Consider the following 49,030-nt stretch of genomic DNA (forward strand, 5'->3'; position numbering starts at 1 on the left):
CTGAAATATAGGGGAATGACTCATGCTTCGTTCAGGTTGCACAGCTTCTACCACTTTTTCAAATGGGATATCTTGATATTCGTATGCTTTTAACGCCTTTTTCTTTGTTTGGTTCAAAATCTCCCGAAAAGTAGGGGTGCCACTCAAATCTGATCGATAAACCAACGTATTAACAAAGAAACCAATTAATCCTTCTACTCCCTTATGGTTCCGATTTGCAATCGGGCTACCAACTAGAATATCTTTTTGTCCCGTATAACGAGCAAGAAAGCTCTGGTATGCGGCCATTAAAGTCATAAATAAAGTAGATCCTTCTTGTCGACTTATATCCTTCAATTGACTGAGCAATTTATAAGGAAAAATCACATGATGCGTAGCCCCAGAGTAAGTCTGCTTAACCGGCCGAGGTCGATCCACTGGCAGTTGTAAGATAGGAAGCTCCCCAGACAATTCTTCCTGCCAATACGTAAGCTGACGATTTAGCACATCACCTTGCAACCACTCCTTTTGCCACTTCGCAAAGTCTGCATATTGAATGGATAATGAACTTAATTTAGCAGGATTTCCACCCATTTCTTCTTCATAGAAAGCAAGTAATTCATTCATGAATATACCAATGGACCAAGCATCAGAAATAATATGATGCATCGTACACAGTAATAACCATTCATCCTTCTCTAATTGAACAAGCTGATTACGAATTAAAGGACCATTCATTAAATCAAATGGTTCTTGCGCTTCTCTCGCAATTAAACTATCTACCTCTTTTTCTTTTACTTCTGGAGGAAGTTGAGAGTAATCTCTTACAGGTAATGCTCTAGGAAGGAATTCGGCAATTTGTTGCACAGGTTGTTCTCCTACTTCTTTAAAAACAGTTCGTAATGATTCATGGCGTTCAATGAGTCGATTGAATCCCTTTTCTAATGCTTCAGGTATCCAATTTCCTTTTAGATGCCATACTGTTGGAATATTATATAAAGAACTGTTTGGGTTAAATCTGTCCATAAACCACAAACGTTGTTGTGCATAAGACAACGGGAGTGCTTCTTTATTCTCCTTTTTTTGCATTTGCTTCTGAAGCCATGCTCTCTTCTCAGGAGAAAGTGAACTCAGCTTTGCAAGTAAATCACTTCTCATTTTTTTACCCCTTCCTCAATCAAATTACTCTCGAATATCCCTTGTGCTTCTTCCTCTGATAGCTCCTCTAATTGCTTAAGTAGTTCCAGTAATTCTTCATCATTACTCACTTCTGCTTCTTTTTGAACATAGTCTTGAAGACTTACATTCTCCTTACTATCATTCTGCATTTCTTGATTTTTGTTATCGAGCAATTGATCAATCTGTTCTGCCAATTGCTGCACCGTATGAAACATAAATAAATCATGCAATGGTATCTCGATTCCAAAAGCCTCTTTAAGATTGGAAACAGCTTGCGTAGCGAGTAGTGAATGGCCACCAATTTCAAAAAACGAATCTTGAATTCCGATGTTTTCCATACCTAAAACTTCATGCCATATTGAAACGATTGTTTTTTCCGTAGACGTACGAGGAGCAATATAACCACTTGCTATCTCCTGTTTCTCTGGTGCTGGTAAAGCCTTCCTATCAATTTTCCCATTAGGAGTGAGTGGAAATGCATTTAATCCAACAAAATAGGCTGGGATCATATAATTTGGTAGTTGACCCTTGAGATAATCACGCCACTTTTGAGCATCTCCGTCTCCTACAACATAGGCAATTAAACGTGGGTCGCCAGGATAATCTTCCCGCACCATCACAATAGCTTCGTTAACTAGTGTATGCCTTTGTAATGTCGCTTCAATTTCTCCTAGTTCAATCCGGAACCCACGAATTTTTACTTGATGATCGATTCGTCCAACATACTCCAAATTTCCATCCGGCAAATACCTTACTAAATCTCCAGTCCGGTATATTCGCTCTCCTTCTTTAAACGGATGCGGTATAAAACGATTTTTCGTTAAGTCAGGGCGCTTTAAATATCCACGTGCTAATCCTGATCCACCAATGTACAACTCACCAACTACACCAATTGGAACCATTTTTTGTTCAGCACTTAGTACATATACTTCTGTATTGAATATTGGTTTACCAATCGGTGGAACCCTATGCATGACACCCTTTTCTAATTCCATATACGTGGAATACGTAGTATCTTCGGAAGGTCCATATAGGTTGTACACCTTTTCAATCGTATTTCTCTCGTATAAATCTTGAACAAGCGAATATGGCAATGGTTCTCCAGCCAAATTCATCACCTTTACCGAAGAAGGTATTGTTTTTGCTCGAACCAGTTCCTTTGCTGCCGATGGCACAGTATTAACCAAAGTCACACCTTTGGAAGACAACTTCTCTAGATGTAGCGCATTTTCAGTGACAATCACCTTACCACCCATCGTTAAGGGAACAAATACTTCAAAAACGGATAAATCAAAAGATAGCGAAGTTGAAGCTAACACTCCCGCTAATTCCTTTCGGGAATACGTGTGATGCGCCCAATGAATCATTGTTACTGTATTCCTGTGCTCAATCATTACTCCCTTTGGATTTCCAGTGGAACCTGAAGTATAAATAATATAGGCTAAGTTATCGCCCGTCACTTCACTCGTACATACCGTAGTTACTTCTTGTTCTATTTCTGCTCGATTACGATCAATACAAATCACGTTGACGAATTTAGGTATAGCCATTTTTTGTTGTAACTTTTCCTGTGTCACCAGTACCTTTATTTGAGCATCTTCTAAAATGTACTGCAGTCGACTTTCCGGATACGCTGGATCAATTGGGACATATGCTCCTCCCGCCTTTATAATTCCTAAGAGACCGACAATCATCTCGGATGAACGTGTAACGCAAATGCCAACTAATGATTCGCATGTTACACCATTTTTTTGTAAATAATGTGCCAACTGATTCGAGCGTTCATCCAACTCTCGATATGTTAGTTCTTCATCTTCGCACACTACTGCAATTGCTTCTGGTGTTTTTTTCACCTGTTTTTCAAACATTGTATGAATCGTACTTTCTTCCATATCTATAACACGCGATTTATTCCATTCCTCTAGTAGTTGCTTATATTCTACTTTCGATAACATATTCAGTTCTGATAGTACACATTTTGGATGAGAGACAATTTGATTTAACCAATGTTTAAAATGACTTGCCATACGTTCAATGGTTGTATCATTAAACAAATCAGTATTATATTCAAAGGTTAGTGATAATCCTTCTTCCGTCTCAGAAGCAAATAAACTCAAATCAAATTTGGCAACAGAAGCATGGCTTTCCATGAGTTCCATTTGTCTTTCAGATAGCTGAAGAAACTCTTGTTTCGTATTCTGTAAAGTAAACATAGTTTGGAATATTGGTGAATGACTTGTATTCCGTTCAGGTTTTACGGATTCTACCACTTTCTCAAATGGGATGTCCTGATACTCGTATGCTTTTAGCGCTTTTTTTCTTACCTGCGACAAAAGTTCTTGGAACGTCGGATTTTCACTGAAATCAGCTCGATAAACCAACGTATTTGCAAAGAATCCAATTAATCCCTCAATCTCTTTCACATTTCGATTAGCGATTGGGCTTCCAACTATAATGTCGTCCTGTCCTGTATAACGAGAAAGGAAGCTTTGATACGCTGCCATCAATGTCATAAATAAAGTGCACCCTTCTTGCAGACTTAAATCTTTGAGCTTTTCCTGTAGGGAATTCGCCACTATTAAGGACTGACTTGCACCACGATGGGTTTGAACTGCAGATCTAGGACGATCCATCGGTAATTGTAAAACCGGTAGTTCCCCAGATAATTCTTCCTTCCAATATTGAAGGTGCTGATTCAAATTCTCCTCTTTTTGCCATTCCTTCTGCCACATGACAAAATCTGCATATTGGATAGATAACTCCTTCAATTCCACTGGTTTTCCGGTTAGTGCTCCTTCATAAAAAGCCATCCATTCTTCAAGTAAGATTCCCATTGACCATCCATCTGAAATAATATGATGCATCGTACAAATGAGAACCCATTCTTCCCTGTCCACTTTCAATATTCGTGTTCGAATCAGAGGATCTTGTCCAAAATGAAATGGTTCCTCAGCTTCGTTTTGAATGAGCCGTTTCATTTCTCTTTCCCTATCTTCCAAAGAAAGATCTGTTAGATTCGTTTGAGGAATATGTCTGAACACATGAGATTGAACCTGTTGAAAAGGTTCACCCTCTTGTTCTAGAATTGTAGTCCTTAATGATTCATGACGCTCCAACAATTGATTCCATCCGACCTCCAATGCTTGAATTGACCATTTACCTGTTAAGCGACACGCTGCATGAATATTGTACATAGCACTATTTGGCATTAATTGATCAATAAACCATAGACGTTTCTGCGCATAGGAAAGTGGGATAACTTCTTCTCGTTTCATAGGTACAAGAGGAGCAACCTCTCGTTTTTTATCTTCTTTTCGTAACTGATCCACTCGTTTCGCCAATGCTTCCACTGTATCGTGCTTGAAAAGTTCACGTAATGGAATTTTAATTTGGAACAGTTCTTGCAATCTAGAGACGATTTGAGTAGCAAGTAGTGAGTGCCCACCACGTTCAAAGAAGGAATCCTGAATACTAATATTTTCTATCCCTAACACTTGACCCCAAACCGAAGCTATAAGCTCTTCCGATGGCGTCCGAGGTAGCATATTTAAATCTTCAATAGCTTGCTCATCATGTACTGGCAAGGCCTTTCGGTCAATTTTCCCATTCGGAGTAAGCGGGAAGTGTTCTAACTCTATAAAGTGCGCTGGAATCATATGATTCGGTAATTGTTTTTGTAAATACTCTCTCCACTCTTGGGTATTTCCATCGCTTATTACATATGCAACCAATCGTTGATCACCTGGACGATCTTCTCGAACTAATACGACAGCCTCTTTAATAAACGAACATTTTTCTAAAGTGGCTTCAATTTCTCCTAATTCAATCCTAAAACCACGCATTTTGACTTGATGGTCCATTCTACCTATAAATTCTATATTTCCATCAGTTAGATATCTTACTGAATCTCCTGTTCGATATAGTCGTTCCCCCAATTGGAATGGATGCGAAACGAATTTTTCAGCAGTAAGATTCGGACGATTTAAGTATCCACGTGCTAAACCAGCACCACCAATATATAACTCACCCTCAATTCCTATTGATTGCAAGCGTTGATTTTGGTCTAATACATATAATTGCGTGTTCTGTATTGGCTGCCCAATAGAAACAAATTCTTGATTAGGCTGAATATCAAATGCATTGACATAAATAGTGGCTTCAGTTGGCCCATAAAAGTTGGTTAATTTCACTTGTCCACTATAATTCCATTTTTGTTGAAAACGTCTAACTAACCCTGAACTTAGTTCTTCTCCACCAGAAAATACATGGCGTACGGACGAACAATTCATGTTCAATTCAATATGATTGAAGTAATCTAAGAAAACAGATAACATCGAAGGTACAAATTGAACTATAGTAACCTGATGTTGTTTAATCACTTCAGCTATAATAGAAGGATCTTTTTCTCCACCTGGAGGTAGGAAAGATACACTTGCACCAACGTGAATGCCCCAAAACAATTCCCAAACAGAGACATCAAATGAGAATGGCGTTTTCTGCAAGACCACATCTTTTTCAGAAAGCGGATATTTATGTTGCATCCATTCTAGATAATTAATTACTGAATGATGCTCAATCATTACTCCCTTTGGATTCCCTGTAGATCCTGAAGTATACATAACATACGCTAAATTTTCTCCTGTTACACCACTTATACATGGGGTTGTTTCTTCTTTTTCAATTGCAGTGTAATCTTTATTCATACAAATCGTTTCTATATTTTCAGATACAAACAAATTTTTAGAATTCTCTTCCGTCACTAGTACTTCGATTCCAGCATCCTCTAATATATATCGAAGTCGACTCTCTGGATAAGTAGGGTCAAGTGGAACATACGCTGCTCCTGATTTTAGAATACCTAATAACGCTATCATCATTTGTAATGAACGTTCCATATATACCCCAACTAGAGACTCTGGGCCTACACCATGCTTTTGTAAATAATGAGCTAACTGATTTGCACGCTTCTCCAACTCTTTATAGGTAATTTGTTCATTTTCGTAACTAGCCGCGATTGCTTCCGGTGTTTTTTTTACTTGCTCCTCAAACATCGTATGAATCATGCCTTCAGCCGAATAATTAACTTGAGTATGATTCCATTCCTCTAGTAACTGTATTTGTTCTTCTTCTGTTAAATGAGTAATTTCAAATAGTTTTGAATCTAAGCTCTTCGTCATCTGAATTAATATTTGCAATAAGTGATTCTGAATCCGATTTATTGCTTCTTCATTAAAATAGCTTCGATCATACATCAACTTTAAAGTAATTTTCTTACCGGGCATTACAATGAGTGTTAAAGGATAATTTGTTTGTTCCGTGCTTTTAACATCTAGTAATCTTAAATCATCATTTCTCTCATCTTGAATTGGATAATTTTCAAACACATACAAGGTATGAAATAAGGAGCAATTTCGCGGAACCTCACTCCAGCCTTGAATATCTATCAACGAATTATACTCATACTGTCTTCGTTCCATTTCTTTCATTTGTATTTTACGAAGCCAATCTACTACTGATGTATTATCCGTTAATCGAATTCTGGTAGGTAATGTGTTAATAAATAGCCCCACCATATTCTCTGCTCCTATTAAATCAGTAGGACGTCCAGCGCTAGTTACGCCAAATACGACGTCACTGTCACCGCTATACCTACTCATCAAATAAGCCCATGCACCTTGTACTAACGTATTCAACGTTAATCGATTATTTCGTACCCACTTTTGTAAACTCTCAGTAAGTTCCTCAGATACTTGATAAGCACACTCTCCATAACCCTTCTCTTGTCCTTCATCCTTTCTTTCCATTGCTAATGGAGTAGGTGCATAGAACCCTTTTAATTCTTCTTTCCAAAATCCCTCTGCTTGACTTTGATCTTGTTTATTTATCCATTGAATATATTTTTTATAAGGAAGAGATTTAGGAAGATTCAACAATTCTCCCTTTATCATCTTGAGATAAACTTCCATCACTTCACTAAGGATCAATGACACACTCCATCCATCTAGCAAAATATGATGATGTGTCCAGATAATTCTCGTTTCCTCTTTTGCTTCTTTAATCGCAGTGACTCTCATCAATGGTGCTTCATCCAATAAAAATCCTTTCCTACGATCTGCAGTCAAAAACTGTTGTAATTTCTTCTCGTTCTCCTCATGCGAATAGGTACTCCAATCCTCTTGATGAATAGTAAAAGGAAGACGTTCGTAAACTGCTTGTAGAGGTTTTTCTACTTCTTCCCAAACAAATACTGAGCGCAGAACCTCATGTCGTTGAATAACATATTCCCAAGCTTTTTCAAAAGTAGCAACATCCAATTGCCCCCCGAGCAAGAAACTTACTTGTACAATATAGGAAAAAGAATGTTCATCATCTTGATCGTATAAAGTATGAAACAGTATTCCTTTTTGCAAAGGTGATAAACCATATATATCAATAACGTCTCCCATTTTTACACCCTCTTCTTTGTTAATTTAAGTAATACTTTGCTTAAGCTTTCTTCCGTAAGATCCTCTGCATCAGCAAAATCTGATACCGTAAAAGCAGACTCTGTTGTTGGTTTATTTATAAGTTGACGGAGATGCCTTAACATACCATCTGCTATCACTTGAATTTTTAATTTAGAAAACTGTTCCCTACTATACATCCAAATAAAATGTAACTTTTCATCTTTCACCATTCCGATAACTTCAATTAGATGAGATGGTTTGGAATCTGGAGCATGATCTAAAAATGTAAACCCTGCCTCTTGCACAAACAAAGATTCCTTTGAAAACACCTGATCAAATTGGCCCAGATAGTTAAAGCTTATCGAAGGCTTTTGCTGATAAAACGGAAGTATTTCTTTATTCAAGTAACGTAAAATACCATAGTCAACTCCGCGATTTGGAATTCGACGTAATTGTTCTTTGACAGCCTTTAACCCTTCAATAGGTGTCTGAGTTCCTTGAAAATTGAGATGAACGGGATAAATACTCGTGAACCAGCCCACTGTCCTTGATAAATCAATACCTTCAATCATCTCTTCTCTTCCGTGTCCTTCTAGATGAATAGAAACGGTTTGCTGATTTATACAATCAACGATAGCTTGTCCTAATGCCGTTAATAGTACCTCATCAATCCTTGTCTTATGAGTGACTAGAACTTCGTGTAACAATGTTTGTGTTTCTTCTATTCCTAAAGTCCTCGTCACTTGATCAATCGATTCTTCTGTTGTTTCTTGTATTGGATAGTCCATTGGAATTTTCATCGTTTCTTTTTCTACTTGTTCATTCCAATAATTTTGTACTTCTTTTGAAATACCCGAATCACTGTATGTCTGGAGTCGTTCAGACCACTCTTTAAAAGATGTACTTTTCGCAGGTAAGCGAACTTCTTGACCTTGTTTCATCTGGTTATATACCACCTGTAAATCTTCCAATAGAATCCTCCATGACACTCCATCTACTACTAAATGATGAATCACCCAGAATATTCGATCATTTCCAGTCAAGTTATCTTCAAAGTACACTACTCTCATTAACGGACCAGTAACTAAATTGAAACTAGCTTGATTAATGTTCATCTCTTCTTGTATTATTTTATTCCACTCTTTTTCATTAACTTGATTACGTTTTACAACATGGAGTACTGACAGCTCATCAGTCCCTTCATTTCTCTGCCTCCACGTTCCGTTTGGTAACTGTTCGTACCGGAAACGTAAAGCATCATGATGTTTCAGTAAATTTAATATCGCTCCCTCTAGTAATTTCACATTCAATCTTTCTTTTACTCTTAAAAGCATTGATTGATTCCAATGCTCTGTATGTGGATGTTCTTGCTCGAAGAACCAGCACTGAATTGGAGTAAGAGGCACATCACCTATCACAATTCCCTGCTCCGCTTGTACTCCCTGCGTTTCTATAGCCACTTGTGCCAGCTCAGCGATAGTTGGGCATTCAAACATTTGCTTTGGAGTAAGTTTTAACCCCACTTGACTTGCTTGAGATATGATTTGAATACTGAGAATCGAGTCGCCACCAATTTCAAAGAAATTATCATAGATTCCCACCTTTTTAACACCTAATACTCGCTTCCAAATGGTAGTCAGTATCTGTTCGTTACTATTCCGAGGGCCAACACATTCACTATTAATCTGCTTTTCCTCTGGCATAGGTAAGGCCTCTCGATCAACTTTACCGTTAGCTGTAAGTGGAATAGCTTCCATCGCCACAAATCCCGAAGGAACCATATAACTTGGTAGTTTCGCTTTAAGATACTCTCTCCACGCATCTACATTTCCATCTCCTACAACATATGCTACTAATCTTTTATCGCCCGGCTGATCTTCTCTTACAATTACAACTGCCTCTGTTACAGATGCATTTTTATTTAAAGTAGACTCAATTTCCCCAATCTCAATTCTGAAACCACGTATTTTAACCTGATGATCAATTCTTCCACGATAATCTAGATTCCCATCTGGCAAATACCTAGCTAAGTCTCCTGTCCGGTATAATCTTTCTTTCGAATTACTACTAAATGGATGAGATATAAAACGCTCTGCTGTTAATTCAGGTCTATTTAAATATCCACGTGCCAATCCTGCTCCACCAATATAAAGTTCACCATCAACACCTATAGGAACAGGTTGTTGATAAGCGTCAAGTATATACACTTCTAAATCGGGAATCCGCTTTCCAATATTACTTCTTGAAGCATGCTGCACATCATCTAGAGTAATTGGATAATATGTAACATGAACTGTAGTTTCTGTAATTCCATACATATTAATTAACTGTGGTTTTTTCTCTCCATACCTTTGAAACCACGGTAACAAGCTAATAGGTTCTAACGCTTCTCCGCCAAATATTACGTAACGCAGCTGCAAATTTTTATTCTTATCTTCTTGTTCACACACTCGTATTAATTGTCGAAATGCGGAAGGTGTCTGATTTAGAACTGTGACTTCTTCCTCCACCAATAATTGATAAAAATCCTTAGGTGATCGACTAATCCAGTACGGAACAACAACTAATTTTCCACCATATAATAACGCTCCCCAAATTTCCCATACTGAGAAATCAAATGCATACGAATGAAAAAGCGTCCAAGTATCTTTTTCATTAAACTGATACCAACAATCCGTCGATTTAAATAGCCGAATAACATTGTGATGCTCTATCATAACGCCCTTTGGATTTCCCGTTGATCCCGAAGTATAGATTACATATGCCAGATTTTGGGGACCGACACTAGAAACCGGAAAAGACTTACTTTCTTTCCCAATCTCATCTTGATCACGATCCAGGCAAATCGACTCAACATTTTCTGGTAACCAGTTCAATTTTTTTAAACTTTCTTGCGTTACGAATAACTGAATGCTAGCATCTTCTAAAATATATTGAAGTCGTTGCTCTGGATATGTTGGATCAAGTGGGACATAAGCCCCACCAGCCTTCAAAATCCCTAAAATACCTACAATCATCTCGTGGGAACGTTCAACGCACAGTCCAACTAAAGTATCAGGTCCTACTCCCTTTTTCTGCAGATAATGAGCTAACTGGTTTGCACGTTCATTAAGCTCCTTATAAGTAATTTTTTCTTTTTCATACGTAACTGCAATAGAATTTGGATAAATCATCGCTTGCCGTTCGAACATTTCATGAATAGTTACTTGAGGTGGGACATCCAGTTTAGGATTGTTGAACTCAACTAAACTTTTTCTTTTATCTTCCTCAGAAATGATTTCTATTTCAGCCACCTTCTGCTTTGGGTTTTCAAAAATATTTCCCAGTATCACTAGCATAACGTTAAAGAATCGTTCTATCTCTTCCTTAGAAAATAGCTCCTCACGATAATCAATATGTACATGTAAAGAGTCTATATCAATTAGATTTTCAATATGCACTGCAAAATCTTGTACTTCTTCACGGTTTGGAATCCATAGTGAGTCACCACTTTCATCACGATCCCTATAATCAATCGTAGTTCCGAAAAGTCTCACATTACTGTTATTCTCTTTATTAATCTGCTTTAATAACAAATCAAATGGATATTTCTGGTGTCTTAATGATTTACTTTGTTTTCTGGACACTCTACTAATAAATGAAAGTACTTCTTCTTCTGGATCAATATCCATTCTTAAAGGAACTGTACTCACCATCATTCCAATCAATTTTCGTTCCATTTTAGTCATACGGTTGCCGTAAGCCATTCCTAAACCAATATCAAGCGATGAGGTCCACCGATACATGGACAACGAGAAAGCAGCAACAAAAAGAGTATATAAACTAATTTTGTAATCTTCAGAAAATTTTTCTATCTTTCTCTTCAAATGTTCCGTTAATATAAACGTCTCACGTGATGCTTTGGTACTAACTTGGTACGTATTATAAGGCTTCAATCCAGTCACAGATGGCAGTGTTTTAAATTCCTCTAACCAAAATTTTTGATCTTTTTGAAAGCGACTACTATTCAAGTATGTTTGTTCGTTGGTCAGAAATTGAACATATGAATTTTTAATTTCACCCTCCTCATTCTCGTTATGCATATCATAATAATATTTTGCAATCTGCTCAGTAAATATTTGAATTGATAAACCATCCATAATAATATGATGAACATTTCCAAAGACTGCACATTCATTATCGTTTAATTTTATTAAAGCGAAATAGTATAAATTTGAATTAAATAATGTAAACGTTTCTTTTGTTTTCTGCTCAATCCATTCCTCAAGCAAATTTGTATTCTCCACTTTACTGAAATCAAAAAACTCAAATTCTTGTTCTTCATGTTTAGTAAAATATTGTTTCGGTTCCTGATGCCCATTTTCTTTTAACCTAATGCACAGACCGTCATTTTCACTGATAACGCGATTCACAACTTGGTTTAATTTTGAATAATTCATTTTTCGATGAAGTTTAAATAAAAATCTTAAATTACATATTCCTTTATCAGAATGAACGACTTCTGTATACCATATTCTTCGCTGCGGATGGCTTAATGGATAGCATTCCTCATTGGTCATAAAAATCTTCCCTTCAAAAATTATTTGCTCTTATAGGTTCGTGTTTATGTTTAGCCCATAAATATTTCTGCAGTGAAACTCCAATTACTCCAATAATAACAAGCCCAATCCCTCCATAAACATAGAGTTGAGTTACTCCAAACAAATGCACTAATGGACCACTCATAGCAGGAGAAATAATTAGAACTGCGTTTGTTAAACTGCTTTGTATACCAAATACTCTTCCTACTTGATCTTGATCGGATTCTATTTGTAAAATGACTTGATTAGATACAAGCATCAGCCCACTTCCGATACCAGCGATAAAACTAATTAAATAGGCTAAAACGAAGACCGTACCGGGCGTTATCAAACCAATCCCCCCAAAACCAATTCCCATTAAAACCATACCTCCACATACTACCCAGCCATATTGAAATTGTTTTAATTTCTGAGTTAGTAATGCACCAAGTATTCCGCCAAGACCAATAATAGAAATGATATATCCCATTTTACTTTTATCATGTGGGAATAAGCTCTTAAATAAAGTTGGGAATTGTGAGTCTACTAATTGTAATACTGCCATGGCTATTGTAACGAAAATCATGGTTGATAATATTATCCGATTAGATAACACATAACCCCACCCTTGTACCCAAGCGGTCCAAGTACTTTGTTTTTGCTTTTCAACAAATTCTTTCGATATAGTTTCTTTAAATTTTATTGTGGGTATCAGAACTAAGGTAGCTAATAAACAACTTATAGCTCTTATAATGAGGCAGAACTCTGGTTGAAACCAGCTCAGCAACATGCCCCCTATAAGTGGGCCTACTATCTTTGTACCCTGCTCTACTATTCCGTTGATACTTACTGCTTTAGTAAGCAAGTCCGGGGATACAATCTGTCTTGTTAGTGTTTGCTGTGCAGGATAATAGAAAACAATAAAAATGGAACGAATCATTAATGCCACTAAGAGCCAGTGGATATCTTGTACAAATAAAAGAGCAATTGTTATTAGACCAACCATTAGGTTACAGAACATCATAATTGGAATTTTTCTAAAACGATCCGCAATAACACCTGCCCATGAGCCAAAAATAATTCCAGGAAGTGCATATGCAACAGGGATCAACCCAATCATAGTAGGATCTACTTTCCATTCAAACCCAACTATAGTCATAATCGCTAACATATCAATAAAAACACCAAGCATAAGCAATGAATAGGCAGAGAAAACTTGTAAATAAACCCTATTTCCTAATAGGCCTTTTGAATCGGTAGTTTTCATAAAAGCAAGCTCCTTAAGTTACTAATATAAAAGCTTTTGCGTATAAGGTACCCCTTTATTAAACTTAATTAATCATTATAAATATTTCAGCTAGAATTTAACCTCGTTAAAATCTAGACTAACCTCAAGGTTTCGTATTTTTAAAATAGTCAGATAAATTCAAGCGCACCTGTTTCTTCATTTTTATATCAACTGTTACAAAATAGACCTTTACCTTGCACTCATAACAGCTAAACGTTGCCTTAATATAACTCTTTACAGTCGTTTACACATTCAATTCACATCCTTTTTAAAGTTGGCTTTTTTCTATCTCAAATACTATCACACAAATATTTCACCTACTATATTCATAAAGTTGAAATATTTGAATCAGAAAATTCGGATAAAAAACAAAATCCAAAAATCATACCAAAAAATTATTTAGTTATATTGTCATTTTATAGATGGCTTTAGCCATAAGGATATCAAGAATTAAGTTTTTTAATTTTATTAACATAATAGTTTATAGAGACTATAAATCCTACTAAATAAAAAGGTACATATACATTAAAGTATATGTACCTTTCCCTATCCTACATATTTTCTATTCAAATTAATTCCAATAACTAAAGTTGATAATAAAAATATAATACTAACAATTACTAATGCACTCATAACAAGAATTGAATAATATAGCATTAATATTTCTGCACCTACTACCTATTTTATTTATTGGATATTTATACTTCAAAAAACTACACATTATTCACAATTAGGATACATACCCAAAATATGATTTTATATAAGAGAACTTAATTTTTATGTAGTACGAAATTGTTAGTAATACAGTATATATTTTAATTTAGTTATAAAAATGTTTAAAGACCACCTATTTCCATAAGTGATCTTTCTTTGTGATTCTACATTTATGAACTACTGTAGAAATATATCGTAAATACGCTTTGTTTGCTAAATGTTTAGTTCTTTCCATTTACTAAAAAACATAACTTCATACACTTAATATCATATTCTTTAAATTGCAAACTATTATTTTATCTTCTGTACAGGCAAACTACTAAAAATTAATTCAGCAACTTTTACATATCCTTTTGAGTTTGGATGAATTAAATCCTTAGACCAAAGCGTATTATCATTAACTAAATGATGATTCCAAAAATCAACATGATGAAGCTTATACTCTCTGCTCAGTGAATGTATAACTTCATTTGCCTCTAATAATTGTTCTTTTATTACTTGTTTTTTTTCAGAAGCAAAAGGAAGCCTAACTGTAAAATCTGGAAGGTTTGCTATAATAATATCAGCCCCTGCTTTACTTAATGTATCTATCATAAATTCCATATCGTTCTTATATGCATCATGATTCCAACGTCCTTTTAAAACATCGTTTGCCCCTGCAATGAGACTAACCAAATCTGGATTAAAAGTTAGCGCTTTTTCCAATTGCTGCGAGCGAATTTCTTTAGTTACTAACCCACGCTTTGCAAAATTGGCATATTCTATATCGTTTTCACACAGTTGAACAAAATGATCTACCCAGCTTTTTAATGCAATTCCCTCAACTTCATCCCCTATCCCCTCTGTAAAACTATCGCCAATTGCTACAAATCGCTTCCACATATGTATTCCCCCTTTATTATTAACCATATCTATACTATACAATAGCTCACACCGTAATTATTATTTCTAAGTGGTTTTCGATTTCAATTATATTCCACTTTACTATATTTATATTTAGAATCCAAAATTGACCGATTCCTAAGTATACTTAAGAATCGGTCATATTCATATATTTACTAAAGAGATAAAATCTATCTAGAAATTATACTTTTTTCAAAAAATTTATTGTTCTTTGTTTTGCCCAGTTGATACATTTCTTTTCGATTAAATGATATGAAACTATAGAAAAAAGTAGTGTCATTGCAATGCACAAAGTAAGAAGGAAAAAGATAGGTATCTTTGTATACAAAAGTTTAAATAGTACCATCATGATTGGAAAATGACATAAATAGATACTGTATGAAATTTCTCCTAAATATACAAATACACTCTTATTTAAAAATGCTTTTACTTTTAGGTTACTCATAGCCATTATAATAAATATACTAATCCCCATTACGACACCCCAATCTTTTAATAAGAAAGTTGTATCATTACGGGAAAAACCATAAATTAAAATGGAATATAAATAAAGAATAACCCCTAATGCAATAAGAAATCCTTTTTTAAATTTTTTCATATTCCTATATGAGTAGATAAGTTTTTCCTGATACTTAAAAAGTAACATTCCAATCATAAACATAGATGTAAAATGCAGTGTATCAGCATAACCATTATAAAATCCTTCAGCTTTCCCAATATGCAACATATTAAGAACAACACTAATTAATGAAAAGCTCAAAGCAAATAGTATCGTTTTCTTCCAATTCAGTTTATAAAAAAGAAGGAATAACAAAGGAAACACAATAGATATACGCATCTCTTGAGCCAATGACCAAATAACTGGATTATAATTTTCCGTAAAAAAGTTATTAAGAAGCACAAAGTGGTTTAGAATATCTAAGTTCGTTATAGACCCTTGCCACCTATCATAGAACCAATCCCGTAGCCCTACCACTTCATACGACGAAAATAAAATAAATAAAACAAAGGTAACGATTATCCAAAAATAATAAGGAATATAGATTCTTACAAATCTCTTAATTAAATATCCCCAATAATTTGTTTTTGAATGATAAAGTGCCATAGATAACACAAAACCACTTAGTACATAAAAAACGATAACAGCTTCCCCACCCGCCCATAAAAACCTAAGCGGGGAAAATTTAATAGAATTAGGCAACGATGGTAGCATTAAACAAAAATGTCCAAATACCACAGTAAGTGCCGCTAACCCTCGTATGGAATCTAATTCTTTTATTCTCTTACTCATAAAATGTTCTCCTTGTAAATTGTAAATTTTGCTGTTCATAAATGCCACTATAAGAATGTAGTGGGTGGATTGTACATATTGTTTCTTTAAATTCCTAATATAAGTAGTACAAAGTTAATTTGACCTCCATTTCTTTATATACATAATGTAAAACAAAATATTTAATACAAAGAAAAGATTTTATTAAATTTTTATAAAGTGAAACATTTAGTTGTATCCTAAAAAATTAGCTTTTTACTATATCAATCGCACTATCCCACATACCACTAAAAAAAGATTCTGTTTTACGTATAAAACGTGTAAACCAATTTGCTTGTTCCACATCAGATTTTGTTACAAGATCTATTTGTAACGATTTACCTGATAAGAACCCCGGATCTGTATTATCTTTAGGCGAGATAATCATTTCACTAATTGTTACACCTTTTTTAATAGGCGCTTCTTGTTCTTTATTCAATACTTTAAATTCTTTTTTATAAACGTCTTTGTTGCTCTTCGGTATTGGAAGTGAAACAGCTTGCTTCGTTTGAACTACTACTTCTTTGTCTTTTGCATTTGCTACTCGCACTGTTTCATGCCCTTTTACTACTGAATCTTTTCTGTAGACATTCTTCACTTCAAAATTAGCAAATCCATAATCGTATAATTTCTTTGTTTCATCAAAACGTGCCGTATGAGATTTTGCTTTTATCACTACAGAAATTAGGCGCATACCGTTTCTTTCTACTGTACCAGTGAAACAATCTCCCGCCTCTGGAGTCGTTCCTGTTTTTAAACCATCTACACCTTCATATTGCTTAATTAAACCTTTTAACATCCAGTTAAAGTTCGCCATATCAATTGGATATTTACCACCCTCTTGGAATGTTTTTTTAGGAATTTTTGCTGTATTTAATATTTGGGGGAAATCTTGAATAAGACGTTGTGCTAAAATTGCACAATCTCTTGCAGACATTTTATTTTTCTCGTCTAGAGTTGTCCCTTCTGGATGATATCCTTTTAAATCGTGATTTGTTAAGCCTGTAGAGTTTACAAATTTATAATCTTTCATTCCAAACTCTTTCGACTTATCGTTCATCATTTTTACAAAGTTGACTTCTTTACCAGCAATCTCTTCAACTAAAGCAATTGTTGCACCGTTTGCAGAGTAAATTGCCATTGCCTCATATAACTCTTTTACCGTATAAGAGCCACCATTTTCTAATGGAACGTTTGATAATGAACGATCTTGCGAAATCTTATGTGCATATTCAGAGATTTTAACTTTTTGATCCCATTTAAGTTTTCCTTTATCCACCGCTTCATGAACTAAGTATTCGCTCATCATTTTTGTCATACTAGCAATTGCCAATGATTCATCTGCATTTTTTTCATATAAAATTTTCCCGGAATTTGCTTCTATTAAAATTGCTGATCCTGCTTCAACCTCTATAGCAGAAACTGTTTCCGCTGCTGCTCTTCCAAATGTAACGAACATGCTACAAAATAGTGTAAGCACTGTTACTATTGCAATAAATCTCTTGCAAAACATACCTTTCACTTCTGTTACCTCCAATATTTTTATACTCAAAAAAAGCGTTATTCTAACATAATCTCAAAAAATAGACAGTGTTCTCAAATTGTATATACATATAAGACATTAGAATCGCTTTCATATAGACCATCTCATCCGACACTTTTAGGTGCCCTAATACTTTGTATTCCCACACATATCACTATTTTTAATCCCCTTATATTTTTCAAAATGATTCGTACTTTCATATTTTTTAGGATTACAATTAATAGACAATCTAAATAATACATTTGTTCCACATTTACAAAAAATAAAGTGAAACTTTAATCAGTTGTGGTCTTACTGCCCGTTAATGCTTTATTAGCTATCAAGGATTTTAATTACTCAATTCAGCTATTTGCTAGACTTATATTAGAGATGAATTTTCTTTAGTCTAAACTATTAGTTTTTTGTAATAAAAAAACTACACCCTATACTGGATGTAGTTTTTCTAACTGATTTATTTATTTTTCACTTCATTTTTATAAAAAGCAAATAATGGTTCGATGGATAGACTAGATAACAGCGGAATTGCCTTCTCAATCAATTTCCTATCCCAATCAAACCAACGCATTTCCATTAACATGTTTATTTCTTTATCAGTGAATCGTTTCTTTATTTCCTTAGCAGGATTTCCACCAACTATTGTATACGGCGGAACATCTTTACTTACGACAGATCCTGCAGCAACAATTGCCCCTTCACCAATAGTAACGCCAGGCATTATTATAGCATTCATTCCAATCCAAGCATCACTTTTTATGACTGTATCACCCTTAGGTTCATATGATTGTTCAATTTGCTCAGCGAATGGATATACTGTAATCCATTCTGAGTGATGATTATGGTTACCACCCATTAAAATGACTACTCCACTTGCAATGCAAACATAATTCCCAATAATGAGTTTATCAAGATGCCATCCCATCTGTTCAATTGGATTGAAAAGTGCTTGAGACTTAGCATCCCCCCACAAATACCTTACACAGCCATCTTCAAAATTTTGATGACTATAATAGCCTGAATAATAGGAGTACTCTCCCACTTCAATGAGTGGATTTGTTACTATATCTTTTATATACTTTGTTTCTGACCAATGATTAAATAATGGATACTTCATAACTTTATTCCTCGCTTCTAAGTATTATATATTTTGCTATTTACTTAGAAGCTTACTACGACAGCTACATTTTTTAGCTTTCTCAAACGACGAATCATTATCTTCAAGCCTTTCTTTTATACTAAAAAAAGCATAACGCAATACATTACACTAGTCAAATTGTGTAATTTTGAACACATCTTAAACAGCGTAATACTGCAATAAGAACATGAAAACACTCTAACTTTGATCCAAATAATATATTGATTACATTCAGTTTATATTTTGTAAAAAAATTTTAATTGCCATGACAAAGCAAACAATAACCACTATTGGTCGTATTAATGCCGTCCCTTTTGTAAGCACCATCTTCGCCCCAATATATGATCCTATAATTTGACCAAGCATCATAATCAATCCAATTGTCCAATCGATTTGGCCAAAAATAATAAAATACAACAAAGCAGCGAAATTACTTGTAAAATTCAAAATCTTAGCATTTGCAGTTGCCCGTGTAGCACTATATCCACATAAGAGAATGAACGCTAAAGCAATCAAGCTACCTGTTCCAGGGCCGAAGAAACCATCATAAAATCCAAGTAACGGAGCCACTGTTAACGCAAACAACAACATACTTATTTTTCTCGGTCGATCTTCGTTTGCTATATTTGGAGATAATAGAAAATAAAGACCAATAATAATAAGTAAAAAAGGTAATATCATGATTAGATATTCTGCCCGTATCTGTAAAACAAGCCATCCACCGAAAACGGATCCCAAAAAGGTCATTAAGATGGACAAACGCATATCTTTGAGATTAATTTCTTTCTTCTTAATAAAAATCATTGTTGCCATGAGGGTTCCGCTACTCCCTTGTAGTTTATTAGTTGCTATCGCTACAGAAGGAGACATACCTACTAATAACATTATCGGGATAGTTATCATACCACCGCCCCCAGCAATTGTATCTATCCATCCTGCTAATACAGCTACTAAAAATAGTAGTATGAGTAATTCAATAGTAAAATCCATACAAAGAATAGGGGCAGGCTTGAGCTATTATAACCCAAACCTCCCCATCACCCCTCCTCTCTTTAAACTAGTTAATGATATCTGTAAAGTAACTTTCTTTCTGATCACGTAATCGGCTGGAAACGTACTGCCTGCAAACAATTCTTCTTCCGTACTTATTATCTCCAATCGGGATTTTATATTCTTCCTCAGATAACCTTTCCCTACCATGAGTTACATTTGTTTGTTTACCATAGTATGAATTTGGGATAATTAATAAATCTTCAGATGTAAGTGGAACCTTATAAGTAGGCGTTGTTCGTAAGAGTTCTAAAAACATGTCAAATTTCAATTTTTCTTCTTCACTTTCTCCCACATAAATCAATCTATTTTCTGCTCCATTCAAACAAGTTGCAATAATATCGCCATTATCATCCAAAAATATAATTTGGTTTATTTCCCCTACAAATCCAGATATTTCACCATCCGCCATTCCTGCGATATGAGCAATAGGCATTTTACTTATCGCCAATATATCATCTTTACTGAAGTCATTTTCTTCAAGATGCTTTTGAAGTAATTTTGGCGTTCCAATATGAGTTTGAGTTTTTAAATTTAACACTCCTTTTAATAAAAGAGCATCAACTCTAGTAAATTTTCCACAAGTAATTTCAGACACTATTCTTTCCACGGATTTATTGAGTCTATTTGATACAATTTCTAAATTCGTATTGAATGTTTTCAATCTTGCTTCAATATCTGATTGGTCTTTCATATCTGTATACACTGTGGCATCGTTATGTTGATAAAAGTTCCCACCACCGGTGCTTGCACCGACATTTCGCAAAACTTCATCGTTGTTCAAAGGGGAAATGAGGTGAAATCTATTTTTCCCTGCATGTTCGGATGGGTGAATTAAAGCATCATAATTAAAAAGTGTGGCGAAAAGCCATGTGACCCATTCTGCATAAAAATATTTTTTCATTCTATCGTCTTCGTCTTCACCATAATTAAAGCCTTTGCGATTCTCCCCAGGTAATAGGGTTTCCATAGGATCACATGGAATATTTTTAATAAGAGTAGGTGGTACGTTCCCACCACAATTCGCTACTTTTATCATATGTAGTAGTTTTTTCATGTCTGAATTCGAAGTTTTCTTTAAATAATCAATCAAACAATTAAGCCACTCTCTTGAAAAGCTTGCAGCTATTTCTTGATCACAAGTATAAGGATTATGAGCTTTTAATTCATGGTCTATTAGATTCTTCATTTTATCCTTCAATACATTAGGAATGCTAATTTCTTCGATTTCTGTAATCTGCAGTGTTCCTTTATTCATTATAAAACCTCCGTTGTTTTATTTTTTCACACCATATCTTCTATTAAATGAACTACCTACTTCTTTTTTGCTCCTTTGCTTTTCTTCAAAGCTATTAGAACTACCAATTTACAAATAAAAAACGTGGAGTATAAGAGATTTCTTCTTAGTCACATTTCCCCCACGAATCTCCGTTAAATTGGCAAATTTAATTTGAAAATCTGATTCATTTTCATACTTTACTTTCAAACTATGTTTATATGATTTTCAATTCAAGTAAGAGTATTTCATTTTCTAAAGTTTTCCTGAGTTTAAAATCAGAATTTTCAAGATAAATATATTAACACTAAAAATATAACACGAAACCAAAAAATGTAAATAAATAGTTTTTTTATAAAAAATAGTCAGACTATTCATAAGGTAATTCGTATTTCATTGAACCAACTACGGCCTCTCAATTTTATTGATAACAATAAAAAGGTCCCCTAAATGGTGATAGAGGACCTTTTTCCAAGTATATTCTATTTTAAATTTCTTACTTACCTTTTATTTTAAAAGATATTGCTGTAACTTCTTTATTAACAGTTCCATCCCGTTTGGACTTACAATAATCTTCCCATTCGCTAACGAAATATTGCTGTCTGAAATATCCCCTGTAAGTACACAAGCTCTTGGTGATTGATATTTTCGTAAAATAATCTGGTCCTCTTCTATAAACATTTCAAGAGAATCTTTTTCTACAATTCCTAAACTCCGTCTTATTTCCATTGGAATAACAATACGCCCCATGCTATCTGCTTTACGAGTAATTCCTCTTGATTTCATAAAATGCCACCCTTTATATTTATCTAATATTACGGTATTTATTTTAGCAATAAATAACAATTAGGAATAGTTCGTATTACAGTACTTTTTTTAGGAATAAATACCAATTAGCAATAACTTATGTTAGAATTATTTCTTGTTTATTCTTGATTTTTAATATATTTATCCTTGATCATTTTTATATATTGTTTTCTTTCTGTTAATTCAAATATAAATAATGCCTTTTTTATGTATGTTAAACCAACTTCATTAGAGTGCTGAACTTTTAATAAAATTGCACCTTTTTCAAAAAACAATTCACCTAATAAGTATAAAGTATTCATATTTATAGCTAATTTTATGCCTATTTCACTATACTTTATTGCTTCTTCATATTGATTTGCAAGGTGTAAACATTTTGTTAACGTATGAATGAGTCTTAATTTGATTTCTTTTTCTCTAGGGAATTCTATCTTATTAAAATTAATTAAACTTTGTTTTAATATATTTATGCTTTTCTCATAGTCTTCATTTTCTGCATGTATTATAGCAATTGAATTCATTATGCTTATTTCTTTTTCTGATAAAAAGTTACTACTACTTAAGGTTTGTTTTAGTGCTCTATTTAAAATGTCAAAAGCATTAATTGTTGCTCCATTTACATAATATATAGCAATCGCTTCATGCCATAATAGAAATTGTTTATCTTCTTTTGATTGGAAATTATTTTCGTTTTTCTCTTTTTTCACTATTTCGTAAAGCTCATTATATTCTTTTTGTTTCACACAATCTCTCATTACACATTTTACATTTTCAATATATTTTATTTTTTTGTTTTTCGTTAGCGCAAATATATAATTTGGATCAATACCAAGTCTTTCAGATAATTGATACAACAATATGCTAGATGGATAAATAATACCTTTTTCTATCTTACTAATTTGGCTTTGTGAACATATTCCATGACATAATTCAGATTGTGACATGTTTTTTTTCTTTCTAAGTTCTTTAATAATAATACCAAGATTGTAGAATTCCATCTTTCCTCCCTCAAATGTAACACTTTATGAGTATAAGAATATTTTCCAACTTTTAATGTAATGTAAAATTAATATAGTTACAATTACTAATTATATGGATTTATAGTTTCTTTTACAAACTTGTATCACAATACGAGAAATTATTAAAATATGGTTCACTAATAATCAATGGGAGTTTTATTCATCATCACTGATTATTAGTCCACTCCAGATAGGCTTTTACAGGGAGTCCGACTTCTTTGCCACATCTAAATTTTGAGGTGGGAGTCTTACTACCCGCAAATAGCCAGATTAAAATAAATATGGTTTTTCACCTTTATTTCTTTTAATAGTTTCTTTTGATTTTTATATAGATAATTTCGAAGGAGCGTATTTTATGAAAAGAATGTTGACCGAAAGAGAGTTAGAAGTGGCTATTTATGTAGCAAAAGGATTTACAGATGTAGAAATTTCAAAAAAAATATATGTTACCCCTCGAAGAATTTCAACGATAATTAATCATATTAAAGAAAAATGGCATATTAATTCTAGAGTGGAATTAGGTATTTTAGTTTATCATTATGGTTTTATAGATGCACCCTTATTTTCAAATAAAGAAAATCATTTATTCGAAAAGGTTGCACAATAATTGGCCAAGTATAATGTGTTCATTTACAAATAAAAACAGAAAAGTCGCTGAACTTTTATTATTTAAGATAATTCTGAAGGTGATGGGCATGTATGGATTGCTAAAAGAAAAAATATAGATTGTATTTAGATATTTTAGTAAGAATGATTGTACCAGAAACTTTTAAAACCCCAATAATAGAGGACTCTTTGGATGTTTTATTGAAGGGATTCAAACGACTTTTAAAAGGTAAAAACATACCTTTAGACAATGTTTCTTCTTCAACAGCAAGTATAGCTTTTAATGTAGAAAATCCATCCATTTTGATTAAGCTTTTTTCAAAAAGGGTGGGTTTCTTCAGTTTATAGGAAAGGTATACTTAACTCATAAAAATTACAATAAAATAGGTAAAAATGCCATCGCATCTTTACCTATCCTATAGATAAACAGGTTTTCATAAGAAATAGAAAACTCCACTGAACACTATAAATATATTATTTTAAATTAATTGGTTGTTGTTGAGTAATACAATGTATCATACCACCATTTTTATAAAGCTCTCTTACATCAATCCCCACAACTTTACGATCAGGATAAAGTTTTTGAATCATCTCATTTGCTATTTTATCATTAGGATCATTATAGTTAGGAACTAAGATAACTTGATTCGCTATATAATAATTAATATATGAACCTTTATAATCAAGCTGCTTCCCATTTTCTAATGTAACATTATTCTTGCTTAGCGGCAGATATACATACTTGTACTTATTCCCCTCAGCATCTTTTGCCTGCAACAACTTGTTAATATCTTTATCAGACGTTCCCCATTCAGCTAAATCTTTTTTGTTTAATGTTATAATAGTAGATTTATCGTGGAATTTTGCAAATCCATCAATATGAAAATCAGTAATATCTAAGTTAGGTACTCCATCTAACCAAATAAAATTTGTTACCCCAAGGTCACTAATATATTTTTCAATATCTTTTTCTGACAATTTTGCATTTCTATTTTTATTCGTTACAGCACTTCTAGTTAGTAAAGCAGTTCCATTACAATCTAATTCAATTGCGCCACCTTCAAGAACAAATTTATTCCAATCAATTCTTTCAATTCCTAACTGTTTACTAAGATTCTCACGAAGACGAGCATCTTTCTTATATGGTGTTTTCTTTCCCCATCCGTTAAATCCTGGGTCTAATATCTTTAGATTTTTGTCATTATCATAAACAAAAATTGGTCCAGTATCTCTCGCCCATACATCGTCAGTAGGTGCGATAAAGAAATCAATTTTCTCCATATTTACCCCGTGATCTATTAAAACCTCAGTAATTCTTTCTTTTTCTTCTTGATCATATGCAACAATATGAACTTTTTCGCCTTTACTTAAAGCATTTGTCATTTGAATCCAAATTGGCTCTACTTCTTGCTGATATTTTTGCCCATATGTAAATTCATGAGGCCATTGTAGCCATGTTCCTTCATGTTTGTTTTTTTCATCTGGCATTGTATACTTTCCTATTTGTTTTCGCACCTCTACTTTCTTCATATCTTTTCTTTGCGTTTTTTCAATTTCCTTCGCCTGAACTTTCTCAATCCCCTTCCCTAGAGCATAACCACTGAAAATAGATGTGGTTAGTATAGCACTCATACACAAATTCGTTATTTTTTTCATTTCTTAACCTCCTTTTCTGTCTTACTGTAAACCTTTACATAGTGTGAAGGTCAAGCTTTTCCATTTGAATTATTTAAATATTTTAAATGGAAAGTGTAATTTGAATCGAACTTTATACAAAACAAGTAAGAATCAACTATTTCTACTATAATCATCATTTTTTCATAAAATCTTACACTCTTTTCTTTTGTTATCCTTTTTATACTATGTACTGTATTATTTTCGAAAATAATACAGTACATGAAATTTCATATTAAATACATATTCGTTCATTTATTAATTTGTTTATTAAGTTTATATTTAACTATTCAAAAGCAGTTGCAATTCTCTCTTTCATTTTCTGTAATACTTCACTGCTCAATACTTTTTGACCAGTAGGAAGTTTTAATATGGCAGCGGCACCTTTACTAAGGTATATTTCTTGATCATTATTTTGATTTACTACCAATATTCCTTGCCCTTCAAATTCGAAATAACTAATATCTTTTGTTTCATTTGTATTATTCTTTATTGCTGTATATAATCCATATAAATCTTTACTTCTATTTTCTCCGCCCGTTCGAATCGGTTCAATATCATTCGCAACAATTAGTCCTTCTGGCTGCTCACCCTTCATAATAAACCACAGCTTTTCATTTGTTGGTAATAGTAAATTCTTAAATTCAGAGCTATTTAAAATTTGCTGTGCTGAAATTGTTGCATAGATTGGTAACGAAAATGGAGATGTTGTTATTTTTTCAAAACTTAAATTTTCAGAAGAACTTCCCTTACTATATTGATAATCTTTTAATGCGATTGATTGTACTGATTCACTTTTATTTTTTGATGCATAACTAATTTTACTAGCGAAAATAATAACGGTCATTAAGCACATGCACGGTATCACAAGCTTAAGTAGTTTTCCCATTTATGAACCCCCGCTTTTAATATTATTAGTTTGCATGGATATTATAAACAGTTTCACTCCACCAAAAATTATTATTGTTATGGAACGTACTGAAATTATGATTATAATGATCACCATACCAAGGGTCCATGTACGTTATATAATCTGTTCCATTTGTCCCTTTATAAAATCCATCAAGTACTACAAAGTGTCCGATGTTAGCTCCATTTTGCCACATAATGAGTGCAATCATCGGCTGATTACTATTAATTTGACTTTTGAACCAATCATATGATTTTGCTCCAGTACTTATAGCTGAGCTAACACCATATCCTGATAATCCATATTGTATTTCACGTGAAGTTGCAGGATTATTATATGATCCACCCTTAACATACCTAACGTACTGATCTTGTGAAGGAGTTTTCCCAAAATAATTTAAAACTGAAACCGAAGTGCCTGCCCAACACCAATTTGATCTTTCTTGTAATATGTTAGGTACAGATAATTTACGATCTATTGATGTATTTGGAGGATTTCCATTAATATACGCTGACGTTACATATACTTTTTTTCCATCTTTAAAATAATAAAACCAACGATTATCTAAATTTCCTGTCCAGTAATCTTTAACCGCTTCACCATACTCCCATCCTTTAAAAGATACTGTTGTATTTCCGGGAATCACATCTACAATATTTGCATTCAAACTTTTTGCCTCTCTAACATTTACATTCAATGGAGCTGTTGTTCCTGTAAATTCAACTTCCTCTGCTATTATTTTCTGAACACCAATAAAACTAAATGTGAAGAACAATAAAAACATACAAACAATAAAATGCTTTCTTCCCTTCATTTCTCCACCCCTTCATCAGTACTAAAAAACATCAACAATTCATCCTTATTAATTGTTCAAGCTTAATATTACATACTAACGAAAAATGACTTCTCATAAAGTGAAACTTTGATCAGTAGTGGTTTTATTCATCCCCCACTGATTGTTAGTTAAACCAATCGGGCTGCTCTGCAAATAGCGGGATAAATTCCAATACAAAAAAGGGGCCTATAAATTTTTATAGGCTCCTTTTTATTTCGTCGTTATTACTTAGCTAATTCTTTTGTACCCTTCATTACATCAATGAAGAATCCCCAGTTATTCACTACAGAAGAGATACTGATATGTTCATCTGGAGTGTGGACGTTAAAAATGTCTGGTCCGAATGAAATTGCATCTAATTCAGGCATTTTTTGAACGAATGCGCTACACTCAATCCCCGCATGCACAGCGAAGATTTCAATTTCTTTATTGTATTTTTCTTGATGCACTTTTTCAAATAAATTACGAATTTGTGAGTTTGGATTGTATGGCCATTCTGGATACTCTGACTCTATTTCAAATGTAGCACCAACTAATTCAGCAATATATTTGATTTCTTCTGCAACATGTTGTTTTAAACTACTTACAGAACTTCGCACTTCGTTACGTAATTTAATTTCATCTTGCAACGTTTCAATAACGCCTAAATTTGTTGAGCTTTCTACAAGACCTTTAATATCCATGCTCATACTTTGAATGCCATTTGGAATTAAGAATAATGATGAAATAAGCTGCTTTTGTGTCTCTTTAGCAAATACTTTTTCAACTTTTTCATCCAATTTTGTCAGTGTAACATGAACATCTGGATCAACAGCACGCATTTCTTCTTGTAATACACGTGTCCATGATTCTAGTTTTTCTTCTACTTGTCCTACATCTTCTGTACGAATTAAAAGTGTAGCTACACTTTCACGCGGAATTGCATTCGTTTTTAATCCGCCGTGAACTTCACTTATGTTAAACTCCGTATGTGCTGATAAATCACGTAATACTCGTCCTAATACTTTGTTCGCATTACCACGTTGTTTATCAATTTCCATACCAGAATGTCCGCCTTTTAGACCACCAACATATAGACGGTATGCATCCATATTCGCTGGCGTTTCATCCCAAATTACGGGAATTGTTTCAACAGCTTTCGCACCACCTGCACTACTTACAAGTAATTTATGATCTTCTTCAGAATCAATATTTATAAATATCTTTCCTTCAAAATGATTTGGATCAATAGCAAAAGCCCCGCCCATTGTCGTTTCTTCTTCAGTAGTGATAACGACTTCAAGTGCTGGATGCGTAATTTCTTTTGAATCTAATAAAGCTAATGCATACGCAACTGCAATACCATTATCAGCACCTAAAGTTGTTTGATTTGCATATAACATATCCCCAATGATTCTTAATTCAATTGGATCTTTTTCAAAATCATGTGCTGTTGCTTGATTTTTTTCGCAAACCATATCCATATGACCTTGAATAATAATAGCTGGTACATTTTCATAACCAGCTGTTGCTTCTTTTTTAATAATGACATTTAATGCTTCATCTTGAATGACTTCTAAGTTACGCTCTTTTGCAAAGCCCACTAAATAATCACTAATTTCCTTTTCATTACCTGATCCTCTAGGAATCTTTGAAATTTCTGCAAAATGATAAAATACAGGGTGCTTTGTTAATTGTTCTAAAGTAGAATACATTTTTCAAGCTCCTTTCAAAATGAAAAAATAGTATGTAAGTCTTTTATCATTATACCATGATTCATTATTTTACCTTTCTTTTAACTTTTATTGTTCATTTTATGTAAAACACTCTTACAACATTGTAAGGGCATTGTAATCTATATCGATTTTTCTCATTTAATAATAGCCGTATACTTTTTAAAGAAACACATTAAAGGAGATAAAGAAAATGAAAAAGTTTTTAGCAATTATTACACTATGTTTATTATTTTCTAGTTTTACTATTGGCTGTGAGAGAGCGTCACTAAATAGAATTGGTAAAGATGTATATTACATGCAGATAAAAGGCGAAGGAACTATCGAAAAGGTAGATGGTAGAAACTTACGAAACTATACGCTGCCCGCATATGATGAAGATGGCGTCAAAAAACAAATTACATTTAGAAGTACAAAAAAAGAAAACAATCATAAATTAAATGCAGACGCGTTTTTACGCCTTTATGTAGATCAAGATGATAATAATAAAAATGAAATATCATCAATTGAAGTAAAGTCCTATGAAGAGATTCAGAAAGCAGATTTGCCTGAAAAAATAAGAGAAAAGTTTACTATTAAATAAAAAAAAAGAAAATGCTCTATGCATTTTCTTTTGTTCTTTTCACCTGTATATATTTTGAACTACTATTATTCATCAGTTTCTCTAACCGATTTATATTCTCCGTTAATGCACCTTTCACAAGAGAGAAATCTGTATTTGATTCTTCTTTTTTTTCTTTAAAAAACGAAGACTTTTGCACATTGACTTCAGCCATCTCTTCTCCCCCTTTTCAAAAAGATACAACCTTTTATTTATATTATATAGCAAATGTAGAAAGAGTGTACACTTATGATTTTCTTTTTAATTCTTCTTCTAATTCTTCTACTTGCTGCAACGTATCCCCTTTTATTAAAGAGAAATCTGTTGTATCTTCGTTATCTTCTTTAAAAAAATCATTGTCATAATCTTTTACCACTACAATCACCTCTACATGCTAGTGTAGGAATGATTGTCCAATTTTATTCAACTTTGTCGGATTTTGTCTTTAATTTAAGTATATAAGAAAAGGACAGAAAAAGATTCTGTCCTTATTTACTAAAATAACTATGATGTATTGTTAAATTATATACATTTTCAAAATCCCGATCTTGCAGGTTATTTTTCTTTCCATCAATAACAATGAAAACGTCACTTACTATTTTTGCTGGTATAATCCCGACATTTTCTACTTGCACCGCTTTCTGCTCATTCAATTGCTCGATATGTTCTAACGGAACGATAATACTAAATTGCGAGCGAATACCACGAAAGTTTGTATTTAATTCCTTCGCGGCTTCAAAAACAACAATTTTCGCACCAATCTTTTCCCCATATGAATCTAAAAATGCATTTAGGCTCTTTGTATATTCCTCTTCCGTATGCCATTCCATCGTACCGAATACTGATGGATTAACATTTTGAATAATTGTCGTGTATATTTCTCCTCTCGCTTTAGATGCAATTAATGATCGTTTTATTGATTGAACTGTCTTGCCAATATCACTAAATTTCGCACCCCATATTTCTGAAATATTAGGTGTTAAAATGAACGCAATATCAACAAAAATAACCATTGCAGTAAACATTAAAAGATTTTTCCAGAGGGTTAAATCAATTCCTTTTATCATGAAATACACGGTGACAGATATGATAAACAAACCATACCAAGTCTTTCTAATACGTTGCTTTTTCTCCTCGTACAACTCCTCATTTTTCCAATAAAAGAAAACAAGGACTACAAAGACAATCGCTAAAACAAATAAGCCAATTCGAATGTTAGAGATCATTAATCACATCACCCTCCATTCAAAAACTACTCACGATATCATTACATGCGCAAGCTGCTCTCTTTATGACAAAAGACGTGGACAAGCTTCTAAAATTAGCTACATCGCATATATATTAGAAAGTACCACGTCTTTTATCCTGTTATTTGTGGGCAGTAAGACCCCCACTGATTAAAATTTCACTTTACCATGAGTCTATATTGTATATGTAGACAAGCATTCATTTCAAATTTTCGTATTAAAAAGAAATATGTTTCGGAATTTCCCCTTCAGGTACTTCTCCATCCATACTTAAATAATAATGACGAATCGGACGTAAGTTTTCGTCTAATTCATAAACAAGCGGAATGCTAGTGGGAATATTTAATGAAACTACACCATCACTTGAAAGGTTGTCTAAATATTTTACTAGCGAGCGAATTGTGTTACCGTGTGATGAAATAATTACTTTGTTACCACTTTTTAATGTCGGCGCAATTTCTGAATGCCAATAAGCAAGTACTCTCTTCTCCGTATCCTCTAAACATTCAGTTAATGGAAATTCACCTTTTTTGAGTGTTTTATATCTTGGATCGGTCGCTTCATATCGAGGATCGTCTTCAGTAAGAGCCGGTGGTCTTACATCAACACTTCTTCTCCAAATATGAACTTGCTCCTCACCATATTTTTGTGCAGTTTCATCTTTATTCAGCCCTTGCAATGCACCATAATGTCTTTCATTTAGCTTCCAAGATTTATGTATTGGAACCCAAGTAAGATCCATCTCATGAAGTACAATCCATAACGTCCGAATTGCGCGTTTTAATACTGATGTATAAGCCACATCAAAAGTATATCCGTTTTTCTTTAATATTGCTCCTGCTTCTCTCGCTTCACTTAATCCATTCTCTGATAGATCAACATCTGTCCATCCAGTAAAGCGATTTTCAAGATTCCATAAGCTTTGTCCGTGACGAATAAGTACAAGTTTTATCATTATAATTCCCCTTTCGGAAATGTGAATTTTATTGTTCCATTGCGTACACGTACAAAGTATCTAGTAATGTATCTTTTTATCCATTCACTCTATGACCAAATCATAGTTGCCAAATGTATGGATAAAATTTGTTCTTTTTCAAACGATAAAAACAGAATTTTTTTCATTATTTTTGATCGACTGGTAGTTCACGTTTCGTTATCCAAGCATCAAAACCTGATCGGCTATTTGCCATTTCATTCATAACTTGGTGCCAATTGTCCTCACATGATTCACCAAATTTTGAAAAAATAGCACCCATTTGTTGTCTTTGTACATCACTCAGTTTTTTCTCTAAATCTGTACCTTTTTCTGTTAAAGACAACTGTTTCACACGTCGATCATGCATAGCTTCATTACTCTCAATTAAGCCCTTTTCCACAAGTTGACGTAGCGGTCCGTGGAGAGCTTGTTTACTTATTTCTAATAGTGATAATAACTCATTTACACTTATCCCTGGAAAACGTGCGATAAAAAATAAAATTCGATGATGTACTCGTTGAATGCCATATTCTTTTATAATTTCATCTGGCTTTTCAGTAAATGTTTTATATGCAAAATAAAATAATGCTAATGCCTCATTCATCTGTTCTTCTTTATGTTGTGTCATCTACTTTCCCCCTGTATGTAAATTATACCACAATCTAGTAATGAATATTTTAATCAACGTATTAGAACTTATTTAGTCTATTGAAACATTCATTGCATAATTAGGAGATGATTCATTTGAAAAAACAATATACTGTAAGTACATATTTATTGGATAGACTACATGAATTAGGAATTGAACATATATTTGGGGTTCCTGGTGATTATAATCTTGCCTTTTTAGATGATGTGGTAGCACATGAAAATTTAAAGTGGATTGGCAATTGTAACGAATTAAATGCTGCATATGCAGCAGATGGGTACGCTCGCATAAAAGGAATCGCTGCTCTTATTACTACTTTCGGAGTTGGAGAATTAAGCGCTATTAACGGTATTGCTGGCTCATATGCGGAAAACGTGCCAGTTATAAAAATCACGGGTACGCCACCAACAAAAGTAATGGAAAATGGAGCAATCGTCCATCATACGTTAGGAGATGGAAAGTTCGATCACTTTTCCAATATGTATCGAGAAATCACTGTGGCACAAACAAATGTAAAACCTGAGCATGCTGCTGAGGAAATTGACCGTGTTTTACGTGCATGTTGGAATGAAAAACGCCCGGTTCATATTAATTTTCCGATTGATGTATATAATAAACCAATTAATAAACCTACAGAACCAATTTTATATAAACCGATTTTAAGTAATAAAGAAGCGTTGGATAAAATGCTACTACATGCCACTTCAATAATAAATAACGCCAAAAAACCTGTAATTTTAGCTGATTTTGAAGTAGATCGATTTCACGCTAAAGAAAATTTACATCAATTTGTAGAAAAAACTGGGTTTCCCATCGCGACGTTAAGTATGGGAAAAGGAATATTCCCAGAAAAACACCCTCAATTTATAGGGATTTATACTGGTGATGTAAGTTCTCCGTACTTGAGAAAAAGAATTGATGAATCTGATTGTATTATTAGTATTGGTGTGAAGTTAACTGATACTATTACAGGCGGCTTCACACAAGGTTTTACAAAAGAACAAGTTATAGAAATCCATCCCTACACTGTGAAAATTATAGATAAAAAATACGGTCCAGTTGTAATGCAGGATGTTTTACAACATTTAAGTGATTCAATTGCGCATCGTAATAAAGATACTCTTGAAATTAAGCCATTTATTTCAGCACCATCACCTTTTACTGAAGAGTTCAATCCAAAAGCACAAATGGTCACACAAAAACGTTTTTGGCAGCAAATGTACCATTTCTTACAAGAAAACGACATCTTAATTGTAGAACAAGGAACACCTTTCTTTGGTAGTGCTGCTATCCCTCTACCTAATAACACTGCATATGTAGGACAACCGTTATGGGGATCTATCGGATATACACTGCCCGCTCTACTTGGTACACAGCTCGCCAATTTATCACGGCGCAACATTTTAATTATTGGTGATGGTTCTTTCCAAGTAACTGCCCAAGAGTTATCAACTATACTACGTCAAAATTTAAAACCGATTATATTTTTAATCAATAACAACGGATACACCGTTGAACGTGCCATTCACGGCCAAAACCAACCTTATAATGATATACAAATGTGGGATTACAATAAACTATCAATGGTATTTGGGTCAGAAGAAAAAAGTCTAACATTTAAAGTAGAAAATGAAGCAGAATTAGCAGAAGTCTTAACAAATATAACTTTTAATAAGAATCAACTTATCTTTATTGAAGTTATAATGAGCCAAAGCGATCAACCTGAATTGTTAGCTAAACTCGGGAAAAGATTTGGTCAGCAAAATTCTTAATATAAAAGCATAACCTAATTATACAATTGGTAGTGTAAAACTTGTTTTGAGAATAGTTTCGACACTCAAAATACATAAGGAAAAGGATGGAAAGCACCATCCTTTTCTATTTTAAGAGCATTCTTCGACTAACGCCCCGTATGACAAGCAAAAATTCTTAATCCATCTTTAACTTTATAGCTTTTGTCGCAATAAATGTTTTAATATGCTTATCTAATATCCTTGTCCCACCAAAATCATCCTCATAAAAACCTGTTATAGCAAAACCAGCTTCAATTTGGCCTTGGATTTGGTCTTCTAAAGTATGCGCATATTCTATTGTTTGATTTGAATCGATGTAATCTTGAACTTCATCCTCTGGTAAATAATCCAATGTTGATGAAGGAATTGAATGTTTAACATCAAGAATACCTTTTTGTTCTTGGTTATCATCAAAGATCCATAGTAACGGATTTGTAAATCCAGCAATAAGAATACCTTTATTCTTTAAAACCCTAGAAACTTCATTCCATACAAGATGAACATCTTTTACAAACAAATTAGAAACAGGATTTATAACAATATCAAAATATTCATCCTCAAAATCACCAAGGTCTGACATATCTCCTTGTACGGTTTTTAAAGTCAAACCATCCCGTTTTGCTACCTTTTCATCTTGTTCCAATTGCTTCTTAGATATATCAGTTACTGTTACATCTGCTCCAGCAGCAGCTAGAACAGGCGCTTGTTGTCCACCACCTGATGCTAAGCAAAGTATCTTTAATCCATCTAATGACTTTGGAAACCACTTTCTAGGAACTGATTTTTCCGTAGTGACTGTAATCTCCCATTCACCTGATTTGCTTTTCTCAATAACCTCGCTACTTACAGGCTGCGTGTATCTAGAACCTTCTTCAACCTTCTTATCCCATGCATTACTGTTTTGTTGTGTAGTATCCATTGCGATTAGTCCTCCTAGCGATCTAGTTGTATTCAATGTGTAAGCTTAATGCTTTCCTTTTTCTATTAACCTGCCTAATAGTTCATACATAGTTGTCTATATTTACATTAACAGATAAATGCAAAAATTACTAAAAAAATTCTAAAAAGACAAAAAAATTACACATCTATTCCATTCATTTAAACTAATCGTAGAATTGTTAAGTTTTAAACAACTCACTTCCACATAAAAAAAGCATTCCAAACCTGTTGACAGTTGGAACGCTTTTTTATGTTATTTAATTTTTCAAGCTTTTAACTAAATCCATTAAACAAATAAGCTATGCTTTTTCTTTTTTATTCAGCAAGAGTTAACTGCCAAGATACACCATACTTATCATTTAACCAGCCAAACTTTTTACTAAACGGATAAGAACCTAAAGGCATGAGAATTGCTCCATCCTGCGCTAGTTTATGAAAGACCGTTTCAATTTCTTCTTCTGTCTCACAAGTTACATAAAGAGACATAGCTGGAGTGAATGTAAAATTATGATTTACATAACTATCAATACACATAAACTCTTGGCCATTTAGCGTAAAATTTGCATGAATTACAGTTCCCTCTTTACCAGGTCCATTTTCATCGTAGCGAGAAATACTTACAATTTCTGATTGATCAAATAGCGACGTATAAAAATTCATTGCTTCCTCAGCTTTGCCTTCAAACATTAAAAACGTAGTAATTTTTTGATTTGTGTTACTCATATGGAGACAGCCCCTTGTTATGTATTTATGTAAAACATACGTCACTCAAAAACCGAACGTATATTCCTATGAATGTATTGTCTATAAAAACGATGAGTTTGTCAATTATCTACTTTATTATTTCTTCTTAAATAATGCTGTCCAAAGAAATGATTCTCCAAACATTTCATTCGGTTGTTTCATTTGTTTCATCCTTCTAATCTCAATTACCTCAAATTCTTTAAATATCTCTCTTAACTTTTCTTCCGAGTATGCAAGACCACCTTGTAGACTCCATTCTCTATATACGTCCCAATCTGTTATTTCTGATCCATTTCGCTCATCTAAATCGCCTGCTGCAAAACATGTTAATCCGAAATAACCACCCGATTTTAATGAGTTTTTAATTAAATCCACATAATTTATTCTTCTATGCGGTGGAATGTGATGCAAACAGCCCGAATCATATACAAAATCAAATTCGTTTTGAACCTCTAAATTAAAAATTGAATCACAAATAAAATGAATTTCTACCCCTTTTGCCAATGCCCTCTCTTTTGCCCAGTTAATGCCTTCTACAGATAAATCCACTGCTGTTACATCAAATCCTTGAGTCGCTAAATAAATGGCATTTCTACCTGGACCACATCCAAGTTCTAATACCTTCCCTTTTAAAACCCTCTCTTTTTGTATATACGAAACTAGATTCTCATCTGGAACATTTTCAAAAAACGGAACATCCTTTTCTCTATTCTCATAAAACTCATTCCAAAAGGGTTCAGCAGGTCTTAATAATGAATCAAGCATTTTTAAAATATCTTCTTGTGTGTGTAACGTTTCAGTTTTCATTTTTACCCTCCACATTTTAATAGTCAGAAAATTATTATATATCTTTTCGAACTTTCAAACAAAGAAAAAACTCCTACATTCAATAGGAGTTTTTTCCCTTTAAAATCCAAGTACATCTTGCCATTTTAGCAATTTCTCTTCCCGTACTTTCAAATAATCATGTTCATATTTCCCCATCCATATTTCACTAACAATTTCTCAGTCTGCCAAAAAAAGAACTCTTTCTGTTTTCGCTGCTACCTTTACAACATGAGTCACTTAAGAAGAATACTTTGCTGAAAAATAAAGCCGATTTCGTTAAGGTATATTTTTGCTAACGCCTCTTCTTTCATACAATCATACTTTTCTAATAAAATAACGTTTTTGTTCACTTTTTTGATACATTTACGAAACATTCATGTGTTATCTTCATTAAGTTCTTTTCTTTTTATAATGTCGTGTGAGATATACCAACAGAGGAAGCCCTAGATCCCCTAATCCTAGGGCTTTTTTATAAGAATTTTATACATTTTATTATTTCCACTAACTCTTTAAATTGTATATACATAATATAAAATTCTCATGTTGTTATATTTTTTGATGGCCTCTTATCTTTCCTTAAAAGGCCCTTTTTTCAAATAACGCTTTTGTTTAATTTATATTTAAAAAGTTCCTTTTCATAAAGACTTCCCTTATATGCTATACTCATTCTTAAATAATTGTATAAGGAATGTTAAAAATGGGTGATAGATCGTCAAGGCAATGGAGATTGCAACAAAAGTTAAGAGCACTGAAAACCAAAAACAACAATGACATAAACCCTTTGTTTAGTGAATGCCTTGAATCCCTAGGAAACGAAACTCTCATTTTCTCCCAAGAAAAAGGCCAGCAGATTGCTACTATTTTAATGAATTCATTTCCTATAACTGTATCGGGAAGAATAGATTGGGAACAGATAGATAATCAATTCATAGCTTCGAACAAAGAACAAATAATTTCCCTTATTAGAGCAAACAAACTAGATTTTGATGAACAGATTTTTATAATATGGGATAACTATGAAATCCCTGTAGTAAGTACAAATCTTGATAAAGTATTCCAATCACTAGTTGACGTTGATGCAGTCAGTTTTTATTACTGGCTATTAGACAAAGAATATAGATTCGTAATTGAAATAAATGATGAAGAATTGATTAGGGTTGGGTTTCGCTAATACTCTAAGCATATTTCCTCATTCTACTGATCTGCAAAATTTAAATTGTATTATTTATCAAAGACTTAAAATATACGAATGTCACGTAAACCGATTGGTGTTAATCATGTTTATGTTTATAATTACGTTGATTTGGATAACTTGCATTTATAAAATGTAAATATTTTATAAATGCAAGCTAAACAAACATTGTTATATCAAGGTTTGTTTGACCTAACATGTTATATTCTTGATACTAAGACGGTTTTTATGAGCATTTCGTATAAGTGTGATTTAACTGATCAAGACTATTTTTAAAAACGACATATCAGCGATAATTTATGTCTATTCTGTATAAGTGTTAGCAAGATCGTTTGCAAACTTGTTAGCACTTTTTTAAAACTTAAACCAGAGGAGATTCATACAATTTAGTAACAATGTAAAATTGAATTTATCAAGGATAAACCATTTAACAATTAGTTTGCAGCACTGAATGATTTACAAAAGAATACCCATCGATACACTACGAATAAAAATAATCAGCTAATCGAGGGAATATAATTATTTTTATTTAATTCGCACTTGTACTTCTTGTTCTTGTATTACTTGAATGATTAACTCCAATACAATATTTTGTATTAACTGATGCTCATTATCATGAAGTTTACTTTGTTCTGATATGTATTCAATACATTGATATATATACCCTTCTACCAATAAGCTCCCTTTTTCAACTGTAAGTGTATTTTGCTCATTCTTTTTTACCTTTGGTATTAAAAATTCGGTTTTTGTCAAAATAATCTCCTGTTCAACCTCTTTTATTCCTATGACTTTTTCTTTAAATACAACCTTTTCTCGTAAACTAATTTCACCTTTATATCTTCCTATTTCTATTGGTAGTTTCGCTGTAATAAAATTATTTACGTCTTCCCCATTTTCACTCTCTAATATTATACTGTGAATAGGAATCCATGAAGATGCCTCTACCTTATTCTCTTCTTTATTCCCTTTATTTTTTTGGTTATATAATTCAAAATGAATTCTCTTCTCATGAAGATTTAAAGAAACTAATTTACAATAACTATCCGAATAATATTGTTGCACTGTAGTTAATAACTTACAATCTAATTCACGCCCTTCTACACCTTTTTCATTCCTAAATACAAATGCTTCTTGATTTTTAACATTTATTTTTGGAAATATTTTAAAACTAGTTACTTCTGAAAAAATAGAAAATGGAGTTTTGACCACCAGTGAGCGTATTAAAGGCCCTATTTGTGATCCAGACGCTTTACCTTCTTTCTCTAATTTTGATGCTACATCTTCTTCCTTTAATTCAGGTGGTACTTCTTCTTTTTCACCTCTTTTTTCGTGTAAATTATCTTGTATATTCAGGTTTTTATACTTGTAAATTTCATCCCATATTCCCTTACCAATCCATGGATTTTTCATCACCATCCCCCCGTCTGATGAAATTCAAAAAATTTGTTTTTTGTATGTGACCATTTCATCATTATATATGTTGTATAAAAATAAAAAGAAATTGTCTTTATTAAAAAGACAATTTCTTTTTATTTTTATAGTGCTACTTGTACTTGTTGTACTTGTAAAACTTTTAAAGTAAGATCTAGTACAATTTTTTCACGAAGCGTATCAAATGGTTCGTTTAGGTCTGTAGAACAAGGTGAAAAGTCTAATTCAAAAAATTGAGCGCTTACTAATTCACAATATGGTTGTTCGTTATAAAAAACTGCATTTTCAAAGAAATATTTGTCTAGACGTGGTAAATCACCGTTTTTAGGATTTATAAAATGAGAAGTAGTGTCCGAAGAAGAAGCTACTAAAGCTAATGATAGAAAATCACCTTCTGTCAGATCTGCAAAACCAGAAAATGGAACATTTGCAATACGATCATATAGAACTCCATTACACTCGTCATTTGCATATTCAATATTTTTACGAATATAGCCTTGTACAAATAATTTCGCTCTTGTAACTCGTCGGTAAGGTGTACCTGGTACTGGTACGAATGCTACAGGCACTAACTTACATTGTGTTAAAAATACGTTTTTTAAGATGCGTTTAATTTCGACTGCTGGAGGCTCTAATGAAATATCGGACTCTACAACAATTTGAAGCGTTCTTTCAGCTAATACAACTGGAATCTTTACAATAGGTGCTCCTGGAGTAACAATTGGTGTTGCAGTCTCATCACTTAATGGTGTTTGGGTTTGTCCCGCTACCTGACATGGTACATTAATTGGACATTGTTCGCTCATGTTTTATGCTCCTCTTTTTATAAGATTTTAGAGTTTATGAAATTTTCAAACTCATAATACTTGTATATGTCTTTCTTCTACTAATGTTTGGGTTCTATAGTAGCCTTTTTAATCATTATCATTAAGTTAGTATAATCTAATCATTTTTATTGAAAATTCTGAAAATTAGTATTTTTAGAGGAATACAAATTCTGTTTTCAACGTATCTCGCAGATTCGGTAAAATTATGAAGTCTTTATTACATGAGTTATCTTGAATTTAATTTTGGATATCACGATATGAACATGGTTACCAAATGATGATTTTTATTTTTATCAAGCTATATATTCGTAAAAAATCGCTTTACATATACTGAAGTTTTATTTGTTGTTACATAAAATCTTTTACCTATTCAATTTTGAAATATACATTCAAGACAGTATACTCCAAAATAAGAAATTATTTTAAATTAGAATATTTTCTTTGATAAATGTGTGTTGATTAATTTCATAATCAGTAGTTCTATCCACTCTCCCTTAAAAATTAGCATAGTTTTTATGAATTCTATATCTAGTAGAAAGCTCTCTATCATATAAAAGTATAATAATAGGTTAATAAACAAGCAGTTTTTTTACTAAAACATAGAATAATACTAACCCTAATTGAAGGGATACATAAAAATATTTCCTGGAATAATGATTGCTGGAAATCTAAAGACAAGCACCATTGTGATGACGATAAATTTAGATATATTATTTAAATAATTTGTGTTATGGTTTCAAATGTTAATTAATTACAATATTTTTCAAAAAGAGTATACATATTCATATAAATCATGTTATTTTGGATAGTTTGTTCTTTAAATTAGGAATTAAATAAAGAATTATAAAAACGCGCTAGGTACAACTAAGAAAGAAACAGGATAAAGAATAAGTCATATTACCTGTAGTAATAACACTAAGTGAATTGCACCTCTTATAAGTGACTTGTGTATCTCTTACTGCGTTTGAAGTTAATTGCCAATATTTCGTGTCGTTCTTCTACAAGACATTGCGTAAAACCGTTTGGTTACCAATTCCACCAACGTAATCTTCAACATCTTTCATTCACTTCATTAAATTGTCCTGTTGCTTGATTTTGTGCTTCTTGAACTTTTTTATTCAACTCTGTTTTTGTAGTTTCAATATCTTTGTTGACTTGCTCTAAGGTATCTTCCTTTACTTTGTCCATATCAGGAACAACCGACTCCCAATTGCCATTCTTCCATAATTTGAGGATGCCAGGCTTGCCGTTTGAAATATCTAACCATAAGTTTTTTCCATTTTCTAAACCGATTGTCGGTGGTTTTGCGCTTTCAATAATTTTTGTTTGATAATTTTTAAGGTTTTCTTGTACTTTTTCTGCTAACTTTTTTGCTGCTTCTGATTCCTTTTTCACAACATCAACTTGTTCATTTGTCTCTTTCACAAGTTCTTCCAACTTATCTAACAAGCCTTTATTTGCTTTTCCAGCTAGACTGCCCATAACTTGGGCATACATGTGATCTAACAGACTTCTCGTATCTTCTACTTCTTTAAAATCACCAAAATAATATTTATCATTTGCCGCATTTGTATCACATTCATCCGCTGCGATAAGACGTGCTTCTAAAAACAAAGGTGGCGTAAATTTTGTATCTTTGATATGGACAATATCGCCCTTATTTACTTTTTCATGAGATAAACCAAATATCTTTTCTAATGCAATTGGAGTTACTTCATACTGTACAGTGCTATTAATACGTTTCTTTAGTTCCGCTTCCGTTAGTTGTTTTAATCTTTCGGCTGACATATTTTGATCTTCTGTTTGTGGACTATAGATGTCATATTTGTGTGAACCATCTTCTATCCAACGTTGTAAGGCATCTGCATCAGCGACGTATTACTTCCCACCGTTAATCTTTTCAAAAGTTAGATACTCACCTGTTTCTTCGTTTGCTTCAACAGTAAAATCCTGTAGCGGTTCTTTTAAACTTTTCCTAGCCACTCCGCCATGCCATTTACTACCTGCACCAAAGTTATCTATAACGAAGCGCTCACTATCTGACTTTAGAGTTCCTGTGTTTTCACCTTCGTTAGTGTTTGGACCATTTTGATTCCAACCAACCATTGTTTTCATTTCATCGTGCATAACAAGCTGTTCTTTCTCGACTGTTCGTTCTTCCACAGAAACAGGGTATCCCATACGAAAATGTTGAATTTCTTCTTCCTTTTTTCGTGAAATATCAATAAAAGTAGAGGGATTTTCTACCTTAACTATGAACGTAGGATCAGAATATTTACTCCCATTATTCGATATATTTGTAATTAATTTACTTCCTTGTAATTTGAAATCTATTTTTCTCCTTGGGCCTAGTTTATAAGGCATTGGACAAATGAATTTTAAGATGCCTTTTCCTAAACTCATAAAATTATCAACATTAAAATCTTCATCAATAACAGCTATATATGTTCTATCTAGTTTTGTATCAAAAGTTAGCTCGGTTGCTTGTTCAGTAATTAACCATGTCGCTATTTCTTCTTTTAACGTTTCTAAATCTGTTCCATCTGGAACGATAATTCCCACAGGGACAGAAAGTCGACGAGGATCTGTTTCCGTTCCTAATAATCTTGCGCCTGGATATCCAGGCGTGTTTAAGAATTTACGTTTTAGAGGTGCCCATGTTGGCGGGCTCCATCCTTTTTCTAGTTGGATATATTCTTTTCGTTGATTGTTGAATGTAAAAGAGCTCATTTTGACACTCCGTTTCTTTATAAAATAAAAGAAACCCAAACCTAAAAGGCTGAGTTTCTCTTTTCTTCTCTTTCTTGATACTCGGTTGTATAGCCGATAAGTACCGCGTGCCACGTCTCTTCCTTCTAAATTTACGGGTACTTCAATAAATCTCCACCAAGCATTGGAATAACTCCACCGCCAGATGATCCGAAAGAATTATTAATGACTTGATTTGATACACTATTTGTCATGGCTTGTCTACTGTTTGACATACTTCCATATACACCACTCATGACGGTCTTTAATCCTCCTAATTGGCTTGCGGAAGTAGCCATCATACGGCTCATATTATCCATTAATTGATTTTATAGATTATAAAGGTATATTATGAGTTGTGTTTTCCGCCACTTCTCACAATACAAATATATCACGTTAACTCCAAAACGACCGGCACATTTCCTGCCAAAAAACGGCCATAACCCTTTCACTTTTCATTATCTGATTTACATATAATTACAATTAAAAATGCAATTATGCTCACAAAAGAAGGGATTATTTTTAATCCCTATCTTTTGTGATTGTAGTATTTATGAAATTAGAGCTATCAAAGAGATGTATATCAATAAAGGCTGATGTTAGTTTTCATCTTTATCATTTTCTGATTTCGTAGCAGTATCTTTAAAAAAATCACCTGCTAAATTAAGTAGTTTCTTTCCACCTTCACTATTCAAAAGATTCATTAAAAATACCGGATCTTGAACCTTTTGAATAAGAGCTTGCATAAATACGGATTTAGCAACACCTAATATCTCTGTCGAAGTTATTTTTATATTAAAATAAGGAATATTAATTTGGAATGGCGAATAATCAGATGAATTATTTTTCTGTTTTTTTAATGTTTCATCAGTCGTTCCATTGATTGCTTCATTGGTTGTTTCATTATTCGTTTTGGAAAGTGTAACAGCTTCGGCCGCTATTATTCGACTTTTCTTCTGAGTTACTTCGGTTATTGGAATAGATGAAGTTTGATACGAAACATTTTTATTAAAATATGGGCTAGATCCCATTTTTTTCTCCTTTCATAACGAACACATTATATATTCTAAACATATATTAAACTATATTAATGAAGGATTACTTCACACTACGTGAAGCAACCCTTTATTTATTCTTGGTGATATAAGAAGGTTGTTACTTAAAAACCACCATATCCGCACCAGCTTGCACCAACGATAATAAGCAAGATAAACAATACGATTAGTAATGCAAATCCTCCGCCATAACCACCACAACCACTTCCATATCCTTTTTCTGCAGCCAAGATACACTCCTCCTCTCTAGAAAAAAATAAAGTTCATAAACTAGCAAAAACAAGCAGCGCCAACGATAATAAGCAAGATAAACAATACGACTAGTAATGCAAATCCTCCGCTATAACCACAACCACTTCTATATCCTTTTTCTGCAGCCAAGATATTCCCCCCCGATCCTATAACAAAGATGCGTTTCATAATAACTAACAGAAGTTCTATTAATTTAACTCGTAATGAAAACAAGCTAACAGAAAAATAATTTTTCATTGCAGTCATGTTGTACTTGCTTATCACTACACTGACACTATATGTATTGGGCTGTAAACGGTTATGTACTTTTATATCAACTTTTCCATTTTTGAGGAAAATGTCATTGACCATTTTTAAAATCGTTATATTTATATTAATAATTTTATAACCCACATTTAAATTTAATCATTCGTATCTTTTTCTCTACTTTGACGATTTGAAATCATTATCTTCTTAATCCATACTATTTTCACTAAGTAATTAATATATTATTTCAAGTTCTCTATGACTTACCCATATCTTATATTGTGTGTAACTGCCCCGTTCGCTGAATCCCTTGGTATCATTGAATTTATAACACTTTCTTTTTTGAGTTACATAGTACAAAATTTATGAGTAACTGTAAGGAATACCACCACATTGCTACCAAGCTAAGAATATGAATTTTATCAATCCATGTTTTTCTTTTGCATATTGGCTAGTATAGAACAAAAGGTTATCAAATGCCGAGGGAACTCTCAGCAGATGATAACCCTTTGAACTAGCGTATCAATAATTTAATTAGATAACCTCACAAATATATTATTGAACCACCCCAAATACATTAATTTCAGCGGCACTTGTCCATGGATTGTTGTTTACCTCGCTTAATGCACGTAGTTTAATATAACGACCTGTCTTGTTTACAAAGCTGACCTCTTTCAAGTTAATATTGTTTGCAAAAGCACCTATGGATACCGCTGTTCCCCAGTTTACTCCATCACTACTGACGTAAAACTCATAGTCCTTAATCGTTCCATTTATTTGGCCGTCTTGCCTTGGCAAGTAGCTGAATTTGGAGAGGTTATAAGTTGCACCTAAATCAATTTGAATCTCGTGCGGCATTGGAGCTACGGGGCTCCAGTTTGTATGCCAAAATGTGTCTTTGTTTCCATCAAAGGCATACGTACCTAAATTGTACCAATTATAACTGTCTACATATTTTAGTGTCCAGTTTGTTTGCGGAATTAAACTAGCTTCTTTTGTTGTGACTGCTACATTCATAGCAGAATTACTTGTACTTGTCGTTGTAATCGTTACTCCTGATTTTTCTCCCGTGTAGGTATTACTATTCGGATTAGTGTCTGGACCAAAGGTAGCAGCATGATTTTGATTCGTGTAATAGAACGGGTCTTGGTATTCACTGACTGATTGTTCTATATCAATGAAAGGATGAGGATCACTGGAATTATTATTCATGGATTCATCAATATGCCAAACTGCAATACCACCAGAATTTGTTGGTAAGCTCGCATCATACCCAACCTTTGCGCGATTCTCAACTAAAAAATACGTATTATCCTTTAAAGGAATCTTTAACACATTATAATTATTTGGGATAGCATTTAGAGTAAAGTTATTAGTGGTATTTACTACATTTGGTGTTACAAATCCTAATTTTACTTTTGACCAAGCATCCATATGACCCGGTGTAGCTCCATAATCTTCTCCTTGTAGACTATTCCAAGATCCATTACCCATTATACTTAGGCTACCCACACGATTATTATCACCATATAGATCTGGCAGGCCAAAGGAATGACCTAACTCATGAGCAGGGATACCAATTGTTGCCATATGACCATATTGTTTTTCACCCTGCGCCGTATACATGCCTGATACCGTAACACCATCGTGATTTGTATTTGGAGCATACGACTGATGTGCCCAAATATAAGGAAGTGGAGCACCAGGAGCAGCCTGTTCATTACCAGCAAGAAAACTTACAATGTAGAAGCCATCTTTAGAGTCAATGACTTGATCATTATTAGTATCAAGACTAGCAAAATTCACTTGAGAATCAGCTTTAGCCAGTGCATCTGTTATAACCGTACCCATACTTTTTCCCGATGTACTCGGATGAGCGTAATCTAATTTCACTTTAACCACTCCATCATTTTGAGTACCATATGTTTCAGGAGCTGGAGTTATCTGTACTTTTCCGTTACTTACTTCATTATAGTAATTCTTAACTGACTTTTGATTTGTAGAAAAGAATTTGTTACTCCAGTCGTTATCGTTATATGCAATATCAACATCTGTAAACCCAATTAACAAAACAAGTAATTTTTTGGTTCCTACAACTGGAGTGACAGTTCCATCAATATTTTTTGGTGATTCTTTTTGTAATTTATTCATGTGCACCTGTTTTTTCTTTGCTTGAGGGTTGTATTTTTTTATCCATTTATTCAAATTGTCCTCATTTAACGCCATTGAAGGCTTCTTATCGATTTTATATTTTGTACCCGTTGATATCAGTTCATCTGATGTAAGCTCAGCGTAATTCCAATATCCCTTCTGATCTTGTAAAAGTATGTCGCCATCCTTTGTACTTACCCAGTGGAACCATTCATCTCCATGTAACGTGCCTTCAAAAGTTTCGCCTGACGGCTGCTTCATTTTGACAACTCCCTCGTATGCTGGTGCGGCAAAAGCGTTCGTTTGAACATACAAAACACAAATCAAAGAAAAAACGAACATGAACAGGAACTTTAAAATTCTTTGCATAAACATTCCCCCTTTTTCAATTGTGTGTGAAATATTCTGTTGATAGCCAGACTAGATTCATACATGGAATAGATTGAAAGATACATTTGTATAACACTAACAGAATACCTTTAATTATAATTACAGGAAATTGAAAAAATGTTAATTTTTTATACAGATAAATATTTTCTCAAGATTATCCAATAAAACAGGATTGATAATGGTAGTTCTTCAGAGAACTACTGATTTTCTGCCTAAAATGTGTCTTAACGTAACATGCGAATTTTTTTGATGTGGCAATCCCATCGCAATCAGGCTAAGGTTTTAAACTATCCCAAAAGAAAAAGCAATGATTAAATTTTAAACCTAGTCATTGCCTTATCCATTGCATCTTGATTTACACCTATATAACGTAACGTGACCTTCTCTGACGAGTGATTAAATATCTCCATGAGCAATGGGCTATGTTTTTCGTTTGCATGTACATGTGAGACCCGTATGTTTTTCTCAATGTATGTGTTCCTATTTCATCTAATCCAAACTCTGCCACTGCTCCGCTTAATATCTTATATGCCATACTACGACCAATTGGACGATTCCTACCTTGTCTACTTTGCAATAAATACTCATTATCTTCCCTTTCTTCGATAAACCATTTAAGCTCTCTTTTCAGTGCTGCAGTAATTTGTATTCGTTTCTTTTTCCCAGTTTTCATTTCTCTCATAGATATATGACTACCTTTAACATCTCCTACCTTCAATTTCAAAATGTCCGAGATTCTCAGGCCTGTATTGATTCTCATAATGAAGAGGATGTAATTGCGTAAGCTCTTTTCCTTAAAATACTCTTTAAGCTACTGTATTTGTTCTGGATCACGTATTGGCTGAACAAAATTCATTATTCATTACCTCCAGTTTCTTCAGTCTCATAAACTTCTAATCTAAGAGCAAAAGCAAGTTTATAAAATACTCTAGCCTTAACACGTCGATAAGTACGCTCACTCATGCCGATTTCGTTATATACCATATAATCACATACATCTTCATCTTCTAGATAACGCTTAATGATGATGTCTCTTTGCTCCCTTCCTGCACGCCCATTACCCAAACGACTAAGAAACTGGTCAATACGAAATGATGTTTGCTTAATCCATTCTTCTCTTTTACTTTGTTGAATATTAGCCATCGCTACATCTTCTAATGGCTTTCCTACATCATTTGTAGATCCGTGATATCTAATTTCATAAGAAGGAGTAACTTTCATTTCTTCACGCATCATTCCAAACTGTCTATATAAACGTACATTTTCGAGAGCACCTTCTAATTTTTTCTGCGTTGCTACTCTATCGATTTTTGGTAAGAAAAATAATTGTTTAGTCATGTAAGATCACTCCTTTTTATTTTTAAATTACTTTTGTCTTAATGCTCCGTGTCTTCGTTCATAACAAGGTCTATGTATTCCCATTAAATCACCAATTTCACGAGTACTTAATTTCTCTTTTTGTTTTTTCTTATTTTTCTTCTTTCCTTGCTTGGATTGCTTTTTCCACTCGCGTAATTGTTCTTTTAGTGCCCTCATATTTCCCCATCCCTCTTTTCAAAATAAAAAGAACACCTATTCCTAAAACAGCTTTAATTGCTGCTTTAATGAATTGGTGCCCTCTAGTTTTCTAGCCGGACTATATTCTGTTTGTTTTACTTTAAAAGGATTATTTTGTTAAAAAATTCATTCTAACTTATAAACACTATCTTTTTCTTATATTTCCCATTAAAATTTAATAGAAATATTCCGATAACAAAGGAGCAACCTATGAAACATAATATAAATCTATGGTCCTTTATTTTTTCATTCGTTTGTATTGCTTGTTTTCTTTTATATCTTGAAGTATGTACACCTGAAATAAATGCATCTTTTATAAACGCCGTTTATTTTCACCCTTTATTTTTCGTACTCATTTTTTCAATAGGAACTTTTTTTGCTGGTATTAAAGGATTCTCTAAAGTAGATAATTGGATATCAATGCTTAGAAGCATAGTAACAGTTATAAATCGTAAGAGCGTCG

Annotated in this window: 37 protein-coding genes and 4 pseudogenes (1 of these 41 running past the window's edge); 5 read left to right on the plus strand and 36 right to left on the minus strand. The window is 33.3% G+C overall.

From position 1 onward, the window contains the following. From H6481_RS18800 to H6481_RS18855, 12 genes are all read right to left on the minus strand, one after another. Nucleotides 1-1,137, minus strand: the start of a protein-coding gene (locus H6481_RS18800; RefSeq protein WP_182812800.1) for a non-ribosomal peptide synthase/polyketide synthase. It extends 13,746 nt beyond the left edge of the window; the window shows 1,137 of its 14,883 coding nt (coding positions 1-1,137); its start codon is at nt 1,135-1,137; the stop codon falls past the left edge of the window. Beyond that, complete coding sequence (locus H6481_RS18805) at nt 1,134-7,604, minus strand: non-ribosomal peptide synthetase (RefSeq protein WP_182812803.1); 6,471 nt, start codon at nt 7,602-7,604, stop codon at nt 1,134-1,136. The genes H6481_RS18800 and H6481_RS18805 overlap by 4 nt, the downstream gene beginning before the upstream one ends. Before the next feature lie 2 nt (nt 7,605-7,606). Continuing rightward, nucleotides 7,607-12,163, minus strand: coding sequence for a non-ribosomal peptide synthetase (locus H6481_RS18810; RefSeq protein WP_182812806.1), 4,557 nt, complete (start codon nt 12,161-12,163; stop codon nt 7,607-7,609). A gap of 13 nt (nt 12,164-12,176) precedes the next feature. Further along, nucleotides 12,177-13,430 carry an MFS transporter gene (locus tag H6481_RS18815; RefSeq protein ID WP_182812809.1) on the minus strand — a complete coding sequence of 418 codons (1,254 nt, stop codon included), beginning with the start codon at nt 13,428-13,430 and terminating at the stop codon, nt 12,177-12,179. 1,026 nt (nt 13,431-14,456) lie between these two features. Further along, complete coding sequence (locus tag H6481_RS18820) at nt 14,457-15,047, minus strand: SGNH/GDSL hydrolase family protein (protein ID WP_000265883.1); 591 nt, start codon at nt 15,045-15,047, stop codon at nt 14,457-14,459. A 202-nt stretch (nt 15,048-15,249) separates the two neighbouring features. Further along, complete coding sequence (locus tag H6481_RS18825) at nt 15,250-16,398, minus strand: acyltransferase (RefSeq protein ID WP_182812812.1); 1,149 nt, start codon at nt 16,396-16,398, stop codon at nt 15,250-15,252. A 187-nt stretch (nt 16,399-16,585) separates the two neighbouring features. After that, entirely contained in the window at nt 16,586-17,899 is a 1,314-nt protein-coding gene (locus H6481_RS18830) for a D-alanyl-D-alanine carboxypeptidase family protein (protein WP_063547295.1), read from the minus strand. A 472-nt stretch (nt 17,900-18,371) separates the two neighbouring features. After that, a complete protein-coding gene (locus H6481_RS18835) occupies nt 18,372-19,031 on the minus strand; it encodes a CatB-related O-acetyltransferase (RefSeq protein WP_182812815.1) in 660 nt (219 codons plus the stop codon). A 252-nt stretch (nt 19,032-19,283) separates the two neighbouring features. Next, a complete protein-coding gene (locus H6481_RS18840) occupies nt 19,284-20,042 on the minus strand; it encodes a TSUP family transporter (protein WP_029442323.1) in 759 nt (252 codons plus the stop codon). A gap of 67 nt (nt 20,043-20,109) precedes the next feature. Next, the gene (locus tag H6481_RS18845) at nt 20,110-21,360 is read right to left on the minus strand and encodes a hypothetical protein (protein WP_063547293.1); all 1,251 of its coding nucleotides are present in this window, start codon (nt 21,358-21,360) and stop codon (nt 20,110-20,112) included. Between the two features lie 525 nt (nt 21,361-21,885). Continuing rightward, on the minus strand, nt 21,886-22,164 hold the full coding sequence (locus H6481_RS18850) for an AbrB/MazE/SpoVT family DNA-binding domain-containing protein (protein ID WP_063547292.1): 279 nt from the start codon (nt 22,162-22,164) through the stop codon (nt 21,886-21,888). A gap of 140 nt (nt 22,165-22,304) precedes the next feature. Continuing rightward, the gene (locus H6481_RS18855) at nt 22,305-23,183 is read right to left on the minus strand and encodes a helix-turn-helix domain-containing protein (protein WP_000397972.1); all 879 of its coding nucleotides are present in this window, start codon (nt 23,181-23,183) and stop codon (nt 22,305-22,307) included. A gap of 376 nt (nt 23,184-23,559) precedes the next feature. Here H6481_RS18855 and H6481_RS18860 point away from each other — a divergent pair, with 376 nt between their 5' ends. Then, complete coding sequence (locus H6481_RS18860; RefSeq protein WP_000827555.1) at nt 23,560-23,811, plus strand: LuxR C-terminal-related transcriptional regulator; 252 nt, start codon at nt 23,560-23,562, stop codon at nt 23,809-23,811. A 473-nt stretch (nt 23,812-24,284) separates the two neighbouring features. Here the strand turns inward: H6481_RS18860 and H6481_RS18865 are convergent, their stop codons facing one another. The 4 genes from H6481_RS18865 to pepD all read right to left on the minus strand — a co-directional run bounded on the left by H6481_RS18865 (nt 24,285) and on the right by pepD (nt 28,923). Beyond that, nucleotides 24,285-25,466 carry an agmatine deiminase family protein gene (locus H6481_RS18865; RefSeq protein WP_063547291.1) on the minus strand — a complete coding sequence of 394 codons (1,182 nt, stop codon included), beginning with the start codon at nt 25,464-25,466 and terminating at the stop codon, nt 24,285-24,287. Between the two features lie 304 nt (nt 25,467-25,770). Beyond that, nucleotides 25,771-26,373, minus strand: coding sequence for a hypothetical protein (locus H6481_RS18870; protein ID WP_097987523.1), 603 nt, complete (start codon nt 26,371-26,373; stop codon nt 25,771-25,773). A gap of 25 nt (nt 26,374-26,398) precedes the next feature. After that, nucleotides 26,399-27,208, minus strand: a complete 810-nt coding sequence (locus H6481_RS18875; RefSeq protein ID WP_182812818.1) for a papain-like cysteine protease family protein — start codon at nt 27,206-27,208, stop codon at nt 26,399-26,401. A 245-nt stretch (nt 27,209-27,453) separates the two neighbouring features. Then, on the minus strand, nt 27,454-28,923 hold the full coding sequence (gene pepD, locus H6481_RS18880; protein WP_063547288.1) for a beta-Ala-His dipeptidase: 1,470 nt from the start codon (nt 28,921-28,923) through the stop codon (nt 27,454-27,456). A 211-nt stretch (nt 28,924-29,134) separates the two neighbouring features. Between pepD and H6481_RS18885 the strand changes: the two genes are divergently transcribed. Beyond that, nucleotides 29,135-29,524 carry a YxeA family protein gene (locus H6481_RS18885; protein ID WP_000713869.1) on the plus strand — a complete coding sequence of 130 codons (390 nt, stop codon included), beginning with the start codon at nt 29,135-29,137 and terminating at the stop codon, nt 29,522-29,524. 16 nt (nt 29,525-29,540) lie between these two features. Here H6481_RS18885 and spoIISB read toward each other — a convergent pair whose 3' ends face one another. The 5 genes from spoIISB to H6481_RS18910 all read right to left on the minus strand — a co-directional run bounded on the left by spoIISB (nt 29,541) and on the right by H6481_RS18910 (nt 32,393). Further along, nucleotides 29,541-29,717: a stage II sporulation protein SB gene (spoIISB, locus tag H6481_RS18890; protein ID WP_000852629.1), complete on the minus strand. Its 177-nt coding sequence runs from the start codon at nt 29,715-29,717 to the stop codon at nt 29,541-29,543. A 72-nt stretch (nt 29,718-29,789) separates the two neighbouring features. Further along, nucleotides 29,790-29,918, minus strand: a complete 129-nt coding sequence (locus H6481_RS18895; protein WP_000237818.1) for a hypothetical protein — start codon at nt 29,916-29,918, stop codon at nt 29,790-29,792. 112 nt (nt 29,919-30,030) lie between these two features. Then, complete coding sequence (locus H6481_RS18900) at nt 30,031-30,768, minus strand: type II toxin-antitoxin system SpoIISA family toxin (protein WP_000624982.1); 738 nt, start codon at nt 30,766-30,768, stop codon at nt 30,031-30,033. Between the two features lie 238 nt (nt 30,769-31,006). Continuing rightward, complete coding sequence (gpmA, locus tag H6481_RS18905; RefSeq protein WP_000594152.1) at nt 31,007-31,744, minus strand: 2,3-diphosphoglycerate-dependent phosphoglycerate mutase; 738 nt, start codon at nt 31,742-31,744, stop codon at nt 31,007-31,009. 166 nt (nt 31,745-31,910) lie between these two features. Next, nucleotides 31,911-32,393 carry a MarR family winged helix-turn-helix transcriptional regulator gene (locus H6481_RS18910; RefSeq protein WP_000191889.1) on the minus strand — a complete coding sequence of 161 codons (483 nt, stop codon included), beginning with the start codon at nt 32,391-32,393 and terminating at the stop codon, nt 31,911-31,913. Nucleotides 32,394-32,509: 116 nt separating this feature from the next. On the opposite strand from H6481_RS18910, the gene H6481_RS18915 reads away from it, so the two are divergent. Continuing rightward, nucleotides 32,510-34,186 carry an alpha-keto acid decarboxylase family protein gene (locus H6481_RS18915; RefSeq protein ID WP_182812821.1) on the plus strand — a complete coding sequence of 559 codons (1,677 nt, stop codon included), beginning with the start codon at nt 32,510-32,512 and terminating at the stop codon, nt 34,184-34,186. 157 nt (nt 34,187-34,343) lie between these two features. Here H6481_RS18915 and H6481_RS18920 read toward each other — a convergent pair whose 3' ends face one another. The 4 genes and pseudogenes from H6481_RS18920 to H6481_RS28900 all read right to left on the minus strand — a co-directional run. Continuing rightward, complete coding sequence (locus H6481_RS18920; RefSeq protein ID WP_000381791.1) at nt 34,344-35,126, minus strand: class I SAM-dependent methyltransferase; 783 nt, start codon at nt 35,124-35,126, stop codon at nt 34,344-34,346. A gap of 335 nt (nt 35,127-35,461) precedes the next feature. Beyond that, nucleotides 35,462-35,869 (minus strand): VOC family protein, encoded by a 408-nt coding sequence (locus H6481_RS18925; protein ID WP_000072482.1) that lies wholly within the window; start codon nt 35,867-35,869, stop codon nt 35,462-35,464. A gap of 117 nt (nt 35,870-35,986) precedes the next feature. Then, a complete protein-coding gene (locus tag H6481_RS18930; protein ID WP_182812823.1) occupies nt 35,987-36,697 on the minus strand; it encodes a class I SAM-dependent methyltransferase in 711 nt (236 codons plus the stop codon). A gap of 99 nt (nt 36,698-36,796) precedes the next feature. After that, a pseudogene (locus H6481_RS28900) lies at nt 36,797-36,969 on the minus strand (ABC transporter ATP-binding protein); the annotation flags it as partial. Between the two features lie 446 nt (nt 36,970-37,415). Here H6481_RS28900 and H6481_RS18935 point away from each other — a divergent pair. Beyond that, the gene (locus tag H6481_RS18935; RefSeq protein ID WP_182812825.1) at nt 37,416-37,889 is read left to right on the plus strand and encodes a hypothetical protein; all 474 of its coding nucleotides are present in this window, start codon (nt 37,416-37,418) and stop codon (nt 37,887-37,889) included. Between the two features lie 546 nt (nt 37,890-38,435). Here the strand turns inward: H6481_RS18935 and H6481_RS18940 are convergent. The 11 genes and pseudogenes from H6481_RS18940 to H6481_RS18990 all read right to left on the minus strand — a co-directional run bounded on the left by H6481_RS18940 (nt 38,436) and on the right by H6481_RS18990 (nt 48,546). After that, a complete protein-coding gene (locus H6481_RS18940) occupies nt 38,436-39,320 on the minus strand; it encodes a BC_2427 family protein (RefSeq protein WP_182812827.1) in 885 nt (294 codons plus the stop codon). A gap of 125 nt (nt 39,321-39,445) precedes the next feature. After that, on the minus strand, nt 39,446-40,147 hold the full coding sequence (locus tag H6481_RS18945; RefSeq protein WP_088344735.1) for a CsxC family protein: 702 nt from the start codon (nt 40,145-40,147) through the stop codon (nt 39,446-39,448). A 1,071-nt stretch (nt 40,148-41,218) separates the two neighbouring features. After that, nucleotides 41,219-42,898 (minus strand): annotated as a pseudogene (locus H6481_RS18950) (distal tail protein Dit). Nucleotides 42,899-42,939: 41 nt separating this feature from the next. Then, nucleotides 42,940-43,245 (minus strand): annotated as a pseudogene (locus tag H6481_RS18955) (phage tail tape measure protein); the annotation flags it as partial. Nucleotides 43,246-43,515: 270 nt separating this feature from the next. Continuing rightward, nucleotides 43,516-43,947 (minus strand): hypothetical protein, encoded by a 432-nt coding sequence (locus H6481_RS18960; protein ID WP_000535863.1) that lies wholly within the window; start codon nt 43,945-43,947, stop codon nt 43,516-43,518. A 128-nt stretch (nt 43,948-44,075) separates the two neighbouring features. Further along, entirely contained in the window at nt 44,076-44,201 is a 126-nt protein-coding gene (locus H6481_RS18965; protein ID WP_000718599.1) for a YjcZ family sporulation protein, read from the minus strand. Nucleotides 44,202-44,241: 40 nt separating this feature from the next. Beyond that, on the minus strand, nt 44,242-44,352 hold the full coding sequence (locus H6481_RS18970; RefSeq protein ID WP_080117658.1) for a YjcZ family sporulation protein: 111 nt from the start codon (nt 44,350-44,352) through the stop codon (nt 44,242-44,244). A 672-nt stretch (nt 44,353-45,024) separates the two neighbouring features. Continuing rightward, nucleotides 45,025-46,989 carry a M6 family metalloprotease domain-containing protein gene (locus H6481_RS18975; RefSeq protein ID WP_001188938.1) on the minus strand — a complete coding sequence of 655 codons (1,965 nt, stop codon included), beginning with the start codon at nt 46,987-46,989 and terminating at the stop codon, nt 45,025-45,027. Nucleotides 46,990-47,321: 332 nt separating this feature from the next. Then, nucleotides 47,322-47,866, minus strand: a pseudogene (locus tag H6481_RS18980) (site-specific integrase). Next, nucleotides 47,866-48,348: an ArpU family phage packaging/lysis transcriptional regulator gene (locus H6481_RS18985; protein ID WP_098033733.1), complete on the minus strand. Its 483-nt coding sequence runs from the start codon at nt 48,346-48,348 to the stop codon at nt 47,866-47,868. Before H6481_RS18985 ends, H6481_RS18980 begins: the two are co-directional and overlap by 1 nt. Nucleotides 48,349-48,375: 27 nt before the next feature. Next, on the minus strand, nt 48,376-48,546 hold the full coding sequence (locus tag H6481_RS18990) for a hypothetical protein (protein ID WP_001202055.1): 171 nt from the start codon (nt 48,544-48,546) through the stop codon (nt 48,376-48,378). 231 nt (nt 48,547-48,777) lie between these two features. On the opposite strand from H6481_RS18990, the gene H6481_RS29155 reads away from it, so the two are divergent. Continuing rightward, the coding region (locus H6481_RS29155; RefSeq protein WP_346655886.1) for a hypothetical protein at nt 48,778-49,030 on the plus strand (253 nt) is incomplete at its 3' end.

It is taken from the genome of Bacillus sp. ME78 (assembly GCF_903970865.1).
Lineage (GTDB): Bacteria > Bacillota > Bacilli > Bacillales > Bacillaceae_G > Bacillus_A > Bacillus_A cereus.

What these genes read in the sequence shown, in the direction of transcription:
- H6481_RS18940 (WP_182812827.1), bottom strand. Translation starts at nt 39,320, where the DNA reads ATGAAAAATCCATGGATTGGTAAGGGAATATGGGATGAAATTTACAAG.
- H6481_RS18865 (WP_063547291.1), bottom strand. Translation starts at nt 25,466, where the DNA reads ATGAAAAAAATAACGAATTTGTGTATGAGTGCTATACTAACCACATCT.
- H6481_RS18855 (WP_000397972.1), bottom strand. Translation starts at nt 23,183, where the DNA reads ATGGAATTCTACAATCTTGGTATTATTATTAAAGAACTTAGAAAGAAA.
- H6481_RS18985 (WP_098033733.1), bottom strand. Translation starts at nt 48,348, where the DNA reads ATGACTAAACAATTATTTTTCTTACCAAAAATCGATAGAGTAGCAACG.
- H6481_RS18945 (WP_088344735.1), bottom strand. Translation starts at nt 40,147, where the DNA reads ATGAGCGAACAATGTCCAATTAATGTACCATGTCAGGTAGCGGGACAA.
- H6481_RS18805 (WP_182812803.1), bottom strand. Translation starts at nt 7,604, where the DNA reads ATGGGAGACGTTATTGATATATATGGTTTATCACCTTTGCAAAAAGGA.
- H6481_RS18815 (WP_182812809.1), bottom strand. Translation starts at nt 13,430, where the DNA reads ATGAAAACTACCGATTCAAAAGGCCTATTAGGAAATAGGGTTTATTTA.
- H6481_RS18820 (WP_000265883.1), bottom strand. Translation starts at nt 15,047, where the DNA reads ATGTGGAAGCGATTTGTAGCAATTGGCGATAGTTTTACAGAGGGGATA.
- H6481_RS18900 (WP_000624982.1), bottom strand. Translation starts at nt 30,768, where the DNA reads ATGATCTCTAACATTCGAATTGGCTTATTTGTTTTAGCGATTGTCTTT.
- H6481_RS18935 (WP_182812825.1), top strand. Translation starts at nt 37,416, where the DNA reads ATGGGTGATAGATCGTCAAGGCAATGGAGATTGCAACAAAAGTTAAGA.
- H6481_RS18990 (WP_001202055.1), bottom strand. Translation starts at nt 48,546, where the DNA reads ATGAGGGCACTAAAAGAACAATTACGCGAGTGGAAAAAGCAATCCAAG.
- pepD (WP_063547288.1), bottom strand. Translation starts at nt 28,923, where the DNA reads ATGTATTCTACTTTAGAACAATTAACAAAGCACCCTGTATTTTATCAT.
- H6481_RS18840 (WP_029442323.1), bottom strand. Translation starts at nt 20,042, where the DNA reads ATGGATTTTACTATTGAATTACTCATACTACTATTTTTAGTAGCTGTA.
- H6481_RS18870 (WP_097987523.1), bottom strand. Translation starts at nt 26,373, where the DNA reads ATGGGAAAACTACTTAAGCTTGTGATACCGTGCATGTGCTTAATGACC.
- H6481_RS18910 (WP_000191889.1), bottom strand. Translation starts at nt 32,393, where the DNA reads ATGACACAACATAAAGAAGAACAGATGAATGAGGCATTAGCATTATTT.
- H6481_RS18825 (WP_182812812.1), bottom strand. Translation starts at nt 16,398, where the DNA reads ATGAACAGCAAAATTTACAATTTACAAGGAGAACATTTTATGAGTAAG.
- H6481_RS18810 (WP_182812806.1), bottom strand. Translation starts at nt 12,163, where the DNA reads ATGACCAATGAGGAATGCTATCCATTAAGCCATCCGCAGCGAAGAATA.
- H6481_RS18875 (WP_182812818.1), bottom strand. Translation starts at nt 27,208, where the DNA reads ATGAAGGGAAGAAAGCATTTTATTGTTTGTATGTTTTTATTGTTCTTC.
- H6481_RS18850 (WP_063547292.1), bottom strand. Translation starts at nt 22,164, where the DNA reads ATGAAATCAAGAGGAATTACTCGTAAAGCAGATAGCATGGGGCGTATT.
- H6481_RS18975 (WP_001188938.1), bottom strand. Translation starts at nt 46,989, where the DNA reads ATGCAAAGAATTTTAAAGTTCCTGTTCATGTTCGTTTTTTCTTTGATT.
- H6481_RS18860 (WP_000827555.1), top strand. Translation starts at nt 23,560, where the DNA reads ATGAAAAGAATGTTGACCGAAAGAGAGTTAGAAGTGGCTATTTATGTA.
- H6481_RS18845 (WP_063547293.1), bottom strand. Translation starts at nt 21,360, where the DNA reads ATGAATAAAGGAACACTGCAGATTACAGAAATCGAAGAAATTAGCATT.
- H6481_RS18925 (WP_000072482.1), bottom strand. Translation starts at nt 35,869, where the DNA reads ATGAGTAACACAAATCAAAAAATTACTACGTTTTTAATGTTTGAAGGC.
- gpmA (WP_000594152.1), bottom strand. Translation starts at nt 31,744, where the DNA reads ATGATAAAACTTGTACTTATTCGTCACGGACAAAGCTTATGGAATCTT.
- H6481_RS18920 (WP_000381791.1), bottom strand. Translation starts at nt 35,126, where the DNA reads ATGGATACTACACAACAAAACAGTAATGCATGGGATAAGAAGGTTGAA.
- spoIISB (WP_000852629.1), bottom strand. Translation starts at nt 29,717, where the DNA reads ATGGCTGAAGTCAATGTGCAAAAGTCTTCGTTTTTTAAAGAAAAAAAA.
- H6481_RS18930 (WP_182812823.1), bottom strand. Translation starts at nt 36,697, where the DNA reads ATGAAAACTGAAACGTTACACACACAAGAAGATATTTTAAAAATGCTT.
- H6481_RS18885 (WP_000713869.1), top strand. Translation starts at nt 29,135, where the DNA reads ATGAAAAAGTTTTTAGCAATTATTACACTATGTTTATTATTTTCTAGT.
- H6481_RS18835 (WP_182812815.1), bottom strand. Translation starts at nt 19,031, where the DNA reads ATGAAGTATCCATTATTTAATCATTGGTCAGAAACAAAGTATATAAAA.
- H6481_RS18960 (WP_000535863.1), bottom strand. Translation starts at nt 43,947, where the DNA reads ATGGGATCTAGCCCATATTTTAATAAAAATGTTTCGTATCAAACTTCA.